Below are 54912 nucleotides of genomic sequence, written 5' to 3'. Positions count from 1 at the left end.
GCAGATAGTGGTCCAGGGCGATGGGGGAGGGGCTAACATCGTGGCGAGAAGCCATCCAGATGTTCGCCATAGCCTTCGGAATGGCAGGCGTGCTGGTCCTGGCCTTCTGCCTCCCCTTCGCGGCGATGCTGCCTTTCATCATCAAGGCCCCAACGTCGCTCGACGTGTCTGGCGACCTCGCCATCGTCTCTGTCGAGATCGCCGCTCCCTTCGTGGCGGTACTCACTATCGGCCTGGCCGCCCGATGCTTCATGAAGCCGGTGTTGTCGTGGGCCATTTTCATGGTTGCGCCCGCGACGATCTGGATTGTCGGCATGTCATGGGCGATGGGACGAAACTGATGTTGACGCACCGGAAAATCGCTCCCCAGAATGAGGCCATGTTTTCCGCCTCGTCATGGTCGCCCGCATGAAAGGACCGGCTCTTATCCGTGCCGCCACGACGGCCGATGCGCCCGCCATACAGGCCATCTACGCGCCCGTGGTCGAGCATACCGCCATTTCTTTCGAGGAAACCCCGCCCAGCGTGACCGAGATGGCGGCGCGGATAGAGGCCACCATGCAGGATTATCCGTATCTGGTGGCAGAGCTGGATGGCCAAGTGGCCGGCTATACCTATGCAAGCCAGCACCGCACTCGCGCTGCCTATCGCACTTCCGTCGATGTGACGGTCTACATTGCCGAGGGGGCAAGGCGGAGCGGTGTGGGCCGCGCGCTATATGGCAAGCTGCTGCCTACCCTTGCCAAGCGCGGCTTTCACGCTGCGTTCGCCGGTATTGCCCTGCCTAACGAAGGCAGCATCGCTCTGCATGAAAGCATGGGTTTCACGCCACTCGGTATCTATCATGAAGTGGGCCGCAAGTTCGGGAACTGGCACGACGTAGGCTGGTGGCAACGGCTGCTGTGAAATAGCCCGTATCTTCTGGATTCCAGAGTTGCCCCGGCGCCGCGCGGCCTTGGTCGCGCGGCGCCGCGCGGTTCCGGCAGGAACAGCGCAGCGCCCGTCATGCCGTAGCATGGCGGGCGCGCCGGGGCGACGGGCCGCACCGCACTGGATCTCGGTATGGAGAGAAGGGGGCCGGTTTGCACCAGCCCCCAATTCGATCAGGCGTCTTCGTTCTCGGCCATATCCTCTTGGTCGATCATGTCGCTGTCCTGATCCATGCCGTCAGCGCGCTGATCGAAGGCACCGATCTTCATGGGCGCGGGAAGCCAGCCTGCGGGCAAACGCTCCGATACATTGACGGCAAGGTCGGCCTTCTTCTTGATGGTTGCGCAGTTCTCCGCGCTCGGCGCGCCCGCTTCTTCGCGCAGCACATCGAGCAACGCGGCACGGCGCATCTTGTCGAACAGGGCAATGGGAGCCTTCCACCGCGCTGCGATGTCCACCCCGCTCGCGCGGGCAATCTGCTCGAACTGGTGATGGCGCTGCCCGGGGGAGCCACCCGAAAACACGGTGCCGTCCACGGTCATGGCAACAAGGCCCGCCAGTAGCGCCATCTTGTCGTCGCCCGTCATGGCCCGGATTGCCTCGAACCGGCCTTCTTCGGGGATGGAAGCGAAGCGGGTTGCCATCACTTCTTCGACGGCCTGCACATCGCTGGTCGCCATCAGTTCGTCGGCAACCTGCGTCCCGATGGTCTTGGCCTGCACTTCGATTGCCATCTGGTAGCTGTGCGCGCCGTGGAGCAACTGGCCTGCAAGGCTATCCAGCATGATGTCGAGCGCCAGCGCCGGGTCGGATGCGACCGCCTCCTGCACGATCCGCGTCTTGATGCGCGATAGGTCGGCGAACAGGCTGTTGCTGTAGAGCGGGGTCGGCCCGTCATGGCTCGCCTTGGGCTTGGGTTCGGCCTTGGCGCGATAGACGCTCTTGCCCAGTGTCCCGTCTCGCGAAATCCACAGCGCCACGCCGCCCACCGATACCTGTTCGGCCGTAAAGGCGCGCTGCCCCTCCATGATCGCTTCCTGCTCGTCCACCAGCGGTTCGATCCGCTCGCTGTCTTCGCCTTCATCGTCGGCAATCGCCTCGATCTCGGCGGCAAGAACGGCCATGCGCTCCGCTTCGGCCTCGGTCGGCTCGCGCGTGGCGGGATACATGCTGCCCTTCATATAGAGGTCATAGGGCCGCTCGATTTCGGCACGCACCTCATGCCACCCGATGCTGCGATAGTCGGCCGCGATGGCGTCCAGCATTTCCTCTGCCATTTCCTGCACCAGTTCGGGGCTGTCGGCAAAGCCTTCATCCCCTTGGCTGAACAGGTCCACGGTGATCGTGCCGCCCTTTGCCTCATAGGCTTCGCGTCCGACGAACAGGAACATGCCGCTGGTCGTGTCGACCTTTTCGGTGGTGAGCATCCGGCGGATGGCATGGGCCTGACCATTCGCTGCCTTGCACACCTTCACTTGGAAGTCGTGATCGTCGGTGAGAGTGAGGGCGCGGGCCGCTTCAAGGGTCAACTGGTCCTTGGCGATCAGGTCGATCAGCACCGGGGCCAACGCGGAAAGGCGCAGCATCTTATAGACGAAGCTGACGGCCTGACCGAACCGGGCCGCGATTTCCTCGGCGTCCATGCCGGTATCGCGCAGGGCTGCGAAGGCGCGGATGCTGTCGGCAGGGTGCATGTCCTCGCGCTGGAAATTCTCTGCCAGCGACAGTTCGATAGCCTCTTCCTTGCTGCGCACCTCGACGGGGAAAAGATCGCTGTTCCTGACCTTCTTGCGCTTCACCAGTTCCTTGAGGCCGCGATAGCGCCGCCCGCCTGCGAACACCCACAACAGCCCGTCTTCTTCATAGGCGACAAGGTTCTGCAACAGGCCGTGCGCCTGAATGTCGTCGGCCATGGACTCGATTGCCGATGGCTTGACGCGGCGCTGGTTGAGGGGGGAGAGACGAAGCTGCGACAGCTTGGCGGTGATGATAGCCATGATGGTTGCTCCTGATCTATGATGTCGATGATGGGGGAAGGTCAGCCTTCGAGGGCTGCGAGTTCGTCAAATTCGGCGGAGGCGCGCGCTGCGGCATCGCCTGCGTAGGTCGCCCCGGTGCGCGGATAGAAGAACACGCGCTCGCCCTTGCGGTAGGGGCTACCGTCCGCGCTGGTCCCGTCTACCTTGGCCCGCTTCCAGTAGGGATCGCCCTTGTATCGTGTGTAAGCCATTGTCCTTTTCTCCTTCCTTCGGGGCTGAAAGCCGCTTGCTCTGCGGCATGCGGCTCTGCCTCTCCGGCGAGGAGCGGGATGGGGAGGGAGGAGGAAAATCGATGGCCTGGCGCGGGCAGGCCGCCCTAGCGCGGCCGACGCCCATCGGGGCGTCGGGTGCCGCGCTTGGCGGACCACACGGGGCTGTCGATTATCCTTCGGGAACGAAAGGGCAGCAGCCCTTGGTGTTCCCCTAAGCGTGCGGGCCTCCGGGGGAGGGCCGAGAGCGTTCTACGCAGGCAACGTCGCGCCATGGCGCGGCAATAAGGGGTGTGCCATGTGGCACACCCCTCACGCGAGGATCGTCACCCGAATGGGCTGAGACGCCGGCACGGTGGCTCGGTCGGCGTGTGCGCCGATAGAGCCGTGCCCGGCAGGGTCGCGCCCGAAACTCTGGCCTTCGGCAAATACCGCAATCAGGGCATCGGACTATGCGCCTCCCGGAGAACCGGACGACAGGGCATCGATAACCTTGCATTCTGCGATCGTGGTCGCTTCACAGCCACCACCCCATCGCACAACCTCGCGGCGCAAGGCGGTGAGGTCGGCAAGTTTGCGGTCGATCTCGTCGATATGAAGGGCAACGATGTCGTCCACGCCCTCGCACGAACCGCGAGGATCGTCGGCCAAACGGAGCAAGTCGCGCACCTGATCCAGTGTAAACCCCAGATCGCGCGATCGTTTGATGAAAGACAATCGATCGAGCTGGGAGCGATCATAGACCCGGTAATTGCCATCGCTGCGTCCTGGCGGCGCAATCAGCCCTTCGGCCTCGTAGAAGCGAATGGTTTCGATCTTCAGCCCGGTTTGCCTGGCAATGACACCGATCTTCATCTGCGGTCCTTGACCCTCTAGTAGGATGAGGGTTCATATAGGGTACTCGACGCGCGAATCGAGGTATCAAATGGCGGACGACTGCTGTTCCAAAAAGGGCGAGACGATCGCGGAACTGGGCCGCAAGGCCAGTCAGCGCCGTGTTCTTGTCACTGTGATGGCAATCAACTTCGTGATGTTCATTGCTGAGTTCAGCGGCGGCGTGTTTGCACGATCGTCGGCGCTGATGGCAGACTCGGTTGATATGCTCGGGGACGCGGTGGTCTATGCCCTGAGCCTCTACGCCTTGAGCCGGGGGCCACGCTGGGAAGCAGGCGCGGCGCTCGCCAAGGGCGGCATCATTCTTGTCTTCGGTATCGCGGTCATCATCGAGATTGCCGACAAGGTGGTGAACGGCGTACCGCCGTCCTCGACGCTGATGCTCGCATTTGGGAGCGTTGCGCTGATCGCCAACGCCGTATGTCTGGCGCTGCTATGGCAGTTCCGATCGCAGAACGTGAATATGTCGAGCACGTTCGAATGCTCGCGCAACGATGTCTTCGCCAATGTCGGCGTGCTGATCGCGGCGGGACTGGTCGGCGCTACCGGATCGGCTTGGCCGGATATTCTGGTCGGCGGCGTGATCGCGCTCATATTTCTGCGCTCGGCCTCGCGCGTGCTTCGCGAGGCGACCCACGCTTGGCGCGCGGCCAAGCCGTTGTCCGCGAACTAATACAATGACACCCGGCAGCATCTCGACTAGATCCCCTCGCATGCTGCGCAAGCTCTGCTCATTGCTGCTGCTCATGATCGCGTCATCGCTGATGATGACCGCGACTGTTCATGCGCGCGAGGTTTCGGGGCAGCTCATGGTGGATTGCGCCGGCGTCGTGCATGAAGATGGCGATGCCGACCAGACGCAGGGCGATAGTGACAAGGCCGTGCCGCACCATCATGGCACCTGCCAAGGGCCGACGTTGCACATTGCGGACACGAGCGATCTTCATTCGGTCGCTCGTGCCGGCGGCCTACATCCCTTTCCCATGCCGCAAAGCGCGCTGGCGTCCTATCGGGCCGGTCCGCCCTTGAGGCCGCCTGCCGCCTGACAAGGCCGCCGGTCGGCGTTTGCCGATCAGACGAATTTTGTCAGGATCTCCAGAAAATGAAAAAGATGTTCGTGGCCATGATGGCCGCGGCGTCCTGCGCATCGATGGCGCAGGCGCAGCAAACGCCCACATTGGGAGCGGCGCAGCCGCTACCCGTCTATACCCTCGATCAGGCGGTTTTGGCCGCCGGTGGCGCGGCACCTGCCGCTGATGCCGCGACGGCCGCGATCGAAGCTGCAAAGGCCGGACGCACGGTGGCCGGGCTGCGGCCTAATCCGGTCGTACAGGGGCAGGTCGAAAATGTCGCCGGCTCTGGCCCTTACAAGGGGCTGCAAAGCGCTGAGACGACGTTCGGTGTCGCAATCCCGATCGAGCTTGGCGGCAAGCGCGGCGCCCGCGTGGCGGTTGCCAATGCCCAGCTCTCGCGTGCCGAATTGCAGGCGGCCATCGCTGCGAGCGACATTCGCCTGCAAGTGACACAGCTCTATGTCGAGGCCATCGCCGCCGAACGCAGGCTGGTGACGGCGCGCGATCAGGCTCGGATCGCTGCCGAGGTGCTACGCGGCGCCGGTGTGCGGGTCCAGGCAGGCCGTGCCTCACCGCTCGAACAGCAGCGCGCTGATGTCACCCGGATCAACGCCGAGGCCAATGTCGAGCGGCTGACCCGGCTTGCCGATGCGACGCGTGCCAACCTGGCGCGCCGCATCGGGCAACCGATCAATGGAAGACTGGACGCAGGCTTGCTCGATCAGGTGCCCGCATCAACCTTCGGACCCATGCCGGCGCCATCGACCGAAGGGACGCTCGCACTGGCGGCGGCTGACGCCAATCTTGCAATTGCGGACGCCGGCATACGGCTCGCGCGTGCGAACCGGGTGCCTGACCTCAATGTCGGGCCTGCCCTGCGGCGACTGGAGGCGACCAACGATACCGCCGCCGTCTTCGCCATCTCCATTCCGATCCCCCTGTTCAACAATGGCAGGGCCGCCATTGCACAGGCCAGCGCCGAGCGGACACAGGCCGAAGCGATGCGGCGCGTCACTGCGCTCGATGTCGAACAGGCCATCACCGACGCGCAGGCGGAAGCGGAGAATGCGGCAACCACCGCGCGCGCAGCAGCCGGACCCGCGCTCGAAGCGGCCCAGGAGGCCGCAAGGATCGCGAGGATCGGCTACCGTGAAGGCAAGTTTGGCCAACTCGATTTGCTCGATGCCGAGCGCACCCTTGCTGAAACGCGCGTCGCCGCGATCGACGCGCTCGCCAACTACCAAAATGCCCGTGCGCGACTGGAGCGGCTGAGTGCCCCGGCGCTGGCAACCACGATTTCGGGGGACACTGACCGATGAAGACCATTCTCATGGGCGGCGTCCTGCCGCTTGGCCTCGCGCTGCTCCTGTCCGCCTGTGGCGGTAGTCCAGAAGGCGGCGATGCTGCCACGACCAGCGAAGCGGGCGCTGAAGCGCAAGGGGCTAGCAAGGAAGAAGCGCACGCGGACGAAGGCGCGATCACGCTTTCGGCGGAACAGATCACGGCTGCCGGCGTGCAGCTCGCTCGCCCGATGACGGGCGGAGCTGGCACGATCGAGTTGCCCGCGACGATCGAGGGCGATCCGCAAGGAACGCAGGTCGTCTCGGCCGCCATCGGCGGCCGTGTGGTCGCATTGACCCGCAACCTGGGTCAGTCGGTCGGCAGGGGAGAAACCGTCGCGGTGATCGAAAGCCGCGAGGCGGCCCAGCTCAAGGGCGAAGTCGAGGCGTCGCGCGCCCGTCTCGCGCTTGCCAATTCCAATCTCGCGCGGGAGCAACGACTGTTCGCGCAGCGCGTCTCGCCCGAACAGGATCTCATTGCCGCACGAACGGCGGCGACCGAAGCGCGGATTGCCTATGCCCAGGCGCAAAGCCAGGTGTCGGCTGCTGGCGGCGGTGGGGGAGGGGGCGGACTGAACCGCCTTGGCATCACGGCCCCGATCGCCGGTCAGATCATCGCGCGTCCGGTCGTGCTCGGCCAGACTGTGACGGCTGATGCCGAACTCTACCGCATCGCCAATCTGGGTAGGGTGTCGCTGGCACTTAATCTCAAGCCGGAAGATGCGGGCAGGGTGAAGCCTGGGAATGTCGTGACGGTATCGGCACCGGGGCGGCAGGCAAGCGCGCGCATCAGCTTCGTATCGCCAGTGCTCGATCCGCAGACGCGGCAGGTGCCGGTGATCGCTACGCTCGACAATGGCGCAGGACAATGGCGGGTCGGCGAGCCGGTCACGGCAGCCGTGCAGCTTAGCGGCAGCGGCGGCGGCACAGCGATCCGCGTGCCCACGACGGCCGTGCAGACGGTCGAAGGCAAGTCGGTCGTGTTCGTCCGTACCGCCAAAGGCTTCCAGGCAACGCCGGTGACGCTGGGTGATGCTGCCGGCGATACCGTCATCGTCCGTTCTGGCCTGACGGGCCGCGAACAGATCGCCACCACTGGCAGCTTCACGCTCAAGGCCGAACTCGGCAAGGGCGAAGCGGCGCACGAGGATTGATGCCATGATCGCGCGCATAGTCACCTGGGCGGTCGAGAGACGCTGGCTCGTCCTGCTGCTCACCGCCATAGCCACCATCATCGGCGCTTTTTCGCTCTATCGACTTCCGATCGACGCGGTGCCGGACATCACCAACAACCAGGTCCAGATCAATGTCCGTGTGCCTGCGCTCTCGCCCGAACTGGTGGAGAAGCAGGTATCCTTCCCGATCGAAACCGCACTTGCCGGTATTCCCGGCCTTGAAAATACGCGCTCGCTCAGTCGCAATGGCTTTGCGCAGATAACGGCGGTCTTCGACGAATCCACCGACATCTACTTTGCACGTCAGCAAGTGGGCGAGCGCCTGCAAGGTGTTGGCGAAAACCTGCCTGCCGGCGTGAACCCCGAAATGGGGCCGATCGCAACGGGGCTTGGCGAGGTCTATATGTGGACCGTTCGGCTCGATCACCGCGCCGACGACAAGCACAGGCCCGGCGAACCCGGGCAACAGCCGGACGGGAGCTACATCACCCCGGAAGGCGAACGGCTCACCAGCGAGCAGGACAAGGCGACCTATCTGCGCACGGCGCAGGACTGGATCGTCACGCCGCTCCTGAAAAATACGCCGGGGCTTGCCGGGATCGATTCCATCGGCGGCTATGCCAAACAGTTTCTGGTCATCCCTGATGTCCAGAAGCTGGCATCGCTCAAGATCACGTTGACCGATCTCGCCACCGCACTGGAAAAGAACAACACCAGCGTCGGCGGTGGCTTTGTCGATCGCAACGGCGAGGGCCTGGCCGTGCGCTCGGACGCACTGGTGCGCAATGCGACCGAACTGGCCCGTACTGTCGTTGCCACGCGTGAAGGCGTGCCGATAACGCTCGATCAGGTGGCGAGCGTGCGCAATGGTCAGGCGATCCGTATGGGATCGGCGTCCGAGAACGGGACGGAGGTGGTCGTAGGCACTGCGGTCATGCGGATCGGCGAGAACAGCCGTAATGTCGCGACCGCGGTTGCGGATCGCCTGAAGGCGATCAACGCTTCGCTGCCGCCCGACGTGGTGGTGCAGCCGGTGCTGGATCGCACCGCGCTGGTCAATTCGACGATCAAGACGGTGGCGAAGAATCTGGGCGAGGGCGCTTTGCTCGTCATCGTCGTTCTGTTCCTGCTGCTCGGCAACTTCCGCGCCGCACTGATCGCCGCTGCCGTGATCCCGGTGACGATGATGCTCACCGGTTTTGGCATGCTGCGTCTTGGCGTTTCGGCAAATCTGATGAGCCTGGGGGCGCTCGACTTTGGCCTGATCGTCGATGGCGCCGTCATCATCGTCGAGAACGCATTGCGGCGTCTTGCCGAACAACAGCATCATGAAGGCCGGCTGCTAAGCGTGAAGGAGCGCCTGGAGGCGGTTGCAACCGCCGCACGCGAGATGATCCGTCCCTCGGTCTATGGGCAGGCGATCATCATCCTCGTCTATGTGCCGTTGCTCACCCTGACAGGCGTGGAGGGCAAGACGTTCGTTCCGATGGCGCTGACCGTCATCATCGCGCTGCTTTTCGCGTTCGCCCTGTCGCTGACGTTCGTTCCTGCCGCGATTGCCATCTGGCTGTCCAGGCGGGTCGAGGAGAAGGATGGCCGCATCATTTCATGGCTGAAGGCCCGCTACGAACCGGGCCTGGAGAAGGCCATGAAGCGTCCGTCGATCACGATCGGCGCCAGCGTCGTCAGTCTGGTGGTCGCAGCGTTGGCCTTCACCACGCTGGGCCAGGTTTTCCTTCCGCAGCTCGATGAAGGCGATCTGCTCATCCAGGCCCTGCGCATTCCGGCGACCTCGGTTCAGCAGAGCCAAGCCATGCAGGTGCCACTTGAGAAGATCGTCGCGAAACAGCCCGAAGTGCGTTTCGTGTTTTCCAAGACGGGTACGGCCGAACTGGCATCGGACCCGATGCCGCCCAACGCGACCGATATGTTCGTCATCCTCAAACCCCGCGATCAGTGGCCCGATCCCAAGCTCGCCAAGGCGGAACTGGTCGAGCGTCTGGAAAGCCAGCTCGGCAAGATTCCAGGCAATGCCTATGAGATCACACAGCCGATCCAGATGCGGTTCAATGAGCTGATCGCCGGTGTGCGCGGGGACATCGCAGTCAAGGTGTTTGGCGACGACTTCACGACCATGAACCGGACTGCCGAGCAGATCGCCGCCGTGCTGCGCAAGACGCAAGGCGCGGCCGACGTGAAGGTCGAGCAGACAACCGGGCTTCCCATGCTCGACATCAAGGTCAATCGCGATGCGATGGCCCGGGTCGGCGTGACCGCGCAGGACGTGCAGGACACGATCACCGCCACGATCGGCGGCCGCGAGGCCGGGATGATCTTCGAGGGTGATCGGCGCTTCCCGGTGGTGATACGCTTGTCGGACGAGCAGCGCGCTGACCTGCGCCAACTCGAACAGGTACAGGTGCCGGTCGCCGGAGGCGGCTATGTGCCGCTATCCAGCGTCGCCAGCATCGGCGTTGTCGACGGGCCGAACCAGATCAGCCGCGAGAATGGCAAACGCCGGGTCGTCGTCCAGGCCAATGTGCGTGGTCGCGATGTCGGCAGCGTCGTTGCCGACGCGCAGGCGGCTGTAGCCAGCGGCGTGCGACTGCCTGCCGGCAGCTATCTGGAATGGGGCGGCCAGTTCGAAAACCTGGAGTCCGCCAGCCAGCGGCTTAAGCTTGTCATCCCGGCATGCTTCGTGCTGATCCTGCTGCTGCTCTACGGGGCGCTGGGTTCAGCCCGCGATGCGGCGATCGTGTTCACCGGCGTTCCCTTCGCACTGGTTGGCGGTGTGCTGCTGCTGTTCGTGCGGGGCATGGATTTCTCGATCTCGGCCGCCGTGGGCTTCATCGCGCTGTCGGGGATCGCTGTCCTCAACGGCCTGGTCATGGTCAGTTCGGTGCAGGAGCTGATCCGCTCAGGCATGGACAGAGCGCAAGCGGCGCGCACAGGGGCAATCCAGAGACTTCGGCCCGTTGTCATGACGGCATTGGTGGCGAGCCTTGGCTTTGTCCCGATGGCGTTCGCGACGGGGGCAGGGGCAGAGGTGCAAAAACCGCTGGCGACGGTCGTTATTGGCGGTCTGATCTCGGCAACGCTCCTGACGCTGTTTGTGCTGCCGACGCTGTATGCGCGGTTCGGACAGCGCCTAGCAGCTCCCGACGAGAACACCGCAACGGAACCCACCGTTGGCAACGAGCGCTAGGAGAGAAGACATGCAGGGACTTCAGATACCAGTGCTGTTGCCGCTTGGCGGCACAGCGCTTGCCTTACAGGGAGGCGACCAATGAGCGCGGGCCATGCACACGGGGCCGAAGGCCATAGTCATGACCACACCGCAGGCGCCAATGCCAAGATGCTTGGTTGGGCGCTGGCGCTGACCTCGACCTACCTTGTCGCGGAAGTGATTGGCGGGTTCGTCTTCAATAGCCTGGCGCTGCTATCGGACGCGGCGCACATGATGACCGATGTTGCCGCGCTGGTGATTGCGCTCATGGCAATCAAGGTCGGGAGCAAGTCTGCCGACGACAAGCGGACGTTCGGCTATCGCCGTTTCGAGATCCTGGCGGCGGCATTTAATGCGGTGCTGCTGTTCGCGATTGCCGTCTATGTACTGGTCGAGGCGATCAAGCGGTTCAATTCGCCGCAGGAGGTTCAATCCTGGGGCATGATGATCGTCGCCGCGATCGGCCTGGCGGTGAACCTCGTTTCGATGCGCCTGCTGACAGCCGGCAAGGACGCCAGCTTCAATGTGAAGGGCGCCTATCTGGAGGTGTGGGCTGACATGATCGGCTCGGTCGGCGTCATCTTGGGCGCTGTGGTGATCCGGTTTACGGGATGGACCTGGGTTGATCCGATCGTGGCGGTCGCGATCGGCCTATGGGTTCTGCCCCGAACATGGGTGCTGCTCAAGGACACAACCAATGTCCTGCTCGAAGGCGTTCCGGGTGGTCTGAAGCTGGCCGAACTGCGAACGGCGATCGCCAGGGTTCCCGGCGTGGCAGACCTCCATGACCTTCACGTCTGGTCGATGAGCAATGATGACGTGAGCTGCACGGTGCATGTCGTTTTGGAAGAGGGCGCGGATGTCGATAGGACGCGCAGTGCGGTTCAAGCGGTCCTGCGTACCGAATATGAGATCGAGCACAGCACGATCCAGACCGAAGGGCCACAGCAGCAATGCGAGGCCGACGATCACCTTCACCCCTGAATCCGTCATGACCTTTGGGGGTGTGCCATATGGCACACCCCTTTTATTTGAGGCTCATCATCCTGTCGCGCCACTCGCCCGCTTGCGGGAGAGCGGCGCTCGATTTTCGGAAACAGTCCGCCCCGGCCTAGCAGGGCCGGGACGCTCTGAGGGTCAGGCCGCATCCTCAAAAGGGGCGCTGGTTTCCGCGCCCATGCGTGACAGCAGCCAGTCAGCCGCATCCTGCGCTTGGCGCGCGGCGGTGAAGATGCACCGCTTGTCATTGCGGAGGGCAGACAGCCAGCTTGCCAGATAGGCCGCATGATCCTCGCGGTCGTGGAGTTTGATGCCGATCGCGCCGCTGACGAACGCGGCCCCCAGCTCGGCCACCAGTTCTTCGCGCGCATAGTCTTCGCGCTTTGTGGAAATGAGGGTGGGACGGGCAAGCCGATCCACATGGCCGCTGGCGTGACAGAGTTCGTGCGCAAGGGTCGAATAATAATCGTCGCCGGTATGGAAGTCAGCGAATGCTGGCATAACGACATGATCGCCGCTCGGCTGATAATAGGGCTGCGAGCCGTGATGACGAACGGTGACGGGCACCCGGCCAAAGAGCGTATCAAGCTCGGCGTCCCGGTCGTGGGGATTGGTGGCGGTGATGATTGGTTCGGGCATGGGATATTGCGTTTCGATGCCGTCGATCTGCTCCGAATTGAAAACCGTGTAGCGTTTCAGGAACGCGACCTGCCGCCTGCCGTCCTCGCCATGTTCGCTGCTCGCTTCGCCACCTTTGCCGTCGCCCACCACGATCTTGTTGGCATAGACCACGGTTGATCCCTTCTCGCCCTTGCGGACACAGCCGCCCAGCGCGAGCGCCTGCTTGAAGGTCAGCCAATGGGGGGAGGCATAGCCCTTGGTCATGGAGGCCACCCACAAGGTCAGGACGTTGATGCCGCGATACGGAACCCCGGTCGAGCGCAGCGGGATGTTGGGGGCGGTACTGCCGTTCCATGATTTGGACCAAGGCCGGGTGCCAGCCTCGATCATGGCAATCATCTGGTCGGTGATCTCCTGATAGACGTCGGCCCGGCTCTCGGTGATGCGTCCCATGATTTCGTCCTTTCCTCTTGAGGCTGAAAGCCGCTTGCTCTGCGGCATGCGGCTCTGCCTTTCCGGCGAGGAACGGGATGGGGAGGGAGGGCGAGAATCTTGCTCCTGGCGCGGGCGAGCCGCCCTAGCGCGGCCGATGCCTTCAGGGCATCGGGTGCCGCGCTCGGCGGATTACACGGGGGGCATGATTGTCGTTCGGGGACGAAAGGGCAGTAGCCCTTGGTGTTCCCCTAAGCGTGTGGGCCTCCGGGGGAGGGCCGCAAGCGCCCTGTGAAAGCGAGACCGCGCGACGGCGCGGCAACAGGGGTGCGCCACGTGGCACACCCCTCGCGCGAGGATCGTCACCCGAATGGGCTGAGACGCCGGCACGGTGGCTCGGTCGCCGCTCGCGGCGATAGAGCCGTGCCCGGCAGGGTCGCGCCCTGTAGGATGCTCCTACGCTCCAAGCGATCATGGTGAGCAAAGAGAAGGTGCCCCGCACCCTGAAACACGAAGGCCGCCCCTTGATGCCGGAGGCAACAGCGGGACGGCCATGTCGTTTTCACGTCAAACCATTTGAATCTGCCGTGGTACGCGGCGCTGGTTCAGCATAACGAGCCTAGTCCTCGTCATCGTCCTCATTGAGCGCGCCCATCAGATCCGCGACGGTAGCGAACCGCTCCACCTTACCTTCGGACGCATCACGCATCGCCGCCTGGGTGGTGGCATTGGGAACCCGGATGTCAAAGGGCAGATTCTTGTCGGAGGCTACGCGCACCAGCATCAGCCGAATGGCGTCGGACACAGACAGGCCCATCCCCGCAAGAATTGCGCTGGCTTCCTTCTTCAGGTCGGAATCAATCCGAGCACGTACTACGTCGGCCGCTGCCACTTCACTCACCCCATCAAATTCACCTGAGCTACATTGTAGCTACAAAACCTAAATGCTCTCCTAACGCCGGGGTGTCAATAGCACTACCCCTCTCTGCACTCTCCCGGCAGCACGTGGAGCACATGCAGCACGTGGGAGTACCATTAAGCACCCATGAGCACAGTGGGGGTGGGGTATAACGCCTTGATCTAACAGCGAAATATCCCCTTGCTCAGAATCATATGTTGCACAGCATCAATCTAGTTGCAGCATATCGTGTATTTTCGCATGATCTAAATGCAACGAGCGCGCATCCGATATTGCGTCAGTAAATACCTAAGTCATTGAGATATTTAGATAAATGCCGCATAACCTGTCTGTCGCCGCAAAAGGGCGGCGGCAGAAGGAGTAAAATACATGACGACGACAAGGGAGGCGAGTGCGATTACGAAAAAGCAGCTCGCCCTGCGCGAACTGCACTGGCCCGGCAAGGAAGACTGGCTATGGCATCGCCTCGCCAACAAGGGCTTCGCCACGATCCCCAAAACGATGCCGATGATCCTCAAGATCATGGACGACATGACCAAAGGCGCTCCGGTATCGTCCACCTATCTGACGCTGTGGTGCCACACCTGGGACAACTCGTTCGTCATCCTGAACAAGCATGGCGATATGGCCACTGCTTCGGGGTTTGGCGGCCAGCGCGGTGAACACACCTGGGCAAACCGGATGAAGAAGCTTCAGGAACTGAAGTTCATCGACATCAAGCCAGGTAAGTCCGGGGCAATGGGCAATGCAATCATCTGGAACCCCCACCGTGTTATGAGGTGGCACCACTCGATCAAGACGCCGGGCCTCACAACGACAAGCTATGCAGCGCTGGTTGAAACCGCCCTTGAGATTGGCGCGAAGGACATGCTGGACGAATGGACGCCATCGGCTCCTGACGCCTTGACACCCACAGCTCCTCCGCCGCCACCTCCGCCTCCCGCGGCCCCGGCAGCGCAATCGACGCCCGACGCGCCGACCACGGGAGAGGCGCAATGAGACCCGTTGAAATTACGGGTCGGTTCAAACGCGATTACAAGCGTGAGAAGCGATCCGACGCCGGCCTTGATGCCATTTTCCAGCCCGTCCTCGACATGCTGGTGATGGATGAGGTGTTGCCACCCAACCTGTCCGACCATTCGCTGACCGGCGATTGGAAGGGATACCGGGATTGCCACATCAAACCCGACCTGGTGCTGATCTACCGCAAGACGGAAGATGCACTCGTTCTGGCCCGTATCGGTTCGCACAGTGAACTGTTCGGGTGAAGGCTGGCGGCCCCCAATAGGCCGCCAGCGTGGGCTTAGAAGCCGCCGCCGCTGATGAGATGCTGCAACGATGCCACAGTCTGCGCAGCCTCGCGGGCGGCCCGCATGGTCGGGCTGTCCTCCATTTCGCGCATCGCGCGTGCCGTCGGGCTATCATGAAATTCCCGCATGGCCCGCGCTGACGGGCTGTCATGGAACGCGCGCATAGCCTGCGCCGCAGGGCTATCATAGAAACGACGCGCTACCTCCTGAGCCGCAAGGATGCCCGGCGTGTTCATCAGCTCCTGCGCGGCGCGGATGGAAGGCATCATCTCCTGCACCCGTCGACTGGCTTCCATGATCTGGCGCACGGTGCGCGGCGAATGGGAAGCGCTGATCCGCCGCGGGAGCACGGGGGCAAAAGCATGGCGTGCCTGTGCCGCAGCGAGAAATTCAGCCGCCCCTTCCTTCCACTTCACCTGAAGGCGGCGGATCTGCGACGGCCCGGGCTGCCCCAGAATCCGGCGCATCGCTGTGGTCGCCTTAAGCGTGGGCTGTGCCACCATAAGATCAGCCATCTTCTCGAGGGTGGGCGCATCGTCATAGCCTGTCCCAACCGGTCGGCCGCGCCCGCGCTTGTTGCTATTCATGGTCATTCCTTTCATTTGCTGCGCACAAGATGACCGTGAAATCGGCAAGTTCAAGCGATAAGAAATCGCGTATAAAAGCGAGGAAAAATCGCCGACTTATCCTCGTTGGTACTCCGCTAGGCCGAACGGCTAAAACGGCACTTCGTCCTGATCCCAAATGACCGACGCGTTTGGCAGTGCCCCCTTCGGCAAAGGCAGGTTCGTGACAACGAACAGGTTTAGGATATCATCCCGGTCCATAAACATCACCTGCGAGCGCTTACTAGCGTCCAGTTTGTTGCCTATCCAGTTGCGCGCCTGCTTAGTAATCTCACCACCCGCAACGATGAACGCATGATCGACCAGAACCCGACGGTTGGTTTCCGGATCGAATATCTCATGCCCCAGCATCATCGTTACTTGGTTATGGATTTCAGCGACGTTGCGAGTGCTAACGCCAGAGGCATCCAGCTTTCCCTTTTTAGCTTGGATTCCGAAATAAAGGACGTGGAGGGTGGGAAGGGTGAATTTCATCCAGACATCCTTCCCGTACTCCAGCGCCTTATCTTTATGACCGGCAGCTGTGATGCGGTGGAAGCCAAGCTGGCGAAATAAGGGGAGGAGGACGTCTTCGATCAGCTCATCTTCGGAACAGCGATCAAGATAGGTGACAAGCTGCTCGCGGCGCTCCAATTCTGAGGGGGTAAAGGGGCGATGCGGGTTTGCCATCTGCGTAACCGTGTTGGTCGCGATGTGTTTGATCTGGCCAATGCCATGCTCATCATAGAACGCTGCCCAACCTTCGCGCGCGAGCACCACGTTGAGGGCTGCAAGCGCGAGACTGCGTTCGGCATCATCATCATCCAACCCCTCACCAAGATCGAGCAACCGCCTAATCAACCGTATGAACGCGTCGGGCATAGTCGCGGCCGACGCGCTTGGCATGGCTAGTATTTCCTCGATCTTTTCCGCAGCCCATACAGGGCGTGTCTCGCCTCGATGAACAAATTCAAGATCGCAGTCTTCGAAAAACTCGGTGATGTACTTGCTCGATCGATACTGAAAATGATCGGCATCGCCTACAACCATACGGCCCAGTTCACGAAGGTTTCGCGGTTTCCATTGCATTAGCCGATCATAGCGAAGCCTTGCGCTGCAATGCACTGGTCATTTTTGCTTTTTGCCGTAAGCGACGGGGAAGGCGTCCAACTCGGCCTACTTCCTGATCGTGCCCACGTCGCACCCTTGCGGCACTTGCGCACGCTGCTCGGCAAGCTGCCGCATTCCTTCGTAATCGACACCCCACAAACCTGCGCGCTGCGCTGCTGCCTTGCGCATCAGGTCGACATAGGCGCCGCCTGAATAGACGCGGTAATCGACGGCATAGCCTTGAGCGACCATGGTGGCACCCACGCTCGCCTTGTTGCTGGGGAAGCGGCAGGACAGATTCAACCGCCCATAGCTCTTGGCTGTGGTGCGGCACTGTTCTTCGCGCCGCAGGGCGTAGTCGAACAGTGACGCCGAGCACGTCAGCCCGCCATCGCGGGCCGCCAGTTCACGCAGCGCCTCGCTCGCCAGCGCCTTGAGCTGCGGCCGATCGTCGTCAGGTGCATCGATCCCGACAATCCGCACGCGACCGTTTGAGAAATCGACGGTATCGCCATCGATAATCCGGGGAGAAGGAGAGGATAGCTGGGTCTGCGATGCTTCGACCAGCGATGCCTTGTTCTGCGCGATGGAATAGACCGCCACGACAACAAAGGTCGCCCCCATCATCCAGCGCTGATAGGGCGGGACGCCGGGAAACAGCTTCATGCTGCCCGAATCTCGCGCAGGAGATCGTTCCAGTCACCGCTATGCGGCGGCAGTTTGGTGAGTAGCCTGCGGCCATTATCGGTTAAGTGGGGCGTGGCCCGTTCTACGGCGCGCGCCGCTTCGACGCCATGCTGGCTGTAGAGGATGACGGTGTGGATGCTCTCCGGGATCGCAATGCCCTGATAGCGCTCAATGCCCAGCACCGGCCAGACGAAGTGACCGGGTTCGAGCAGATTCATCACGCTTGCGGCATCCTCGACGCCTTCTGCGAGACGCAGCACGCCATCGGTTGGAATACCGCCCCAACGCACCGCGCCGGTGCCGGGATTGCCCAGCATACGCTTGGGTTCGGGCATGTCGGCCTTCCAGCGGCCATCGGGCGTCAGGAAGGTGCGGTGGATCGCAACGACGCCGGCGTCTTCCTCGATCGGCACGATCAGCGCGGGGGCAAACGCCTTGGCGGCGCCTGCGCCGCACTGGCAACGCGGATCGAAACGGGCGTTGATCCCCTCGGGCACGATCGCACGGGTGCGCAGATAGCGATCGGCGAGCGTGCCGACATAGGGGTCTGCGTGACGCCAGACTGCAAGGGCGACCTTGTTGAGATCAGTCTTGCTCTCCTGACGCTGCCCCGGATCATGATCGGGCGGCGCGAGGATCTTGCCGGACCGAAGCGCCGCCATGATGGCTTCGGCAGTGCAGCCAGCGAAACAGTGGAACAGCACGGCGCGGTCGCCTACGCGAACGGAAAGGCTTGCCTTGCTGTCGGAATGGGCGGGGCATCTGCACATGGCAAAATCGCCCGTCCATCGGCCACCAAGCTGGCGAACAATTCGGTCGGCCTGTTCCTCAATCGTGGCGATATGCCGTCGGGCCATTTAAGACACCTCCGTTGAAGCGCCTTGTCATGCTATCGCAGCGCGATACAGGACACCAGCGAAAACCAGATAAATCGCTTGTAGGGTTGGAATGGAATTAGAGCTACTACTGGAACGCGAACTTACGACGCATCGCCCTCCAGGCGGGACGATTACAGATGTTCACGTGTGCCAGCACGACTCCGGCAAGTGGCACATCAATATCCGCGTGAGCTGGCGGGGAACTGCCCTTTTCCATGTTGGACTATACGACAAGAAGCGCATCCGCTTGTATAAGCGCGCTTCTTCGGCGATCCGACATATCATTCTAGGTTATGGCTACGAGGGCGTAATAAGTTTGCACCCATATCCGGGCATGAGGGACGAGGCGACGTTTTAGCGGGGTAAGCTGTTCGCAGTAGCAGCAACCCATGTCGCTTTCGGGGTGGCCATAGCGGATTTCTTAACATAGCCTGTCTTCACAACTGGAGTGAAAACATGGCAAATCGCTTATGTTCATTCCCGGTGTGCGTCGCGCAAAATGCCGCGTTGATCGCATCGGTTTCGGCCCGGACCGCCGATTTTAACATTGCCGCGGATCGTGGAATGACGATCGCGCTCTTGCCCTATGTCCCCGACATAGAAAGCTGCAAGCGGTGACGCTTCCCGCCGCAGTCGTCATGGGACTCGCCGCGCAATGCGCGCCAGATGTGGCTCCAGAGACAATCGCGGCAATCGTGAAAACGGAAAGCCAGGGCTACGAGCTGGCGATCAACGTCAACGGATTGGGCCGCAAGGTTGCCCAGCCAACTACACTGGCGCAGGCGATCAGCATCGCGCGCGCCTATGTCGCCAAAGGCTATTCCGTCGATCTTGGCTTGGGACAGATCAACTCCCGGAACATGAAGGCCCTCGGCCTGACATGGGAGACGGTGTTCGAACCCTGCACGAACATCGCCGCTGCCGGGGCAGTTCTCGCCGGAAATTATCGTCAGGTCAGAAACGGCCTGCATCCGCAACGCGCGCTGCGCATCGCGCTCTCCATGTACAATACCGGATCGCAGTCGCGTGGCTTTGCCAATGGCTATGTGGGCCGAGTGGTCGGCAATGCCGGCTTCGCCACCGCCGCCCAGCCTGCGGCGGTCCCATCGACCGCAATTGCTGGCACGTCTGACACCGTGAACGCGGCGACGATGCTGGCCGCTCTGGTCGAAGAAAATACGTCCGACACGGGGACGCCTCGCGCGGCCCCATCCCCCCCGCCGCCATCGTGGGACGTGTTCGCAAAGGCGGAATTTGAGCGAGCCACGCTCGCCGGAGAAGGAGACAACCGATGAACCTTGTGTCGCTCGGCGTGCCGACGCTCACCTTTCGATCCCGCGCCTCCGCCCGCATCGACGCACTATCGCCGCGCCGTCGGAAGCTGGCGCGCATCCTGTCGATGTTCGGCCTGGTGGCGCTGGCCTCGCTGTTCTCTGCCGAACCGGCGATGGCACAGACCAATCTCGAAAGCTTCGGTCAATCTGTGCTGAACCTTCTCAGCAACGGCCTGCTGCGTACCGTCGCCATTCTCGCGATCATCGCCGCAGGATTTGGCTGGCTGACGGGCCGCGTCAACACCGGCGCTCTTGTCACCGTCATCATCGGTATCGCCCTGATCTTTTCCGCGCCGTGGATCGTCGACCAACTCAACGCCGGCTGATCTTTGCAAGGCGGGGCGAAGGCCGCCCCGCCATCACCGCATAATGCCGAAGGTTCGCACATGGACGAGGATCGGGAAATCATGGCGCGCAATCCGCTATTCCTGGCGGTGACGCGCCCTGCGCTGTTCGCCGGTATTCCGATCGAAGCGGCAGTGGTCATCCTGCTATCCTCGGTGATTGTGCTGATCGGGTTTAACAATCCCGTATATGCGGCGGTCATCGCGGCGGTGATGTTCGGAATTTCGCGGCTGATCGTCCGCCATGACGTGAACGCCTTCCGCCTCATCTTCCTGTGGGGACGCACCAAGGCGGCCAACCGCAACCGGGCATTCTGGGGCGGCTCCAGCTACACCCCGCTGCCTCTCAAGGGCATCAAGCGCAAGGGGTTCGGTCGCAATGGCTAAGCCGAACCGCCTGTCCGACCAGGTGCCGATGAAGGTGGCTCTCAAGGAGGTGCTGCCGACCAAGTTCCTGCCTTACGCACGCCATGTCACCGACGAAGTGGTGGCGCTGGATTCCGGCGCCATCATGCTGTCCTTCGAGTTGCAGGGCCGTGCATTCGAGACGGCCGACGTGCGTGATCTCAATGACTGGCACGCGAAGCTCAACGGTATGCTGCGCAACCTGCACGACGATCGCCTGTCGATCTGGACGCATCTCGTGCGTGCGCGCGTCGAGCAATATCCTGGCGGCAATTTCCGGTCGCGGTTCGCACGCGACCTCGATGCCGCCTACTTCGCGCGGATGAACAAGGAGCGGATGTTCATAAACCGCTTCTTCGTGACGCTGGTGCTGCGTCCCGCGATCCATGGCGCCGACAAGCTGGTCCAGCTCTTCAAGAGCAAGGCCCGAGCTGGCGCGGAGGCCGACGCCATCGATGCCGATCTCCTCGAAGCCCTGGAGGACAAGGCTCGCGATTTTGAAAAGCTGATGGACCGCTGCGCGCCGCGCCGATTGGCGATCTACGGGTACAATGGTCTGAAATTTTCCGAGACGATGGAAGTCGCGGAAATGGTGATGACCGGGAGGCATCGGCGCGTCCCTATCATTCGCGGCCACCTCGGCAGCGCGCTGTATCGCCAACGGGTGATCTTCGGCGGTGAGACGGTCGAGGTCCGCGACGCCGATCGCAGTGCGTTCGGGGGCATTTTCGGCATTCGGGAATATCCGGCGTTCACGACGCCGCGCCAGTTCGAGTCCCTGCTCGCGGTCGATTTCGGCTTCGTGCTCACCCAGTCCTTCACCTTCCTCGGACGTGCTGCGGCTTCAGAGCGGTTCCGCCTGCGGCAAAAGCAGATGGAGAATGCGGACGATCGCGCCGTCAGCCAGATGCTCGATCTCGAAGATGCGGCCGACGATCTGATGTCCAATCGCTTCGTCCTGGGCGACCACCATTTCACGCTGGCAGTCTATTCCGACAGCCTGAAGGGGCTGCGCGATAATATGTCGATCGCGCGCGCGGCGCTGGCCGACACCGGCATGGTTGCCGCCCGCGAGGGGGCCGCGCTCGAAGCGGCCTATTGGAGCCAGCTCGTCGGCAATTTCCAATGGCGGGCGAGGCCAGCGCCTATCACATCCCTCAATTTCGCGGCGTTCTCGCCGTTCCACACATACCCTGCCGGCCTTGCCACCGGCAATCATTGGGGCGACGCCATCGCGCTGATGAATACGAGTGCCCGAAGCCCGTATTTCTTCAGCTTCCACAAGCGCGACCTGGGCCATACGCTGGTTATCGGGCCTTCCGGGGGCGGCAAGACCGTCATCGTCAACTTCCTGATGGCGCAAGCCGAGAAGACGGGCGCGCGCCAGATATTCATCGACAAGGACCGCGGCGCACAGATTTTCGTGCTGGCTTCAGGCGGCACCTATCTCGCTTTGGGGAATGGCACGCCCACGGGCTTTGCCCCTCTCAAGGCGCTGGAGAATACTGCGGAGGATCGGGCCTGGCTGTCGCTCTTCGTGCGCCAGCTCGTCCGCACCGAGAGCCGTCCGATCTCGGTTCAGGAAGAACGGATGATCGACGAGGGCATTGCCGCAGTAATGCGGCTGCCACGTGATGACCGTTCGCTCGACGCCCTGCGCTCGATGCTGGGCATGTCGGATGCGGGCGGCATCGGCGCCCGTCTGGAGAAATGGACATCACGCGGCTCGATGGGTTGGGTGTTCGACAATCCGGCTGACGAAATGACGCTCGATACCCGCTTCATCGGTTTCGACATGACGGATTTCCTCGATAATGACGAGATCCGCGCTCCGGTGATGCTGTACCTGTTCCACCGGATCGACAAGCTACTGACCGGCGAACGCACCATCATCGCGGTCGACGAGTTCTGGAAGGCGCTGGGCGACGAGGCTTTTCGCAGCTTCGCGCAGGACGGTTTGAAGACTTACCGCAAGCGCAACGCGCTGATGGTGTTCGCCACGCAGTCCCCGGCGGATGCTCTCAAAAGCGACATCGCCCATTCTATCCTTGAGCAGGTCGCAACCCAGGTGATGCTCCCAAACCCCAAAGGCGCGCGCCGTGATTATGTTGACGGCTTCTCACTGACAGATGCCGAATTTCAATTGATCCGCGAGGAGCTTTCGCCGGAATCCCGTAAGTTTCTGGTGAAGCAGGGCCATGACAGTGTGGTTGTCGAACTGGATCTGACCGGCCTCGATGATGAACTGGCCGTCCTGTCGGGACGGGCGGAAACCACGTCCATCGCCGTCGAAGCGGCTGCCGAATTTGGGCCGGACCCGGCGACCTGGCTCCCGATCTTCCACCAACGTCGTCGTCCGAGCTGAAGGAGTAATGGCATGCGTCGCTTGAAAGCTGTTTCCATCGCGCTGGCAGGGTCAGCGCTCTTGTGCGCCGGGACGGCGCAGGCCCAACTCGGCACGGGCATCGTGTTCGATCCCCGTGCATTCGCGCAGCAGATCAAGCAACTGGAGCAGGCGAGGCAGGCCATTCTCCAGGGCAAGCAGCAGATTGAGCAGGCGCAGTCGCTGTATCGCGACCTCAACAAAGCGACGGACATCAGCAATGTCGCCAACCAACTCAAGAGCGACATGCTGCGCACCAGTGACGTGTCCTCGTCCAGCCTGGACGGCTACACAAGCGGCAATGTCGATGTGGTCGGCGGTCTGCGCGGCAAGGCGAATGACGTTTATCAGGATCTCATAGGTCGGTCCTCGCAAGCGGCCACGGAAAGCGAGCGCGCCGCTTACGAACAGGGCGCGCGTGAAGCGGCCGTTTCTACCGGCCTTGCCAGCAACGTCGGCGATGCAGTGACAAGCCGCCGCGAAGGGCTGGATGAGCTTCGGGGGCGCCTCGGCAATGCCACCTCGGCCGCCGAGCGAGCCGATATGTCCGCCCGCCTACAGCTCGAACAGGCGCAGATGATGAATGACCAGATGGCGTTGCAGGCGGTTGAGCTTCAGCGCCGTGCGAAAGCTGAGGCGGACTATCAGCGATACGTCGCCCTTCAGCAGTCCGATCGGGCGAGTTTTAAGGCTGGCATGGGATTAGATTGATGACCCCCACGGTCCAAAAATACCTCGGCATCGCCGTGGCCCTTACGTTCATCAGTGGTTGCTCTCCATCTGAAAAAGATCAGACCGGCGATCACCTGAGATCGGACATGCCACTTCGCGATGTGGCGTTCTACACGGAAAATCAACCGCAGCGCCAAGAGATGGAAGCAGTCTGTGCGGACTGGAAATCATCACAGCGTCCGCCTGCTAGTTGGCCTTCAATCGTCGTCTCTACGTGCAACAATGTCGATACCGCCAACGAACTGCTGAGATCCCGGAAGGACCGCGACGAATTTAAGAAAGGCATGGGTGTGTGATGCCATTGCCCTGCTCACGATCAAGCAAGGGGTAGGACAGTGGGAAACCTCTTCCAGACCATGTTTGCCTATCTCAGTGACGCTTTGGCCGGTGTAATCTCAGCCTACGCTGGCGTCGTGGGCTGGATTTCAGGCCTTCTTCGCGTGGGCGTCACCATCTATATAATCCTTCTCGGTATCGCGATTCTTCGCGGAGCCGTTGAATATCCATTCCGCGAATTTGTGTTTCGTGGAATGAAATTGGCCGCGCTCGTGTTCGCGGTGACGACGCTCTACGGAGCGTCTGTCAGCCTATTTACGATGGACGGCCTTCCTCGCGATGTAGCGACGGCGGTAGGCGGGCCAAGCGTCACCGGACTAGGCGATTTCTTCGATCAAATTGTGAGAGGCGCATCGAATACGGTGGTGAAAATCACCGAAATTCAAGATGTTCGGACCGCTGCCGCTGGTAAAAACCTAGTGGGTCTGCCGAATAATATCGTCGAGATATTTTTCACGGGTATCTACTGCCTAATCCTGATGGTCTTAGCCATTCTATCAGCGGCTTTGGGCTTCACCATCTGCGCCTTTGCGCTTTTTTCATTAGCTCTCCTTGCCGTTGTTGGCCCTATTTTCGTCGCGGCATTGCTCTTTGAGTCTACGCGGTCGTTCTTCTTTTCGTGGCTTGGCTCAGTCATCAATTATGTGATGCTGGTCGCATTCGCGCTGCTGCTGACAATCTTCATCCGCAACACCGGCGAAGATTTCATGGGTCAAGCCTTCACCGGAGACACCAACATTCCGGTCATCGCGATCCGGGCCATCGCCTTTTACGTGCTGGGGTTCTTCTTTTTCCTACAAATTCCGGGTCTCGCCGCTGGCCTAGGCGGAGGCGGCGCGTCCCTCGCGACACAATTCGCGAACGCTGCAACCGGCAACGTCGCGCCCATGCTGGGCCGCGCCATGTCGAATGCCCCCTCTGCTGCTGCGGCGCGCGCATGGCGCGCAGCTCGCCGTGGCGGGGGCGGAAGCCGCGCCACTGGCGGCACTCTCAGTCGTACCAACTAGCCCGGAGAGATGGAATGACGATCAGATCAGCCATTGCCGTCCTTGCTCTCGTGTCGCTCGTGCCATCAACGCCTGCGACCGCCGCAAAGGACGAGAAGCTGGCGCGCTGTAACGGCAAGCATAAGCGCCCAGCAAACCCATATGGCACTGTACTGCCGACCGTGCCTGAGCGATCCGCAGCGGCAACAACAAGCCGAACTGTGCCACGTGGCACACCCGATGGGCAGGCGACGCCGGACGCTTCAGCGCCTCCTGCGACCAATCTATTCCCGTCTGACGCGCAATCTACTGCGCCTCAAGCGACCGACACATCCCATGCCGAGAAGGTGCCAGCAATCAGCGCGGTGACGACTTCTTCAAGCGCCAGCGCGGCGCTTCTCCCTCGATTTGCGAGCTGCTGACATGGCGATCGGCGTGAGAAACCAAGACGAAGATCTCAAGGCATATTTCGCAGAAGCGGAAAGCTGGGATCGAGACAGGTTTGTTGTAGCCGCGCGTTCACGCCGACTGGCGTGGATCGTTGCAGGCGTCGCGACAACATTGGCGGTAGTAAGCGTCGGCTCGGTGATGGCCTTGTCTCCGTTGAAGACCGTGGTGCCCTATGTCGTCACCGTTGATCGATCGACGGGGGCAACGGACGTCACGCAGGAACTGCGCGGCGATAAGGCGATCACCTATGATGAGGCGGTTCGCAAATATTTCCTCGCCGACTATGTGCGCAACCGTGAAGGATGGATTCCGCAGGCACGGGAAGAGTTCTTCCGCAAGGTGCTCGCCCTTTCCAATCGGGAGGAGCAGACGCGCTGGACGACCTTCTACCGGAAGGACAACCCGGACTCCCCGCAGAACCAGTTCACTGCCAATGACGCCGTGTTTGTGGCAATCCGCTCCGTTGCTTTCATCTCTCCGACTGTCGCCCAGGTCCGGTTCGTCAAGCGGCTTGAGCGCGACCAGCAAGCAATTGAGACACCTGCCATCGCAACGATCACATTCGATGTGCTGTCGAAACCGGAAACGGAATCTGGTCGATACGCTAACCCGCTCGGGTTTCAGGTGCGGTCCTACCGAGCAGACGCGGAGGTTCCGACGCGATGAAACCCACACTTCTCATGGCCACCGCCATCCTCGCTCTCGCGCCTGTACCGGCACTAGCGGAGCAGACCCCCCGCCAACTTGGCCCAGACGTTCGGATCAGGGAGGTCAACTACACTGACGGTAATGTCATCTCGGTCCGCAGCGCTTTCCGCACGGCGACGCAGATTGAGTTTGCTCCTGGCGAGGTCATCAAGTTCGTTGCCATGGGCGACACCGTTTCGTGGGAAGTGGCGCCCGCGGAAAATTCATTGTTCGTCAAACCTCGCGAGCGTGCGGGTGCGACCAACCTGATCGTCGTCACGGACTTTCAAGGCACGAAGCGAAATTACACCTTCGAACTGGCAGCCGTTGCAAGTGCGCGATCGGGGGGTACGTTTTTCAAGGTTCGTCTTCGCTATCCCGAATATGAGGCACAGCAAGCCCAACTGGCCGCCCAGCGCGCGAAACTAAATGAAGCTCTCGCGCTACAGAATGGGGCGGTCAAAACGGCCCTCGATATTGGGGTGCTCGAAGGAAAACGGAACCTTGCATATCAGGTTCAAGGTGCATCGGATCTCCAGCCCTCCGAGATCAGCGACAATGGGCAATTCACGGTCCTCCGTTTTCCAAATCAGCGTGAGATACCGGCCCTTTTCACCGTTAATCCTGACGGCAGCGAGGCAACGGCCCCCTTTGACGTGCGGGACGAGTTTGTCGTGATCCACGGCGTCTACAAGGAAATGCGCCTTCGCAGGGGCAAGGTTGTCCTGTGCATCTACAACGAAAACCCCAGCTTCTATGGCCGCGACCCCAAAACGGACACGGCATCGGAAGTGGTCGAGCGCACGACGGAGAACTGATGTGTCCGATAAGCGATTTGACGTCGATGCCACGCCTGACGTGAATGAGATCGACCGCACACCGGCAGCGGACCGGGCCAACAAGATCCCTTCGCTCAACGCCGTCCAGTGGGATAATAAGAAGATGATTGCCGGCGCCGCGCTTGGCGGCGCAGCAATCTTCACAATCCTTACCCTCGTCACAGGTTCGGGAGGCAGCAAACAGATTACAGATGCGAAGCGAAAGGCTCCGCCTCCAGCGGTGGAAGCTCCATACGATCCCAATACAGTCATTGCGCCGACACTTGCTACCGCACCACGCGATCCGAATGCGCCGGTCGCCCTCGCGGGTGAACAGGTGCCTGCGATCGGCCCCGACGGTCAACCGATCACACCATATGGCGCAGGCGGCCAACAACAAAGCAGGCAGGCTGGTGAAGCCGAACGCCGAGCCAACGAGGCTAGGCAGCTGAGCGATAGCGCCCGCCGGTCGACTCTTATCGCTTACAACGGCAATCAAAGCATGGGTCATGCTGCGGACGACGGGGCGAATAGCGCCCCATCGGCACCAGACAAGACCGGCAGTGGTCGAGCACCTTCGACCAAACTCGACGGCTTGAAGCAAACCTCCGCAATCGGCACTGTATCGGCGCGCATGATCGGGGATCGAAACTATCTTGTGACTGCCGGCGCAATCCTTCCCTGCACGCTTCAAACGGCGATGGACAGCACCGTGCCAGGATACACGACCTGCATCATTCCTCGCGACATCTATTCGGATAACGGGAGAGTGGTGCTGCTCGAAAAGGGCACTCGCGTCTTCGGTGAATATCAGGGGGGGTTGCAGCGAGGGCAAAATAGGCTGTTTGCGATGTGGACGCGCGCCGTCACACCGCGCGGTGTTGCTATCGACATCGGCTCCCCGGCCTCAGACACACTCGGACGCGCTGGCGTCACGGGCAAGATCGACCGTTTCTTCTGGCAGCGCTTCGGTGCCGCCATGCTCTTCAGTGTGCTCGATGCTGGCGGCCAGATCGCGGGTCAGGCGGTCAGTTCGGCAGGCTCGACCGTGTTTCGCACCCCAGGAGATACTACATCGCAGGTGTTGCAGGACACGCAGCAGATCCGCCCTATTGTCAGGGTGAACCAAGGAACCGAACTGGCCATTACCGTCGCCAAGGATTTCGACTTTTCGCAAGTCTATGGACTGGCCCTGAAATGAGCACCGTGGGGTTTCGCAACACGGCGGTCCTCGATCATGCGGTACGCCCGTTGCGCCGCTACCTCGATGATGCCGACGTCACGGAAGTCGTCATCAACGAACCTGAGATCATCGGTATCGAGCGGCGCGGAGGATGGACTTGGGAACACGAGGAAGCCCTTACGCTAGACTCGCTCAACCAGCTCGCAACCGCCGCTGCGGCCTACACATCGCAGGACGTTTCCCGCGAGACACCGATTTGTTCGACGATGTTCCCGACCGGCGAGCGCGTCCAGCTTGTCCTTCCGCCGGTAGTGCCTGACGGGACCGTTTCCATCACGGTGCGCAAACCATCGACGAAAACGCTTTCGATGAAGGATTTCGAGGCCAGCGGATTGTTCGCGGAAACGAAGGTGGCAAGCAAGCGGGTCAGCAGCATGGAAGAGCGCCTTCAGGGCCTTCTTCATGCGGGGCGCCATATCGAGTTTTTCGAGCTGGCGGTTCAGAGCCGGCTCAATATCCTGATTTCAGGCGCAACGGGTTCCGGCAAAACAACCTTCTCCAAGGGTCTGATCCAGCTAATCCCGGAGAACGAGCGGCTTTTGACGATCGAGGATACGCGCGAGCTGGTCGTTCCGCATAAGAACGTCGTCCATATGATTTACAGCAAGGATGGCACCGGCACAGCCAAGGTCACGGCCAAAGAGCTGCTGGAAAGCGCGCTGCGCATGAGGCCCGACCGCATCTTGCTTCAGGAGTTGAGGGACGGAACCGCCTTCTTCTATCTCCGCAACGTCAACAGTGGTCATCCAGGATCGATTACTACAATCCATGCGGACTCGGCCGAGTTGGCATTCGAGCAATTGACGCTGCTCGTGAAGGAAAGCGAAGGCGGCGCAGATCTCGCCCGAGATGACATCCGTTCGCTTTTGAAAATCCTTGTCGATGTCGTCGTTCAGATGAAAAAAATCGACGGTGAGTTCCGCATGACCGAGATCTACTATGATCCGGCAGCACGCCATGCCGCCTAAGAGGGGCACCATCCTCGTTGCCGGTATTCCGATCGCGCTCGTATTAGCCTTTGCGATCGCATCGGTCGTGGCCTGGCTCTACCTTGATCTGCCGAGCGTAAAATTTGATCCGTTCAAGATGCCGGCATTCTTCTGGTATTATCGGCATGATCCGGTGGTGCTGAAGGCGCTAGGTGCTGGTCTGGTCGTCGGACTCCTCTTGGCCGGGATCATGCTGTGGTGGCTCGCCAAGCGCAAACCGCCGTTGCACGGTGCCGCACGCTTCGCGAAGGAAAGCGAAATCCGCCGCGCTGGATTTCGCGCGGGTAACGGGATCGTCCTTGGAAAGCGGGCAGGCAAGTTTCTCACGTTCGGCGGCAGCGAACACGCCATCGTTGAAGCCCCTACCCGCTCCGGCAAGGGTGTGGGCATCGTCATTCCCAATCTGCTCTCATGGCAGGATTCCGTAGTCGTTCTCGACGTAAAACGGGAAAATTGGGATGCGACGGCGGGCTTCAGGCAGAAACACGGCCAATCTGTCTTCCTGTTCAACCCGACAGACCCGGAGGGAAGGACGGCGCGCTACAATCCGCTCGGTTACATCGACCGCGATGATCCCGATCAGGTCGTGATCGAACTTCAGAAGATCGCTACCATGCTGTTCGTGCCGCCAGAGCGGGGGGAACCTTTCTGGACGGATTCTGCGCGGACCGCCTTTGTTGGCGTTGGCGCATACCTCGCGGTCGCGGATCAGCCCTTTACGATCGGCAGCATCTATCGGCTGATGACCACAGGCGACACGCGCGGCTTCTTCCGCCGTGTGTTGGATGATCGATCGCTGAAACTTTCCCAGGGTTGCCGCAATGCGCTGGCCGACTTCACCTCCGGCGCGGACAATACCTTTGCCGGTATCGTGCAGACCGTGACATCCAAATTGAGCCTATGGCTCAATCCGCGTGTCGATGCCGCGACCGAAGATAGCGATTTCGACCTGCGTGCTCTGCGCACCAAGCCTATGTCGATCTATCTTGGTGTGTCACCGGACGAACTGGATCGCGTTGCCCCTCTCTACAATCTTTTGTTCCAGCAGCTCATTGATCTCAATGTTCGCGCGTTGCCCGATGCAACCACTCCGCATCAGGTTCTGGTCATTCTCGACGAATTTGCGCGGATCGGCCGCGCCCAGGTCATCGCCAGTGCCTTCTCCTATGTGGCAGGCTACGGCATCCGCCTGCTTCCGGTCATTCAGTCCCGGTCCCAGCTCCGCGCTGTCTATGGCGAGCATGTCGCAAACGAAATCGTGGCCAATTGCGGTGTGGAGGTCGCATTCACGCCGAAGGAATTGCGCGTCGCCAACGAATTGTCAGAGCGGATTGGCTATGTCGGACAGGAAGCCATCACCAAGTCACTTACGATACACGGCATATTGGCGAACCGCTCCAAGTCGATGTCGGACCAGCGGCGCGCGCTGCTTCTCCCCCAAGAGCTGATGCAGTTCCCACAGGAAGAATTGCTGCTCTTGCGCGGTGGCATCCCTCCCATCCACGGGGACAAGATCCGCTACTACGCCGACGGGCTGTTCCGCTCTCGCGTCCTGGCAGCTCCAGAAGTCGCGAACATCCCGCGCATTGTCCATGATGACGAAGATCTACCAAGCTGCGTCGAACCCACATTTGACCAGCTTACTGACCCTGACCCGATGGAGTTCGCGATGGACTGCATCGTCATTCAGGATCTGCCCGACATGCTCATCGACGTGGCGGCCGAGCAACGCGGAAACGAACGTGTAGGTGTGATCGAACAGGAGCGATAACATGGTGGACCGGACCGACAATATCGAGGCCGAAGGCGATCGGCGCAGACGGCACATGGAAATCCCGGCTGATCTGGAAAGCCGCTTCCTCCGCGTGGGCGATAAGCTCTATCGCAGCGCACATGACAAAGAGCCGGTGGCGACCATTACCGCCGATCGCATCAAGGCCAAGGATCAGGCAGCCCTTCCCGACCTCATCAGGCTCGCCAAGGAGAACGGTTGGACATCGCTCAAGATCAGCGGTGACGAAGAGTTCAAACGAGCGGCATTCCTCGCCGCATCCGCTCAGGGGCTAAAAATTGACGGCTATCTGCCTGATTCCAAAACGCAGGCTGCCGCTGACCGTGAACTGGCTCGCCAAGCAGGCAAGCCAGCCATGACCGACCAGGCCATTCGCACAGCCAATCAGGCACGTGATGCCAAGGAGCAGCCCGAACCGCGCCAAGACCTCGCGGAGCGTTTCCGCAGGCAAACCGATGTGCAGAACGCCAAAGACCCAGAATTGCGAAAAGCCCAAAGCCATGTTGCTCTTGCCATGGCCATTGCGACCGACCGCTTTCCGAACGAGCCGGGGAGACAGCGCGAATTTATCGCAGAGCGCAAGGAAGATGTCGCTGCTAGGATCGGACGTGGCGAGACGATCTCTGGTGTCGAGGTAAAGGCCCGTCAGGATCAGCGAGTGCGAGAGATGGCCCAGGACCAGATATTGCAGAAGTCCCGTTCGATCGGGGGACGATAGGGTGTGCCACATGGCACACCCTAAATATATCGACTCGGCCGCTTAGCGCCCATTCCCGCCGCTCAATGCTCCTAGGGTAGCGCCTGAAAGCAGACGTTACGCAGCTTGGCGCCTCAACCCGTTCCTCCGGAGGCATCCGGCGCGGTGCCGGGGGCGGTATCCTGAGCCTTTCCGGTCGGCGCCCCATCCTGCGCTGCACTCATCGCCGTCAGATAGTCGACGATAGCCGGAATGTCCTTGTCCGCCACGGGAGCCTTGTAGACATCCTTCATCTTGGTGACCGTTGCCTTCCACTGGTCCGCTGAAAGCACTGGCTGGGTCATCGCCATGCTGGCGGAATGGCAAGACGTGCAATTCGCATTGATGACATCGGCATGAGGGCCATCGGGATATTGCTGCTCATCGATAGGAAGATCGACCGTATCCGAGGTCATGGTAAAGCCGTTCACGGAAATGCTGCTGGGTGTAGGCCCTGTGGATTGGGGTTCGGGCAGCGGGGTGTAGCTGCCGGGAGGGCCCACCATCATGAGGGTGAAGACGGTCACGCCGAGCAGTCCGACGGCCAGCATGCCTGGGGTTGGCGCTTTCATGCCAAAGCTCCTTATGCCGTCACGATGGTAGTGGTTTCGATATTGCCGCGCATGAAACCGCCAGGGTTCCAGATCGGCGCCATCGGCTGTGCGACGCCTGCCGTATTCCAGCAGCGCGACATAAGCGACGTCTTTCCGGGGCCGGGCAAGGGAACCTGGGCGTCCCACCGCCGGAAACTGTACTTCCCGTGGTCCGGTCCGAGCTTGGTTGCAAACCAGTGGCGACCGCCGTCGGTGGACACATCGACCCGTGCCACGCCGCAGTCGCCGCCCATGGCAATACCGCCGAGCGGGATCGAGGCCTCGTGTGCGATCCGCTGACCTTCGCCCAGACTGGTAACCCACGAACGCGGGATCATGCGGTTGATCGGAACGGTTGGGAAGTCCTTGGCGCCGGGCTTTACATTGGCGCCCGGCGTCGCCGGGATCTTGTAGGCCTTGGCCATCCAGTATTCGTCATCAGGCCCGGGCAAGACCTCGATGTCGTTCAGCATCTTGACCCAGTAAGTCGAGTACCAGCCCGGCACGATCAGCCGGATCGGGAAGCCGTTGAGGAGCGGCAGCTGCGTGCCGTTCATGCCGAAGGCGATCATCACTTCGCCGTCGCGGGCATGATCGATGTCGAGCGCCTTCTCGAAGTCCGGGGCACCGGCGACCACAGGTTGATCGAGCGCCCCGAACCGGACCTGGACCGCCCCCGCCTTCACCCCGGCCAGATCGAGCACATCGCGCAGGCGCACGCCGAGCCACTTCGCATTGCCCATCGCCCCGTTGCCCCACTGCGCGCCGGGGACGCGGGGCTGGAACAGCCCGCGCGAATTGCCCGAGCACTGGTTCACCGCGGCCATCTCCACCCGCGGCAGGCGCATCAGCTGTTCGAGGCTGATTGCGATCGGCTTGTTGACGTGCCCGCGGATAGTGAGCCGGAAGGCATCGACGTCGATCGAGGTCGGGATGTCCGCCCAATGCCAGCGCACGAAGAACTGGTCATTGGGGGTGAACACATCTCGGTCGAAGACATCCATCGGTGTTTCCAGCAACGGCGGATGGACGCGCTGGAGGATCATGCTTCCTTTGCCGGGAAATGCGCTCGTCATTGGGCGCTGCGCATTGCCGCCGGGGAGATGCAGGTCGGTCAGACCCTGCGTGATGCCTTGCGCCAGAGCGGGTGCGGCAGCGATGGCTGCACCGCCGAGCGCGGCATTCTGCAGGAAACGGCGGCGGCTTGTTTCGGCCGCGAGCTCAGCATCCAGTCTGTCCATGGTCGTATCCTCTCGGGCAAAATGGTGGCGGGTGCTGCTGTGACAAGCAAGCGATCAGAACGCCGTTACTGATCGCAATGCCCGATCAGTTTGTAGCGGCGATACAGGGTGATACGAACAGATTGCCGCGCCATCCGCCGATCAGGGTCTTGGCGGCCACCACGATCCACATCAGCGCGAGCGCCAGGGTCAGGGCGGTGCCGACGATACCGAAGAAGGCAAGGTTCAGGGTCGTGCCAAGGCGAAAGGTTGCCACGGTGAAGACGCCTAGCGGGAAGGTGTAACCCCACCAGCCAAGGTTGAACGGGATACCTGCCCGCCAGTAGCGCCAGGTGATGAGCGAGGCGAGCGCCAGCCACCAGAGGCCAAACCCCCAGAGCAGCAGGCCGGCGATTGTGCCGATACCCTGGGCGACAGCGCCGACATCGGCCAGCCCATGCCCGGCCATGATCGCAGGCGCATCGCCGCCCAGAACCAGCATGCCCAGCGCGCCGGTGCCGATGGGGCCGAGTGCCAGCCAGCTCGATGCGGCCATGCCCTCATGCGGCAGCTTGTGCAGCGCCATGCGCAGGATCAGCAGCGCCAGGATGCTGAAGGCGACCGGGACCGAATAGGCCCACAGGATGTAGGACGTGACGAGCATCCCAAACTGTGCGCTGCCCTGCGCCAGATGCGGCGCCAACAGTCCTCCGCTGGCAGCCGTCACTTCGGCCGCCACGACCGGCAGCAGCCACACCGCCGTCATCCCATCGAGTGAATGCTGGTGGCGCGTGAACATGAAGTACGGGATCAGCACACCGCAGCTCACCGCCATGGCGGCGTCGATCCACCACAAGACCGTGGCGACCGGCACGATGCCCTCGCCGAAGCGCGCGATACCGAATGCGAGACAGCCGTTGATGATCGTGGCGAGGCCCATCGGGATCGTGCCGATGAACATCGATACGGTATTGTGCCCGAAGATGCGCCGCGCTTCGTGGCCGAACAGGATCCAGCGCGCGGTATAGAGCGCGGTAAAAAGGGTGAAGAGCCCGATGTTAAAGAACCACATCACTTCTCCCACCGGCTTGAGCGAAGCGCCGATGCCCGGCATCTGCGGGAGGGCCAGCGCAAGGATGCCCGTGCCCATGGTTGCGGCAAACCAGTTGGGCGTGAACTGGCGGATCATCTCGCGCGGGTGATCGAGCCGGCTGAGCGGGCGCATCCCTTCGAGGATGGGCTTGATATCCGTGGTCATCATCCAAACTCCTTGACCAGTTCGGTCAGCGCGTCGGCTGCCCGAGTGCGATACCGTTCCTTGTGGCGTAACGCCTCAAATGGACGGGCTGGCATCGCGAGCGGCAATTCATGAAGGTGCCCCGCAGCAAGCGCGCGGCGCACCACCAGTTCGGACAGGACCGCGACGCCAGCGCCGGCCTCGACAGCAGACCGTACGGCTTCGTTGGACGGCAGCGTCATGGCGATGTCCAGGTCTGCCGGATCGATACCGCGATCACGCAGCACATCCTCGAAACTCGACCGCGTGCCGGACCCGTGCTCTCGCACGATCCAGTTGGCGCCGCGCACCCAGTCCTCATTGATGGTATCGACAGCCTGCCCCGAGATAAGCAGCATCCGGTCCTCGCCGACTTTCCAGTGGGCGAGTGCGGGCTGGTCGATCGAACCTTCGACAAAGCCCAGTTCCGCGCGGCCATCCAGTACCCGCGCTGCCGCACCTTCGCTGTTGTCGATTGCGAGTTCGACGCGGATCGCCGGGTGACGGCTGTGGAACTGGGCGAGGCGCGAAGGGAGCCAGTAGCTGGCGATGGTCTGGCTGGCGACAAGGCGCAGGGTTCCGCGCTTCAGGCCGCCATACTCGGCCAGGGTAAGCTCCGCCGTCGCGGCGCGGCCAAGGACGGCGCGTGCCTCATCGAGGAACATGCGACCCGCCTCGGTCAGTTCGATGCCGCGACCCACGCGGTTGAAGAGCGGAACGTCATGTCTGGCTTCCAGTGTGGCAATCGCGGCGCTGGCGGCGGACTGGGTCACGCCCAGTGCCTCTGCGGCCCGCGTCATATGTTCGCGTTCGGCGACACCTACAAAGATGCGCAATTGTTCAAGGGTCATGGTGATCTCCTGTCACCATCGATACCTCAGCCCTATCAATCACTCCAACGCATTGATTATATCATTCCAATCGTATTTTAAGATCATTCGATTAGTACGGTCCTGGCGGCCACCAGCGCGCTCGCGATCCGTTGGCCGACATCAGGACTGTTGCAGACATTGGCCGGACTAGGATGGGGCATGGTGATGATTGATACATCGGGCCGCGCCTCTTTGATAAGCGCCTCCGCACCTGCAGCCACCCGTCCCGCCAATATGCAGACCCGCACGCACGGCAGTTTCGCAAGCAGGCCGGGAAGCGTTGCGAGACCCTCGGCAATCTCTGCGCGGCGCAGTGCGCGATTGCGGGCGCCGGGGGCGTGGACGATCCAGGGCACGCAGTTCCACTGAACGATGTCGTTTCGGCCAATGCCTGCAGCCTCAAGATAGCGGCGAAGGTTCCGAGCTGTGCCTGACGGATTGTCCCGCGACACGAAGCGAGTGCGATCAGGCCCGGGCCCCGGCGTCTCAAGAAGCAGGAGAAGGCGCGCATTTATGCCGCCATCGAACGGGTCGAAATGCGGCACCGGGTGTCCTGCGCCAACGAGCCCCTCACGCCATATCTCCAGCGGCGCGATGTGCGGCGCACCAAGAGCCGCTTTGCGTTCGGCGATCAACGCGGGATCATCCAGCCAGACCATTGATCGTCAAATCCTGTCGAAACTACAAAAATCATCGGTTGGATCGATCGCGACGGTTGCGCCATCCGTTCGATAGGCAACGCCTGCGTTGGCGCACATGCTCCTCAGCAGCTCGCATTTTTTCCGTTGCGCACTGCGACGATGACACTTGCGTCCGCTGTGGGCGTTATCGCCGGAGCGCCATGACGAAAGGGCTTCACTTGAAACTGCTATGGGGATTGGCCGGCCTTTGCGCGGCGACAGCATCGGCGGCCGCACTGGCGACATCGCCCGATGGCTTCGCAAGCCAGATGGCAGCCTCCATGGAGCGGATGCACCATGCGATGATGAATGCGCCATCGGGCGACCCGGACCGCGACTTCGCGGCAATAATGATCCCCCATCACCAGGGCGCAATCGAGATGGCGGAAGCGGAACTCAGGTATGGAAAAGACGAACGCCTGCGCCGTCTGGCTCAGGGCATCATCGTCGAGCAGCGGCAGGAGATCGCCGTCATGCAGGACATCCTCGCCGAAAAGACCGGCCCCGCTGCCGGCGCGCATCATCACATGGGAGACGACAAATGAACAAGACGCTGAGCATCGTGTCATGCACCTTGCCGATAGCGGCTGCCCTGGTCGCACTCCCGGCATCTGCGCAGCAGGTCCCCAATGCCCAGCCCGACAGGGCAGTCAGTGCGCAGGACCGCTTCTACACTTCGGACCAGTTTTCCAACACGGTATCGGTCATCGATCCGTCGACGAACACGCTGCTGGGGGTCATCAAGCTCGGCGATCCCACGCCTGCAAATCTCAGCCCGCTTTATCGCGGTCAGCTTCTGGTCCATGGCATGGGCTTCTCGCCTGATCGCCGTACCCTGGCGGTCGTGTCGATCGGGTCCAACTCGGTCAGCTTCATCGATACCGCGACCAATGCCGTGAAGCACACCGCCTATGTCGGGCGCTCCCCGCATGAAGCCTTCTTCCGGCCCGATGGCCGAGAAGCCTGGGTGAGCGTGCGCGGCGAGGATTATATAGCGGTGCTCGACGGGACCACCTTCAAGGAGACGGGCCGTATTGCTGTCCCCAACGGGCCGGGCATGACGATCTTCTCGCCCGATGGGAAATATGGCTACGTCTGTTCCAGCTTCTCGCCAGAAACCGTCGTCATCGACACCAGGTCAAAGCGCATCGTTGGCCGCGTGAAGCAGGACAGCCCCTTCTGCCCCGACATCGCCGCCACGCCTGACGGCAAGCAGGTATGGCTGACGCTCAAGGACGTCGGCAAGGTGATGGTCTTCGACGCCAAGCCGCCCTTCGCCGTGATGAAGACGATCGACACCGGGCCGATCACCAACCACGTCAACATCGCCAGGACAGCTAAAGGCCAGTTCGCCTATGTAACGGTCGGCACGCAGAATATCGTCAAGGTCTTCCGGACCGACACTTTCGAACAAGTCGCCTCGGTGCCGGTCGGCGCGCTGCCGCATGGGCTCTGGCCCTCAGGCGATGGCAGCCGGATCTATGTCGGGCTGGAAAATGACGATGCAGTCGCCGTCATAGATACGGCCACGAACAAGGTCATTGCCACGATCCCGATCGGACAGGGCCCGCAGGGCGTCGCCTATGTGCCCGGCGCCGTGCCTTCGGGGCAAGGCCTCGACAACCTCGTGCCGCTCGCCAAGGCGCAGGGCAAAGTGCAGGTCGTGCTGGAAGGTCAGGGACAGAGCCAGGTGTCGCTGTTCGATCAGGGGCAGGTGCAGATCCTGCAGGCCGCGGTCGCCGGACTGGCGCCCAAGCAGACCTTTACGCTGGGTCTGGCGGCGCGTCAGGATGGTACTGATACAGTCGAGCCGCTGGCCAAGTTCATGACCAATCCGGCAGGCGCGGCGATCGTCAATGCGGTTGGCCCGATCCGGCAGATCGTCAAGGACGCCGCGCCTGCAGAGCGCCGCTTCCTCGTAATCCGTTCCGGCGCGCCGGATGAGGCAGGCGCGGTGGTCCAGCGGCAGAAGCCGTGACGCTTGAAGCGGTCCTTAGCCAGTACGGCCTTGCCGCTCTGTTCCTCGGCGCCGGGATCGAGGGCGAGACGGTGGTCGTGCTGGGCGGCGTGATGGTCCACCGTGGCCTGATCGCGTACCCGGCGGCCATCGCGGCGGCAGCACTCGGGTCCTGTATCGCGGACCAGATCTTCTTTGCCCTCGGCCGCCGGTTCCGCGATCATCGCTATGTTCGGCGCGTCCAGCAGAAGGCCGCGTTCCGCCGCGCCATCGATGTGTTCGAGCAGCGGCCAGTGCTGTTCGTGTTCGGCTTCCGCTTTCTGTATGGCCTGCGCACTGTCAGCCCCATCGCGATCGGCACGACCGCGCTTCCTGCCTCCCGCTTCATGGCTATCAACGCATTGGCGGCCGTGGTCTGGGCGACAGTCTTCGTGACCCTGGGTTACCTGTTCGGTCAGGGCATCGAGGCTGCTTTTGGCCGCGTCCGCGATGTGGGCCATGTTCTGCTGCCCGTACTCGCGGTGCTGCTCCTCGTCGGCCTCGCCGCACACTTCCGGCACCGCAGGCGCGAGGTCACAGCAAAGGACTGACGAGGCGAGCTAGATTTTCGCAGAAGCGGGAAACACGCGGGCGATCACGCCATTCCTCCAGCAAAAGTCAGTCGCTTCGGCGGATGTATCCCCGTTGGACATCCGCGAGAGGTCCGGTGGACGCTTCATCATGCAAGATCAGGCTGATCTCGGCATTCAGCATGAAGGAGCGAACATCGGCATTGCTGGATCCGATGACGGCGATGCGGCCATCGATCGATACGTTCTTCGCGTGCAGCAACCTGTCGCGGTAGAGGTGGAGGCGTACGCCCGCCTCGAGCAGTTCGCTATAATAGGATCGCTGGGCAAGGTTCACGAGCCGCTGGTCCACGACACGCGAAACGACGAGGTCGATCGCGACGCCGCGTGCGACCGCGTTCTTGAGCGCGGTCAGCAGGGCTTCGTCTGGGATCAGATAGGGCGAGACAATGGTGATATTCTCTTGCGCCTCGTGAACGAGTTCGACGAGCAATCGCTCATAGCCGGGCACGCGGTAGTCTGGCCCACTGGGCATCGCCTGCAATTCTGAGGCGCCTGAGGCATCGGGCACGGGCAAGGCCGCGATGGTCTGTTCGGTCTCAAGGAACAAGTCGCTGGCAAAGACCGCATCGAGCGCGCAGACAACCGGGCCTTCAACCCGCGCTACGAGTTCGTCATTTACGATCCCGGGCTTGAAATCGCGGTTCACAATATTCTGCGACCCTACGAAAGCGACCCTGCCATCGATCAGGCACAGCTTGCGGTGATTGCGCAGATCGCTTCGCGCACGGCGAAGCGCCGCGAAGCGAACCGGCAGGACCAGGCGGGCAGTGACGCCTCGGTCCGCCAGCATCGGTAGGCTGCGTTTTGCCCAAGGGCGCGAGCCCAGCGCATCGATCAGGACGCGGACATCGACGCCGCGTGCATGTGCGCGGCCAAGGGCATCTGCGACTTTCTGTCCCGTCCGGTCGTCTGCGAAGATGTAGGTCAGCAGATGCACCCGAACATGGGCTGCATCTATCGCCGTCACCATAGCGTCGATCGTGCCGTCATAGTCCTCAAGCAGATGGAGGGCGTTGCCCCCACAGTTTGGAAAACCGCCCAGCCATTGTGCAAGCACAGCTGTCCGGGAAGGCGCGCTTTTGCTGCTCATCAGCGCCTGCCCGGCACTCTCCCGCTCCGGCGCCGCCCGCCTGAAGCGGTCCCGCCGCCAGGATGGGAACGCGGCCCGGCCGATCAGGCGGTACAGGATGAAGGCGGGCACCGGCAAGAACAGCACGAGAAGCAGCCAACTGCGCGCCGCTTCGGGCGGACGCCGCACCGGAATGACCACCACCATGATGAGCCGGATCGCCCATTCGAGCAGCAGATAAGCGAGCGTCAGGTTCGGGATGGAGATCATCGCGCGATGCTACCTGTCTCTGCTGCGTCGTGTCGATGCGCCCGTCAGATCACGCCCCCTTCAACCTTAGCGAACCATCAGGAGCGGGATGTCCGCCTTGGCGAGCAGGTGCCGGGTGGTTCCGCCTGCGAACCATTCGATCAGCTGGTTATGCCGATAGGCTCCCGTCACAAGCATATCCGCTCCCGCCAGATGGGCCTCAGTCAGGAGTTGCTGACCAAGGTTTTCGTGCGAGCGCGGCACGACGTGGAGCTGGTGCGCAATCCCTGCATCGTCGAGCAGCGCTTCCAGCTTGAGCGCCGGATCACCTGCATCGCCGATCCGAATAGCGGTGACGTCAGTGGCGCCTTCCAACCAGGGCGTGGCCGCCTCGATGGCGCGCCTTGCCGCATCGGAGTCGCTCAAGCCGGCAGCCACACGCGAAAAGCTCTGACCGGGCTGGGGCTTCCAGGAAACCGGGACGATCAGCACCGGTTTCTGGCTATCGAACAGCGCGGCATGCAGGGCGTCCCCGCCGTCCATGTTTCGCTCGTGGGCGATCACGACCAGCAGGTCGGCATTGTTCGCCTCCTGCGTCACCACGACTTGCTCATCCCCAACGATGGTTCGCCAGGCAACGGGTGGCGCGTCCTGGGCGGCTCCTGCGGTCCATGCCACGAAAGCCGTGTGGCAGGCGGCCGATCGCTCGCTGGCCGTGCCTTCCCAATGTTCGCGCAGACGCTGCATATCGACCTCTTCGCTGGCGGCAACGAGCAGGCCGGGATCGACCACGACATTCAGCGCTTCGATTGTACAGTCCCCCACGCTCTGCGCTGCGAGAACGGCTGCATTGAGGCATGTCGCAGTGCTGTCGGCTCCGACGATGACGGAAAGGATCTTTATGCTTTGCTCTCCTGATGCGGCCTTGCCGGGGCTTCGATCGACCAATGTTCGAGCTGTTTGTAGATGACCACCTTCGTCGACAGCAGGGCGGCATGCCGCTGGCAGAACAGTTCAAGATCGGCGCGGTGGCCGATCAGTTCGACGCACATGGTCAGATAGGGATTGCTCGTTTCCGCGCCCTGATCGAGCACCGGCCCGTGGTTGCTGAAGCCGTAATGGGTATGATGGGCTACGGCGTTCATCAGACCGGCAGCCTTGGCCTGGACGACAAGCTCACGATAGAGCGGGCGTGCTGACCACAGCTTCCATGCCTTGCGCGGCTCTGCCGTATCACGCGGCGCCATGTAGATACGCAGCATGCCGATCTCGCTGGACGTGAGAATAGCCGTGTCAGTCATTTTTACGAAGATCCTGCTTTGTGATCTGAGGGCGCGCGGCGCGAACGCTCCGCAGCGTAATGCCGGGGCTGATGGAAATGCGCGGATGCTTGGGGACGGCAATCTGCTGAGACAGGTAGATGCCGCTGTGGCCTGAGCACAGATAGGCGACGAAACAGGCTACGGCGATGTAGACGGCATGGGTAGCACCGAACAGTTCGATGCCCATGATGGTGCAGGCCAAAGGCGTGTTCGCTGCCCCGGCAAAGACAGCAACGAACCCGAGACCGGCAAAAAGATCGACAGGAGCGCCGAATAGGGTGCCAAGGGCGTGGCCGAGCGCCGCGCCGATGAAGAACAGCGGCGTTACCTCGCCTCCCTTGAAGCCGGTGCCCAGCGTCACGACCGTGAACAGCAGCTTGAGCGCCCAACTCCAGTAGTCAGGCCCCGGCGCGAAAAAGCCGGCGATGGTGGGTGTCGAGGCGTCGGGCGCCCAGACGCCGAGGCCAAGATAGTCGCGCGTACCGAGCAGATAGACCAGAGCGATCACCGCCAGGCCGCCCAGGAAGGGACGCAGCGGCCCGAAGCGGACGTGGCGCTTCACGAAGTCGCCGAAGCCGTGCGACAGTTCGGAGAACAGCAGGCCGACCAGTCCAAACGCCACACCGGCAACGCCCGCCTCGAGCAGAAGCACCGGGTCGACGGCAATCGGTCCGACCGCGCGCTGGAGATAGTCGATATGGTACAATCCGTGGTGGATTCCCCACTGGTGACAGGTCCAGTCGCCGACAATCGCAGCTATCAGTACCGGCACCAGCGCCCGATATTCCACACGGCCGACTGCCAGCACTTCGAGAGCGAAAACGGCGCCTGCCAGCGGTGTGCCGAAAACGGCCCCGAAACCTGCGGCAATACCCGCCATCAGGATGATGCGGGTACTCTCGGCATCAAGCCGAAACATCGTGGCGAAGGCGCTGGCAAGGCTGCCGCCCAGCTGCACAGCCGTCCCTTCTCGCCCGGCCGAGCCGCCGAACAGGTGCGTGACAACGGTGCCGAGGAAGATTAGCGGCGCCATGCGCAAAGGTACGCCGCCGCCCGGTTCATGGACCTGCTCGACGATCAGGTTGTTGCCGCCTTCGACGCTGCGGCCAAACAGATGATAGAGCAGCCCGACCGCGAACCCGCCGACCGGCAGGAGGAACAGCAGCCATGGATGCGCAAAGCGCGTGCGCGTGGCAATATCCAGGCTCCAGAGGAAGGCTGCGCAGAGACTGCCCACCGCCGCCGCCATGGGAACAAGGAGCGCCAGCCAACGCAACACGGACAGAGCATGGTCGTGCCGGTCCCGAACAAAGGTCAGGACGTTCAGGTTCGACAGCAATATTGCGAATTTAGCGCGCACGATTCCTCCTTGTTGCGAAAACGCATCAGGTAGGAATCATCAGCCCGAAGGCGGTTCGGCCGAAGCCCGGCGGAAATCCATCGCCTTGCCGGCGCATATCGTATGGCGAATGCGTTTGGTCAAGCAGCAACGCATGCGGAGGTGGATCTGTACGGCAACTTCATGCCTCTCCTGCGCTGGAAGCTGTCAGTCGCCTTTCGGCCCAACTCAGTCATCACCGTGTTTTTGAGGGCGGCGGAACTGTGCCACGTGGCACACCCGGATCGAGGCCGGTCTGCCCTCTCCCGCGCTCTTGTTCTGCCCGGACACGGCGCTCCGCATCCCGCAAAACCTTGTCCGCCACCGTATCTATTTCCGCGCGATCGCGTAGGAACAGCCGCACCTCGCAAGCGAGTACGCGATCCTCGTCCTTGCCGCTCTGGTCAAGCCGATCCGCTGCGGCTCCATAGCGAGATTTAATGGTTTCCCATCGCGCGCGCGACTTACCAACAAACGCAGGCTGTTCCGCCTTGCCAAGCGCGATCAACATCGCTTCTCGGGCTTGTCGCATATCCGCTTCGGTTGGCTGCCGGGACACTCCTTTGCGAATGCGATCCCGGAGCTGGGTGAGTGCCATGCTGGTTCCCGCCCTTCCCTGCCCGCGAGTATAGCGGGGCGTTGCTTCCGCCTCGACACCACGACTGCGCAACGCCTCGGCAAACCCCTCCCGAAAACGAAACAGGTCTTCCCGGCGAGGATCGAACCGCTTGTGGTTAAGACCTTCTGCCTGAACCGTCAGATGGACATGGGGACGCGGCGTATCAGTATGCAATGCCATGAGATAATCATGATTGTCGCCAATGAGCCGTTCCGCAGTTTCTCGCACGGCTTGCTTGACCGTCTCCGGGTCTGTCCCTGCGGGCATCGAAAAGACCATCGATACGGCCGACACGGTTGCACCGCGACGCCAAGCCAATGCCTCCGACCATTCCTCGGCGATCTGTTTCGCTTCTCCCTTGCCCGAAATCAGTTCGCCATCGCGTGTTTCGAGCGGGATTTCCCCTTTGCGACCGATATAGTTGAGGTGAGCCGCAAGGTGCTCGGCGCCCTTCTTACGGCCTGTAACCTTCACCAGCACTTCCGGCGTGCGGCGCACGACGCGCGCAAGTGTAGCCCTTGCCGAACGGTCGATTGCGCGCAGTGCGGCGGGGATAGCGGCAACGCCGGTTCCCCTGACCTGATTCCGCACATAACGGGCATTCGGGTCACTTACGAGACGAGGACGAAAGCGGGGCTTCATCGCCTCCCAAAGTTCTTCCTCATGCTCACCGAAGGGCATCAGTCTGCCACCTTCCAGAAGCTGAGGTCGCCGCGCAGGGCATCGCCTAGCAACGCCACTTGGTCATTGATGTGCTCGCGCATGTCAGCAATCCGGCGCAGCTCGCGGTCGATTTGAAGTCCGCTATCCGCCATCATGGCAGCATTGCCCGCCTTCATGGCCTGGTTGAGATTGCGCCCAATGCGCTGAAGCTGCATTCGAACTGGGGCGACTGCATCACGCAGACCGTCATCGACCGCCCCTTTCAATCCCACATGGCGGCGAACCAGCGCCTTGATCCAACCGGCGCGATCTACCCCCCTCTCCGCCGCGCGCTGATCTACAACCGCAGCCTCAGCATCGGTAAGTGTTATCGACACGCGGTTGCCGGCGCTTTGCGCACGCGGCGAAATCTGGGGAGCATCGGCGACCTGCTTCATCGCCTGCTGCATCAGATTACGCAGGAGAGCACTGCGCCCTCCCCTGCCCTCGGCGACGGCATCGAACGCTGCCAGCAACTCACGATCAATTCGCATCGTGAGCATCGCAGTATCCTTGGTGGGGGATGAATGCTGCGGCATCGAGGACATGACACGGAGGGTAATGTAATACGTTGAACGCAGCAAGACCTATCCTGCCATTCAACATCCCCCCACCTAAATCAGCCTTCACGTGTGCCACGTGGCACACCATCAAGCTCGAAAGTCGGAATTTCGCGGAAGGAAAAAATTAGGCCTCGGTGCGGCAAGTGCCAGGACCGAAAACGCAATTGCGCTTACCGCCAGCTCACAATGCGCGGAGCTTCTTCACCGTCGAAATGTAGCAGGGCCTCCACGACGATCGCGCGCTGCCCGCCGATCTCGATAGTTGGGCGCTCCACCTTCTGCTTGGCGGGCTTTGACTTGCCGGTACGCGCCGGAGCCGGTGAAGGAGAGGGTGCATCTACGGTCAGGGAAGGGGCGCTCTCGATCGCCCGCTCGACTTCTGCGTCGCGGATTTCTTCCGTTGATAACGGGGCTTCGCTTTCAGTCGCATCGCCGGCGAGTTGAGCGGTCGCGCTTGTGCCAAGCTGCTCGACATCAGCAGCAGGCTCAACCGACGGAGCGGCAGGCGTGGCGGTCTTCTTCGCACCCATGTCACGCGCGAAACGCTCACAGGCCAGCACGGTCATATCCTCCGCCGACGTACTCGCCACGAAAGCGCGCGTCGCAGCATCATCCTTCTTCGCAGCCTGGGCCAGTGCGACAGCACTCCGCATCGAAATTTCGGAAAAGAGCGCACTGATATAGTCGGGCGCTTTGGCCAGCCCCTGATAGCGGGTCAGCAGCGTGCGGTTACGTCCAGTTAGGCGAGCAAGTTCGGACAGGTTGCGCCCCTGAGACACCTGACCCGTCACAAACGCGATCATGTCGGCGGTCGATAAATCCTCGCGTTGGTCGTTCTCAATGAACTGGTCGATACGAACCTGGGATAGATCGTCGCTCTTGCTGACGATCGCGCGCACTTTGATCCCGAGCTTCTTGCAAGCACGCCAGCGCCGCTCGCCAAAGAGGATGCGGTAGCGGCCGTCCTCATCCTTAGGGGCGAGGGTGATCGGTTGAAGCTGGCCGCGTTCGCTGATCGTCTCCGCCATCTCGTCGATGGTGATCGGATCGATCTCGCGACGCACATTCTCAGGATCGGGATAGATCAGTTCCGGCTCGATCAGCAGGACGCGATCGGCATCGGCCACAGCGGCCTTTTCGCCGAAGACATCGAAATTGTCGAAATCCATTATCCCTCGCTCCCGATCCGGGTCATGGCTTCTTCAAGGAAAGCACGCATAGGCGGCAACGAACTGCGCACATCCTTGCCGAACCGCCATACCGGCACATGCTCCTGAATAGCCTGGCTGTAATGCGCGCGCTCAGGCAGATAGTTGGTGAAGAGGTTCTTCCCGACCTTGCTCTTGAGCGCTTCAAGCATCTTCATTTGATGGCTGTCATTCGGCCGCACCCGGTTCGGAACCAGGCCAGCAACATGAATAGGCTTGGTGCGCCGCTGGTTCACTGTTGCGATCGAATCCGACACCTGCTTCGTCGCCGCAGGGCCGAAAGGTCCAAGTTCGACCGGAACAATCAGATGGTCGCAGATCAGCAGCGCGGCGAAGTTGATCCATGACCACGACGGCGGCGTGTCGATGATGCAGAAATCAAAGTGCGGATTGAGTACCGGAAAATTCTTCCGCACGTTGCCAAGTGCCGTCGGATAGGAGGCATCATATTCGCCCCCCATCCGATTGGAGTAAATCGCGAGCCGAGGCAGCTCGGCAGGAGCGGCATAGTCCGCTTCAAAGAGCGGCTTGCACGAACCCAAGCTTTCGAAATCGCTGAGCGCATCGGTGGCATTGCACTGGCGATCAAGGTCGAGCACAAGAACGCGATGTCCAGCGTCGGCCAGAAGCCAAGCCAGATGGCAGGCGATCGTGGTTTTACCGGCGCCGCCCTTCTCTACGTTAATAGCAATGGTCCGCACGCGTTAGAGGCCCCGATCCGAACGGTTGTTATTCCAATGGTCATAGCCACGATAATTGGAATCCGTGCGCGTATTGCGTCGGCCCTCCTCATCGGGGGTGTCACCGCTCCAAGTACGAGCGCCGCGATATTTGCTATCGCTGGAGAGGATAGCCCACGCAATCAGGACAAATAGCCCGATCGTCAGTAGATTGTCCCACATCACTCGTCTCCGTCACACCTTGATAAAAGGCAATCGCTCTAATATACGATACCGCTAATACGGTCAATATGCGGTATCGGTAATTAGGGCATTGGATGACGTCTAGCAAGATCCGATCTGTCGGTCGCCCTCCAATGGAGGATAAGACGATCGCGCGTTTTCCCAAGGGCACACTTGATCGTATCAAGACCATACTGCGCGAGGGTGAAAGCCAGGCCGACTTCATGCGCGAAGCGGTCGAGCTGGAATTGCGCCGTAGGGAAGGGCCGCCGGTAGGCGGCCCCGATCGGACTTAACTTCTTTCGTCAGCGCCTTTGGCCAGAACTGCGAAACCGTCGGCGATAACCTCCACGGTGTAGCGACGGCCCTCGGGCGTGTCGTAGGAGTTTTGGCGAAGCCGACCGGCGATATGCACCAAGTCGCCTTTCTGAGCCTTGGCGCCGCGCTCGATCATCTTGCCGAATAGCGAAACCTCGTTCCAGTGCGTGTCCGTCACCCATTCGCCATTGTCCTGGCGGTTGTAGTTGGAGGCGACGCTGACCTTCGTCACCTTGTCATACTCGGTGATCTTGCCGACCCGTCCGATGATCCGAAACTCTGCGATGTTCTGCATGATCTTGTCCTTACAATCGATCAGGCTCGTTCCTGATGGGAATTGAAAGGGCGCGCAGCCGCCGCGATCCAGTGAAAAAACGGAGGCTCCGCGTGGCGGAAACCGTAGCGCAGCGGTTATTCACTTGATCGTATGAGGCGGCCAGCGCCCATATGCCCATCAACTCAGGAACAGCCGAGTGAAGCAGGGACGAGAGTGCCATTTCTCGCGGGCGATGTAAGTCTATCGGGTTGGCATGACGGCATGGGTCGATAGATCGAGGGATGAAGTAACGCACTGTTCGCCAAAACAGGCGCTGTGGTTCGACTGAGCATCGATTTCGACGTTTCGCCAAGCACAGCAATAGCGTTTTGGCGCTGCCCAAGCCGCCTGCTCCCGCTGGGGAGCATTCGCGACGGCGTAGCCGGCGCGTCCTGAGCTTGCCTCGTGTGTGACATTGTTGGTGGAGAGTGACTTATCCGCATGGTCGCCGTCAGGCGTTAGAGCGTTGGCCGACTAGGCCAACTCCTTTGACCCTATTTATATATGAATCAGTTAGCGGTTCAGGATCATTGTGAGACTCACGCTCTCGACCATCTATAGCCGCACCCAGCTTGGCCAGTATCTTGCGCAATGGCCCATCAACGACTGTTTCCGCGAGATCGCGGCATGATAATGATTTGAGCATGAGTTGGGCATCTTCCTGATGGTCGATGCGGCGCTGGATTTCGTCCTCCGGGACAGGTGCGGGACGCAGCCAGCGCGGGAGATATGCGAGCACCTTCTCTGGCAACAGCGGCCGATAGGCGTTGGATGTCTGCTCATAGCGAGGCCCAGCCCCTTCATTCGCTACGCGATTGAAACGACGCTGCCTCACGACAAAGCCGATTGTCTCTAGGATCGTCAGTGCTCTTGCGACGGTCGCACGGCCAAGGCCCGTCGCGGCCGATAGATGGTCGTAGCTGGGATAGACACGTCCCTTATTGAGCCGTGCCAATGTCAGGATTTCCTCATAGACACGCACCGCGCTCGCTGTGAGGCGAGATATAAGGCGTTCTGCTGCGGTCAGCTCTCTGGCTCCGCTGCGCGCATCACGACGCAAGCGGCGTCCTGCATCCAGCGTTCTGCGGGCCACATGAAGGAGGCGATCTGTCTCCCCCTTTGCGGGAACAGCAAAGAATGTCTCTTCGAACGTGCCCGCCTCGGCGCTGTCACGCCGAACGGGCGCGCCGGTCCGATGCTGCGCGCCCGACCGTGCGGGTTTGCGCGTCGACACCATGCCGCCCAACGCTGACAACGCAGCGTCGCCTAGTGATAGAGCCATATTCCACCTCCGAATGGAGACTGGACCAGGCAAAACTCATCCGTGGCGCGAAGCACGCTCCCTTGAACCAAAGCTCAGGAACAGGTATGAGGAGGATGTCTTACGTCCCGATCGATGCCTGCAAGCATCGCTCATCACGTTCCAGGGTGCCCGGCCTTCGTGCCGGGCATTCGTTTTAGGTGGTCACAGCCGATCCCCGCTTTGCTGACGCACGATGCAATCAGCGCAGCCATATTTGTGGCCGAATGGGCGGCTTGATTAAACCGTTAGGATTCGTGCTTTCGATGACCGATCGGCACTAAAATTCGTGCTTTCGATGACCGTTTGCGCCGCCATTCGTGCTTTCGACGACCGACGTTCGTGCTTTCAACGACCGTGTTTCGTGCTTTCGGCGACCGTTCCGACGCCGAAGCTGCAACGTGATTCGCGGGAGATAGAAGGGAGTTGGATCAGGCGCTCTGAAGCAGTAGCTTCGGCGTAATCTTCACGCTGGTTGCGCCCGCATTCTTTCGGGCGCGAGTTGCACCAGCAGTTTCGACACGATCCACCAAGTCGAACAGGAAGCCCGGAATGCTGCTTTCGTCAGCTACGCGCTTCACTTCATAACGAAAATGCTTGAGCGAGCTTTGATAGCCGGTCTGCAACCGAAGTTCTTCCAGTTCCACTTCGATCGGTCCATGCCCGCAGGCTGAGCGCGCAACTTCATAAAGCCGCCGTTCGATTGGGCCGAGCTGGAAATAGGTCGGATCATAGTCGAGTACGCGCCGATCGCGCAGGATCGCACGATAGAGCCAGTCGCACAGACGGACCTTGATGGCCTTGAGCCTTTTGTCGCCCTTGGAGGTCTTGGTGTAGTGGAGCTGGGCATCCGATAGCCACGAGAAGAACCCCGCCTGACCTTCCCCGCCGGCCTCGATATTCGTCTTGATCTGAGTACCTTGCAGGCGTTCCAGAGCATCGGAAAGGCGAGTATAGGATCGCGATGAGCCGCTAACGCCAGTTACTCTGAAAAGATCATGGGCAGTGAAGAAGAAATCCTGGGATACCTGCTCACCAGCGTCCAGCTTCGCGACCATGAGGCTCGCGATATAAAGCAGCACTTCCTTATCGTAGATTGTCGCGACGCCTTTTGGCGTGCAGACGATCTCGATCGATACCGCTTCTGTTTTATATTCGAGCGGCTTCGTCCACTTCGTCTTGCTGAGCGCAAAGAAGGGGAACGCCATCAGCGACCGCTCGCCGCGCACCTCAGTCAGCAGCGGGCTATCGAAAGCGAACAGGTCGCCTTGCATGGAAGGTTCTTGGCTCACGCCATCGCTCCCTGTGCCGATTGGTCGCCAAAAACACGAAGATTCCAGCTCATCACGTCGGTTGGCCGGGGATTACAGGCCGTTGAGGGTTCAAAGATCGTGCTTTCGACGACCGTTTGCCACATCTCGCCGTGGGCATTCGTGCTTTCGGCGACCGTTATGCTCAAAGACCCGCCGGCTTGTCTCGCAAACGATCGTTTTTGAAGCGCCATCATGTGAGAACGTGTAGCAGCCGATAAGCGCGTCTCAAAACACTTTCGCAAAATAAAAGTCTCGTGCTAGGCATCGCAGATGAGTTTTGAGAACAATCAATGCTGATTGGATATGCCCGCGTCTCCACTCCGGAGCAGGATCTTGCTCCCCAGCTCGTCGCGCTCAATGAGGCGGGGTGCGAGAAGGTCTTTTCCGACAAGGCCAGTGGCGCAAAAGCCAACCGTGCCGGTTTGACGGATGCGCTGTCTCACGCGCGAGCGGGGGACGTACTGGTGGTATGGAAGCTCGATCGGCTCGGCCGAACGATGAAAGGACTGGTAGATCTCGCCGCCGAACTGGCGGAGCGCAAGATTGGCCTGCGCTCCATCACTGATGGGATCGACACGGCAGGCACTGCCGGCAAACTCGTCTTTCACATCATGGCAGCGATGGCCGAAATGGAGCGCGATCTGGTACGTGAGCGCACGACGGCCGCGCTGATCGTGGCAAAGCGCGAGGGCAGGGTAGGGGGCCGCAAGACAGTGATGACCCCCAAGCGCATCGAGGCCGCGCGAAAGCTCCTGGCCTCGGGAATGACTGCCAGAGAGATAGCGCCGACGATCGGCGTGTCGGTCGCCACATTATACAGGCACCTTCCCGCGCCGGAGCAGGACGCGATCAATGCGGAAACTGGCGTCGACCACGCTTCGGCAACCGCCTGACATATGAAAGATCGACCGGCCTTTTCACTTCCAGAGGCTGCCGTCTTGGTTTTTGACGATCTCGAACCTGTTGAAGCCCAGGCGCGCCTTGCAGACATCGATGCCCTGCGCGTGTGTGCCCAGCGCCTGCGCTATATCAGCGCGTGACACGTCCGACCTGGCGCCGACAATCACCTCACGCAATACGACGTCCTGATCGAATTTCTGGAAGAACAATCCATCATCTTCGTTCTTGAGCATGGAAAACACTCGTACTTCCTGCTCATAGCGCCAATCGACATATTTCGTTGCCATCATCACATGAATTAGATTTTCATGCGTTTCTTTGTCCGATGATTCCTGAATTTCTGCCAGCGTGCATTCAACACGCTCGGTCACATAATCGACTTCCTGCAATAGATCGTCGTGGACATCGAAACCCAGACAAATACCTCTATGGTTGTCAGCGTAGTGGCTCCACTGGACAGGATTTTTCCAGTTCTTGCTGAAGCAAAGCATGCCCATCGCGGCATGGATCTCGTCCTTGATGCGGCGCATTTCCTTGCGCAGATCCTTGTCCGCGAAGATCGCCCCGGCAAGTTCGATGGGTCGTTCAGATCGTTCCACCGGGCAATCTTCAACCGGCGGTTGGCAAGGTTGGCCAATCCATATTTCCGATTGACGAAATGATAGAGCCGCACCGCATTCCCCACATGATATTCAGAGCTTAGCAAGCGCCATATGGGGCCGACCAACACTCGTCCACACTGAATACAAATCTATATGTTCACTTTTCGTTCTCATGCGCGCTATAAGGGGCTTGAAGGGAATCATACATGCTGCCGATGATGCAGCCGGTCCCGCTTGCCGACGCACCGAAGGGGACCGTTCTTCGCATCGTAGGCGCAGCAGGAGCCGGCTTTCCAAGCCCCGCCCAAGATTGGGAAGATGATGCAATCAGCCTGATCGAGCTGTTGCGGCTCGACCGTGCTGCGAGTTTCGTGTTTCGAATCAGCGGTAGCAGCATGATCGATGCTGGAATCCACGATAACGACGTCGTGGTCGTCGATCGGGACACCCGCGCAGTCGAAGGGCATATCGTGATCGCCATCGTCGATGGCGGTTTCGTATGTCGCCAGCTTGTCCAGCGGCGCGGTAAAATCCTCCTTGAAGCCCGTAACAGCCAGCAATGCTATGAGCCGACGCCGGCTGAAGGTATCGAGATATGGGGCGTCGTGCGGACCGGCGTTCGCGACTATCGGCGATAGCCGCATGTCGTGGGCAATCGTGGACATCGCGAATTTCTATGTGAGCGCAGAGCGGTTGTTCGACCCGACCCTGCGCGGCGTGCCGGTCATCGTGCTGTCCAACAATGACGGCTGCGCCATCGCTCGAAGCGAGGAAGCCAAGGCGTTGCACGTCAAAATGGGCGATCCGGTGTTCAAGATGCGCGATCGGATCAAGCGCCACGGGATAGCGCTGCGGTCCAGCAATTATGAACTGTACGCAGATTTGAACCGGCGCTTCAACGCGGTGATCGCCGAGCATGCCGATATGGTGGAGGTGTACTCGATCGACGAAAGTTTCTTCAGGCTCCCGGTTTTGCCGAACGGCATGGGTGATGTGATGGCGGCGCATAACGTCCGTGATGACGTTGCCCGTTCAGTCGGCTTGCCGACCCGCATTGGGCTTGGTCCGACCCGCACTTTGTCGAAGGTCGCCAACGCGCTCGCGAAGGCCACGGAAAAGGTGTGGGGCGGAGTGGTCGACCTGCATGACATCGAGTTGCGGCAACGCCTGTTTCAGCAATGGCCTGTGAGCGAGGTATGGGGCATCGGCGGCGCGCTGGAGGCGCGACTTCGTCCGTTGGGCGTCAGGACAACCGCGGATCTAGCTGCATTGCCGCCCGCCGTTGCGCGTGAAGTCGGCACTGTCGTTCTGGAGCGCCTTGTGCGCGAGCTGGGCGGCGTGGAATGCGACGATTTCAAGGTCGCCCCGGAGCCGTTGAAGGCGACGGCGGTGACGCGCCAGTTCGGCGAACCTGTTACTGATCCGGCGGAATTGCGCGAGGCGATGGCGCGGCGCGCAGCGCGCGCGGCCGAGAAGATCCGCACACAGGGTTTGGCAGCAGGGCGGCTGATCGCGTTCGCCCATGGTTCACGCTATCGGCCCAACCCGCCCTCCGCCTCGCGCACGACGCGCCTGTCCCCGCCCACCAATGATCCGCGTGTGATTGTCGGTATCGCGGGAAAGATGATGGACGCGATGTTTCAGCCTGGAGGGGTCTATACCAAGTGTGGCGTGCTGCTTGAGGATCTGACGCCAGAGGGAGAAGGGCAAGCAGACCTGTTCGCGCAGCCCGATCCCAAGGCTCCCGGCCTTTTGGCGGCGATGGATGGGATCAACTCCCGTTTTGGCCGCAATACCATCGTGCTCGCCGCACAAGGATGCGGCGCACGGTCGTTCGACACGAAGCGATCCGAGAAAAGCCCTGCATGGACGACGCAGATCAGCGAAATCCCTGTGGCGCGATAGAGTGCCCGCCTGCCGGCGCGATTGAGCCAGTCGCTTGACTGGCTCGCTCGTTTTAGTGTCCTATCGCTAGCAGCAGATAGCAAATCGCAATAATCACATACAATATAGCTGTCATATCATCCTCCCTAATCTTGAAGTTACATTCTATTTAGCTTCGCAATTCAGGGATTAAGTGCGGTGTTAATGGCGCAACGGGGCCACATGCCGGCTTCGGTCGATGCAATCCGCATTGCCAGTCCACCGACAATCAGGCACCTTTGACCCATGAGCCAGCCATCGGATGATCTCGAACACGCGGCACGGATCGTCGAAGCCTTTTCGGAAGGCGAGGAAGACCCTCGGGTGATTGACCTTCTCGCGCAGATTGCTGCTGCGATCCGCGAGAAGGCGTTCGACGACTGAGACTGCTGCGATGTGCAATCGCGCCCGAATGAGGGGAGAGCCGGAAACCCTGTTTGGGTCGGCGCAGAAGCTTTTCAGCGAACGGCCACGCGATAATCGGTTCGATCCGGGTGAGCTACGGCCCAAGGGCCGTAGCTATGTCATCCGCGAACAGAGCGGCGAACGCGCATGGGACGTAATGACCTGGGACGTTCTTGGCGGGAAGGCGGCGTGGCCCATGACCAACGTGCGCCAGCTCGACCTTCCGCAATGGCGCAAGCTGGCAGAAAAGCCAGAAAACCGCTGTATCGTGCCGCTCACCGAGTTTTGCGAGTTCACCCCTGACAAACATGACCTGGGAGACGGGAAGCCTCCTCTCAAGGGCGAGATGTGGTTCGGTGTGACCGATCAGCCTGTCTTTGCGGTCGCCGGATTCTGGCAAAGCACGCAAATTGGGAACGGCTTCACGATGGTCACGTGCGCTCCGAACGCATTGGTCGCCCCGATCCATCCCAAGGCCATGGTGACGATCCTTGAAACCGACGACATAGATACCTGGCTACGCGGCTCCTATGCAGACATTGCTGCCCTGCAGAAGCCCTACGAGGCGGAAAGGATGACGGTGCGCGGGCCGATCTTCCCGACGCGAAGAAACGAACGGTAGGCGTTCGATCCTGTTTCGCCGCGAATTGCAGGGCTTACATCACGCCTTCCCGGCGCTGGCACGATCCCTAGCCCTACCGGCTCCAATCCTTGCTGGATGGCGGCACCGGCGACGGTGCGTCTCCAAGCTGCGTATCCAGTGCGCTGCCCGTTCTGATCCGGTCGGCAACGAGTTGGCGGGTGGATTCCCCGATGGAAACGACCATACGTGCGCTTTCTCCGCGCTCACGGGCAGTCTGCATGGCAGCATCGACGATGCCCTGTGCCGCTGCCAACCGGCTGTCGGCCAT

At 61.3% G+C, this 54912-nt stretch carries 60 protein-coding genes, 1 pseudogene and 1 riboswitch (1 of these 62 only partly in view); of the genes and pseudogenes, 33 read left to right on the top strand and 28 right to left on the bottom strand.

Annotation, left to right across the window (positions count from 1 at the left end):
• The 3 genes from arsH to AC07UX_RS20475 all read left to right on the top strand — a co-directional run.
• Positions 1 to 8 carry the 3' portion of an arsenical resistance protein ArsH gene (arsH, locus tag AC07UX_RS20485; protein WP_495193811.1) on the top strand. It extends 736 nt beyond the left edge of the window, so 8 of the gene's 744 nt are visible here — the last part of the coding sequence; its start codon lies beyond the left edge, outside the window; the stop codon is at positions 6 to 8.
• A gap of 72 nt (positions 9 to 80) precedes the next feature.
• Positions 81 to 341, top strand: coding sequence for a hypothetical protein (locus tag AC07UX_RS20480; RefSeq protein ID WP_495193810.1), 261 nt, complete (start codon positions 81 to 83; stop codon positions 339 to 341).
• A gap of 67 nt (positions 342 to 408) precedes the next feature.
• Entirely contained in the window at positions 409 to 906 is a 498-nt protein-coding gene (locus tag AC07UX_RS20475; RefSeq protein ID WP_495193809.1) for an arsinothricin resistance N-acetyltransferase ArsN1 family B, read from the top strand.
• A gap of 197 nt (positions 907 to 1103) precedes the next feature.
• On the opposite strand, the gene AC07UX_RS20470 is transcribed toward AC07UX_RS20475, so the two are convergent.
• The 3 genes from AC07UX_RS20470 to AC07UX_RS20460 all read right to left on the bottom strand — a co-directional run bounded on the left by AC07UX_RS20470 (position 1104) and on the right by AC07UX_RS20460 (position 4033).
• Complete coding sequence (locus AC07UX_RS20470; protein WP_495193808.1) at positions 1104 to 2927, bottom strand: ParB/RepB/Spo0J family partition protein; 1824 nt, start codon at positions 2925 to 2927, stop codon at positions 1104 to 1106.
• A gap of 41 nt (positions 2928 to 2968) precedes the next feature.
• Positions 2969 to 3160 (bottom strand): hypothetical protein, encoded by a 192-nt coding sequence (locus AC07UX_RS20465; RefSeq protein WP_008830625.1) that lies wholly within the window; start codon positions 3158 to 3160, stop codon positions 2969 to 2971.
• Between the two features lie 468 nt (positions 3161 to 3628).
• Complete coding sequence (locus AC07UX_RS20460; RefSeq protein ID WP_495193807.1) at positions 3629 to 4033, bottom strand: MerR family transcriptional regulator; 405 nt, start codon at positions 4031 to 4033, stop codon at positions 3629 to 3631.
• A 70-nt stretch (positions 4034 to 4103) separates the two neighbouring features.
• On the opposite strand from AC07UX_RS20460, the gene AC07UX_RS20455 reads away from it, so the two are divergent.
• The 6 genes from AC07UX_RS20455 to AC07UX_RS20430 all read left to right on the top strand — a co-directional run bounded on the left by AC07UX_RS20455 (position 4104) and on the right by AC07UX_RS20430 (position 11870).
• The gene (locus AC07UX_RS20455; RefSeq protein WP_495193806.1) at positions 4104 to 4745 is read left to right on the top strand and encodes a cation efflux transmembrane domain-containing protein; all 642 of its coding nucleotides are present in this window, start codon (positions 4104 to 4106) and stop codon (positions 4743 to 4745) included.
• Positions 4746 to 4785: 40 nt separating this feature from the next.
• Positions 4786 to 5118, top strand: a complete 333-nt coding sequence (locus AC07UX_RS20450; protein WP_495193805.1) for a hypothetical protein — start codon at positions 4786 to 4788, stop codon at positions 5116 to 5118.
• A gap of 56 nt (positions 5119 to 5174) precedes the next feature.
• Entirely contained in the window at positions 5175 to 6464 is a 1290-nt protein-coding gene (locus AC07UX_RS20445) for a TolC family protein (RefSeq protein ID WP_495193804.1), read from the top strand.
• Positions 6461 to 7639: an efflux RND transporter periplasmic adaptor subunit gene (locus AC07UX_RS20440; protein WP_495193803.1), complete on the top strand. Its 1179-nt coding sequence runs from the start codon at positions 6461 to 6463 to the stop codon at positions 7637 to 7639. Before AC07UX_RS20445 ends, AC07UX_RS20440 begins: the two co-directional genes overlap by 4 nt.
• Before the next feature lie 4 nt (positions 7640 to 7643).
• Entirely contained in the window at positions 7644 to 10865 is a 3222-nt protein-coding gene (locus AC07UX_RS20435; protein WP_495193802.1) for an efflux RND transporter permease subunit, read from the top strand.
• 81 nt (positions 10866 to 10946) lie between these two features.
• On the top strand, positions 10947 to 11870 hold the full coding sequence (locus AC07UX_RS20430) for a cation diffusion facilitator family transporter (RefSeq protein WP_495193801.1): 924 nt from the start codon (positions 10947 to 10949) through the stop codon (positions 11868 to 11870).
• A 153-nt stretch (positions 11871 to 12023) separates the two neighbouring features.
• On the opposite strand, the gene AC07UX_RS20425 is transcribed toward AC07UX_RS20430, so the two are convergent.
• Together AC07UX_RS20425 and AC07UX_RS20420 are read right to left on the bottom strand one after the other, a co-directional pair.
• Positions 12024 to 12959, bottom strand: a complete 936-nt coding sequence (locus AC07UX_RS20425; protein ID WP_495193800.1) for an ArdC family protein — start codon at positions 12957 to 12959, stop codon at positions 12024 to 12026.
• Between the two features lie 598 nt (positions 12960 to 13557).
• On the bottom strand, positions 13558 to 13830 hold the full coding sequence (locus AC07UX_RS20420; protein ID WP_211152297.1) for a type II toxin-antitoxin system RelB/DinJ family antitoxin: 273 nt from the start codon (positions 13828 to 13830) through the stop codon (positions 13558 to 13560).
• 396 nt (positions 13831 to 14226) lie between these two features.
• Between AC07UX_RS20420 and AC07UX_RS20415 the strand changes: the two genes are divergently transcribed.
• Positions 14227 to 14856 (top strand): hypothetical protein, encoded by a 630-nt coding sequence (locus tag AC07UX_RS20415; RefSeq protein WP_495193799.1) that lies wholly within the window; start codon positions 14227 to 14229, stop codon positions 14854 to 14856.
• A complete protein-coding gene (locus tag AC07UX_RS20410; protein ID WP_495193798.1) occupies positions 14853 to 15125 on the top strand; it encodes a type II toxin-antitoxin system YafQ family toxin in 273 nt (90 codons plus the stop codon). Before AC07UX_RS20415 ends, AC07UX_RS20410 begins: the two co-directional genes overlap by 4 nt.
• A 35-nt stretch (positions 15126 to 15160) precedes the next feature.
• Here the strand turns inward: AC07UX_RS20410 and AC07UX_RS20405 are convergent, their stop codons facing one another.
• The 4 genes from AC07UX_RS20405 to AC07UX_RS20390 form a co-directional block, all read right to left on the bottom strand.
• The gene (locus AC07UX_RS20405) at positions 15161 to 15754 is read right to left on the bottom strand and encodes a hypothetical protein (RefSeq protein ID WP_495193797.1); all 594 of its coding nucleotides are present in this window, start codon (positions 15752 to 15754) and stop codon (positions 15161 to 15163) included.
• 129 nt (positions 15755 to 15883) lie between these two features.
• Positions 15884 to 16861: a hypothetical protein gene (locus AC07UX_RS20400; protein WP_495193796.1), complete on the bottom strand. Its 978-nt coding sequence runs from the start codon at positions 16859 to 16861 to the stop codon at positions 15884 to 15886.
• 87 nt (positions 16862 to 16948) lie between these two features.
• Positions 16949 to 17548 (bottom strand): thermonuclease family protein, encoded by a 600-nt coding sequence (locus AC07UX_RS20395; protein WP_495193795.1) that lies wholly within the window; start codon positions 17546 to 17548, stop codon positions 16949 to 16951.
• Positions 17545 to 18426: a DUF7146 domain-containing protein gene (locus AC07UX_RS20390; protein WP_495193794.1), complete on the bottom strand. Its 882-nt coding sequence runs from the start codon at positions 18424 to 18426 to the stop codon at positions 17545 to 17547. The genes AC07UX_RS20395 and AC07UX_RS20390 overlap by 4 nt, the downstream gene beginning before the upstream one ends.
• Positions 18427 to 19085: 659 nt before the next feature.
• Between AC07UX_RS20390 and AC07UX_RS20385 the strand changes: the two genes are divergently transcribed.
• The 13 genes from AC07UX_RS20385 (at position 19086) to AC07UX_RS20325 (ending at position 31664) form a co-directional block, all read left to right on the top strand.
• Entirely contained in the window at positions 19086 to 19742 is a 657-nt protein-coding gene (locus AC07UX_RS20385) for a lytic transglycosylase domain-containing protein (RefSeq protein WP_495193819.1), read from the top strand.
• Positions 19739 to 20107, top strand: a complete 369-nt coding sequence (locus AC07UX_RS20380) for a TrbC/VirB2 family protein (protein ID WP_495193793.1) — start codon at positions 19739 to 19741, stop codon at positions 20105 to 20107. The genes AC07UX_RS20385 and AC07UX_RS20380 overlap by 4 nt, the downstream gene beginning before the upstream one ends.
• A gap of 60 nt (positions 20108 to 20167) precedes the next feature.
• Positions 20168 to 20512 carry a VirB3 family type IV secretion system protein gene (locus AC07UX_RS20375; RefSeq protein WP_069064536.1) on the top strand — a complete coding sequence of 115 codons (345 nt, stop codon included), beginning with the start codon at positions 20168 to 20170 and terminating at the stop codon, positions 20510 to 20512.
• The gene (locus AC07UX_RS20370) at positions 20505 to 22895 is read left to right on the top strand and encodes a VirB4 family type IV secretion/conjugal transfer ATPase (protein ID WP_495193792.1); all 2391 of its coding nucleotides are present in this window, start codon (positions 20505 to 20507) and stop codon (positions 22893 to 22895) included. Before AC07UX_RS20375 ends, AC07UX_RS20370 begins: the two co-directional genes overlap by 8 nt.
• Positions 22896 to 22907: 12 nt before the next feature.
• Positions 22908 to 23624 carry a type IV secretion system protein gene (locus AC07UX_RS20365; protein WP_069064586.1) on the top strand — a complete coding sequence of 239 codons (717 nt, stop codon included), beginning with the start codon at positions 22908 to 22910 and terminating at the stop codon, positions 23622 to 23624.
• The gene (locus AC07UX_RS20360) at positions 23624 to 23941 is read left to right on the top strand and encodes a hypothetical protein (RefSeq protein WP_495193791.1); all 318 of its coding nucleotides are present in this window, start codon (positions 23624 to 23626) and stop codon (positions 23939 to 23941) included. Before AC07UX_RS20365 ends, AC07UX_RS20360 begins: the two co-directional genes overlap by 1 nt.
• 39 nt (positions 23942 to 23980) lie before the next feature.
• Complete coding sequence (locus tag AC07UX_RS20355) at positions 23981 to 24988, top strand: type IV secretion system protein (RefSeq protein WP_495193790.1); 1008 nt, start codon at positions 23981 to 23983, stop codon at positions 24986 to 24988.
• 402 nt (positions 24989 to 25390) lie between these two features.
• Complete coding sequence (locus AC07UX_RS20350; protein WP_495193789.1) at positions 25391 to 26083, top strand: VirB8 family type IV secretion system protein; 693 nt, start codon at positions 25391 to 25393, stop codon at positions 26081 to 26083.
• A complete protein-coding gene (locus AC07UX_RS20345; RefSeq protein ID WP_211152280.1) occupies positions 26080 to 26922 on the top strand; it encodes a TrbG/VirB9 family P-type conjugative transfer protein in 843 nt (280 codons plus the stop codon). The genes AC07UX_RS20350 and AC07UX_RS20345 overlap by 4 nt, the downstream gene beginning before the upstream one ends.
• A gap of 1 nt (position 26923) precedes the next feature.
• Positions 26924 to 28123, top strand: coding sequence for a type IV secretion system protein VirB10 (gene virB10, locus AC07UX_RS20340; RefSeq protein ID WP_495193788.1), 1200 nt, complete (start codon positions 26924 to 26926; stop codon positions 28121 to 28123).
• Positions 28120 to 29133 (top strand): P-type DNA transfer ATPase VirB11, encoded by a 1014-nt coding sequence (gene virB11 / locus AC07UX_RS20335; protein WP_495193787.1) that lies wholly within the window; start codon positions 28120 to 28122, stop codon positions 29131 to 29133. Before virB10 ends, virB11 begins: the two co-directional genes overlap by 4 nt.
• Positions 29123 to 30925 (top strand): type IV secretory system conjugative DNA transfer family protein, encoded by a 1803-nt coding sequence (locus AC07UX_RS20330; RefSeq protein WP_495193818.1) that lies wholly within the window; start codon positions 29123 to 29125, stop codon positions 30923 to 30925. Before virB11 ends, AC07UX_RS20330 begins: the two co-directional genes overlap by 11 nt.
• Position 30926: 1 nt before the next feature.
• Positions 30927 to 31664, top strand: a complete 738-nt coding sequence (locus AC07UX_RS20325; protein ID WP_495193786.1) for an LPD7 domain-containing protein — start codon at positions 30927 to 30929, stop codon at positions 31662 to 31664.
• Positions 31665 to 31777: 113 nt separating this feature from the next.
• On the opposite strand, the gene AC07UX_RS20320 is transcribed toward AC07UX_RS20325, so the two are convergent.
• The 5 genes from AC07UX_RS20320 to AC07UX_RS20300 form a co-directional block, all read right to left on the bottom strand.
• On the bottom strand, positions 31778 to 32254 hold the full coding sequence (locus AC07UX_RS20320) for a hypothetical protein (RefSeq protein WP_008830650.1): 477 nt from the start codon (positions 32252 to 32254) through the stop codon (positions 31778 to 31780).
• Positions 32255 to 32265: 11 nt separating this feature from the next.
• Entirely contained in the window at positions 32266 to 33516 is a 1251-nt protein-coding gene (locus tag AC07UX_RS20315; RefSeq protein ID WP_008830651.1) for a molybdopterin-dependent oxidoreductase, read from the bottom strand.
• Positions 33517 to 33601: 85 nt separating this feature from the next.
• Entirely contained in the window at positions 33602 to 34756 is a 1155-nt protein-coding gene (locus tag AC07UX_RS20310; protein WP_230588550.1) for a TDT family transporter, read from the bottom strand.
• Positions 34753 to 35622: a LysR family transcriptional regulator gene (locus AC07UX_RS20305; RefSeq protein ID WP_008830653.1), complete on the bottom strand. Its 870-nt coding sequence runs from the start codon at positions 35620 to 35622 to the stop codon at positions 34753 to 34755. Before AC07UX_RS20305 ends, AC07UX_RS20310 begins: the two co-directional genes overlap by 4 nt.
• An 83-nt stretch (positions 35623 to 35705) precedes the next feature.
• Positions 35706 to 36302 carry a uracil-DNA glycosylase gene (locus tag AC07UX_RS20300; protein WP_008830654.1) on the bottom strand — a complete coding sequence of 199 codons (597 nt, stop codon included), beginning with the start codon at positions 36300 to 36302 and terminating at the stop codon, positions 35706 to 35708.
• Positions 36303 to 36592: 290 nt separating this feature from the next.
• Between AC07UX_RS20300 and copM the strand changes: the two genes are divergently transcribed.
• From copM to AC07UX_RS20285, 3 genes are read left to right on the top strand one after another with little or no spacing between them, the layout of a single operon-like run.
• Positions 36593 to 36868, top strand: coding sequence for a CopM family metallochaperone (gene copM, locus AC07UX_RS20295; RefSeq protein ID WP_428976926.1), 276 nt, complete (start codon positions 36593 to 36595; stop codon positions 36866 to 36868).
• Positions 36865 to 38301 (top strand): YVTN family beta-propeller repeat protein, encoded by a 1437-nt coding sequence (locus AC07UX_RS20290; protein ID WP_008830656.1) that lies wholly within the window; start codon positions 36865 to 36867, stop codon positions 38299 to 38301. The genes copM and AC07UX_RS20290 overlap by 4 nt, the downstream gene beginning before the upstream one ends.
• Complete coding sequence (locus tag AC07UX_RS20285) at positions 38298 to 38870, top strand: DedA family protein (protein ID WP_008830657.1); 573 nt, start codon at positions 38298 to 38300, stop codon at positions 38868 to 38870. Before AC07UX_RS20290 ends, AC07UX_RS20285 begins: the two co-directional genes overlap by 4 nt.
• Positions 38871 to 38937: 67 nt before the next feature.
• On the opposite strand, the gene AC07UX_RS20280 is transcribed toward AC07UX_RS20285, so the two are convergent.
• The 8 genes from AC07UX_RS20280 to AC07UX_RS20245 all read right to left on the bottom strand — a co-directional run bounded on the left by AC07UX_RS20280 (position 38938) and on the right by AC07UX_RS20245 (position 46723).
• Positions 38938 to 40251, bottom strand: coding sequence for a phospholipase D-like domain-containing protein (locus AC07UX_RS20280; RefSeq protein ID WP_495193785.1), 1314 nt, complete (start codon positions 40249 to 40251; stop codon positions 38938 to 38940).
• Positions 40252 to 40317: 66 nt separating this feature from the next.
• The gene (locus tag AC07UX_RS20275; protein ID WP_008830659.1) at positions 40318 to 41055 is read right to left on the bottom strand and encodes a universal stress protein; all 738 of its coding nucleotides are present in this window, start codon (positions 41053 to 41055) and stop codon (positions 40318 to 40320) included.
• Positions 41056 to 41129: 74 nt separating this feature from the next.
• Positions 41130 to 41531, bottom strand: a complete 402-nt coding sequence (locus AC07UX_RS20270) for a DUF190 domain-containing protein (RefSeq protein WP_008830660.1) — start codon at positions 41529 to 41531, stop codon at positions 41130 to 41132.
• A complete protein-coding gene (locus AC07UX_RS20265; RefSeq protein ID WP_010339505.1) occupies positions 41524 to 42912 on the bottom strand; it encodes a voltage-gated chloride channel family protein in 1389 nt (462 codons plus the stop codon). Before AC07UX_RS20265 ends, AC07UX_RS20270 begins: the two co-directional genes overlap by 8 nt.
• A 23-nt stretch (positions 42913 to 42935) precedes the next feature.
• A riboswitch (Fluoride riboswitch) is annotated at positions 42936 to 43006 on the bottom strand.
• Positions 43007 to 43126: 120 nt separating this feature from the next.
• Positions 43127 to 44230 (bottom strand): relaxase/mobilization nuclease domain-containing protein, encoded by a 1104-nt coding sequence (locus AC07UX_RS20260; RefSeq protein WP_495193784.1) that lies wholly within the window; start codon positions 44228 to 44230, stop codon positions 43127 to 43129.
• Positions 44230 to 44835, bottom strand: coding sequence for a hypothetical protein (locus AC07UX_RS20255; protein ID WP_495193783.1), 606 nt, complete (start codon positions 44833 to 44835; stop codon positions 44230 to 44232). The genes AC07UX_RS20260 and AC07UX_RS20255 overlap by 1 nt, the downstream gene beginning before the upstream one ends.
• A 149-nt stretch (positions 44836 to 44984) precedes the next feature.
• On the bottom strand, positions 44985 to 45941 hold the full coding sequence (locus tag AC07UX_RS20250) for a ParB/RepB/Spo0J family partition protein (RefSeq protein ID WP_495193782.1): 957 nt from the start codon (positions 45939 to 45941) through the stop codon (positions 44985 to 44987).
• Between the two features lie 41 nt (positions 45942 to 45982).
• Positions 45983 to 46723, bottom strand: a complete 741-nt coding sequence (locus AC07UX_RS20245; RefSeq protein WP_069064575.1) for a ParA family protein — start codon at positions 46721 to 46723, stop codon at positions 45983 to 45985.
• Between the two features lie 335 nt (positions 46724 to 47058).
• Between AC07UX_RS20245 and AC07UX_RS20240 the strand changes: the two genes are divergently transcribed.
• Positions 47059 to 47220, top strand: coding sequence for a YlcI/YnfO family protein (locus tag AC07UX_RS20240; RefSeq protein WP_495193781.1), 162 nt, complete (start codon positions 47059 to 47061; stop codon positions 47218 to 47220).
• On the opposite strand, the gene AC07UX_RS20235 is transcribed toward AC07UX_RS20240, so the two are convergent.
• From AC07UX_RS20235 to AC07UX_RS20220, 4 genes are all read right to left on the bottom strand, one after another.
• Positions 47217 to 47537, bottom strand: a complete 321-nt coding sequence (locus AC07UX_RS20235; RefSeq protein WP_495193780.1) for a single-stranded DNA-binding protein — start codon at positions 47535 to 47537, stop codon at positions 47217 to 47219. The two genes, AC07UX_RS20240 and AC07UX_RS20235, sit on opposite strands and share 4 nt — an antisense overlap.
• A gap of 472 nt (positions 47538 to 48009) precedes the next feature.
• Complete coding sequence (locus AC07UX_RS20230) at positions 48010 to 48840, bottom strand: helix-turn-helix domain-containing protein (RefSeq protein ID WP_495193779.1); 831 nt, start codon at positions 48838 to 48840, stop codon at positions 48010 to 48012.
• Between the two features lie 449 nt (positions 48841 to 49289).
• Positions 49290 to 50150, bottom strand: coding sequence for a replication initiator protein A (locus AC07UX_RS20225; protein WP_495193778.1), 861 nt, complete (start codon positions 50148 to 50150; stop codon positions 49290 to 49292).
• Complete coding sequence (locus tag AC07UX_RS20220; protein ID WP_495193777.1) at positions 50147 to 50365, bottom strand: hypothetical protein; 219 nt, start codon at positions 50363 to 50365, stop codon at positions 50147 to 50149. The genes AC07UX_RS20225 and AC07UX_RS20220 overlap by 4 nt, the downstream gene beginning before the upstream one ends.
• 96 nt (positions 50366 to 50461) lie before the next feature.
• On the opposite strand from AC07UX_RS20220, the gene AC07UX_RS20215 reads away from it, so the two are divergent.
• Positions 50462 to 51064: a recombinase family protein gene (locus tag AC07UX_RS20215; RefSeq protein ID WP_495193776.1), complete on the top strand. Its 603-nt coding sequence runs from the start codon at positions 50462 to 50464 to the stop codon at positions 51062 to 51064.
• 24 nt (positions 51065 to 51088) lie between these two features.
• Here AC07UX_RS20215 and AC07UX_RS20210 read toward each other — a convergent pair whose 3' ends face one another.
• On the bottom strand, positions 51089 to 51670 hold the full coding sequence (locus tag AC07UX_RS20210; RefSeq protein ID WP_495193775.1) for a DUF2971 domain-containing protein: 582 nt from the start codon (positions 51668 to 51670) through the stop codon (positions 51089 to 51091).
• 209 nt (positions 51671 to 51879) lie between these two features.
• On the opposite strand from AC07UX_RS20210, the gene AC07UX_RS20205 reads away from it, so the two are divergent.
• From AC07UX_RS20205 to AC07UX_RS20190, 4 genes are all read left to right on the top strand, one after another.
• Positions 51880 to 52311: a LexA family protein gene (locus AC07UX_RS20205; RefSeq protein ID WP_495193774.1), complete on the top strand. Its 432-nt coding sequence runs from the start codon at positions 51880 to 51882 to the stop codon at positions 52309 to 52311.
• Positions 52312 to 52315: 4 nt separating this feature from the next.
• Entirely contained in the window at positions 52316 to 53578 is a 1263-nt protein-coding gene (locus AC07UX_RS20200; RefSeq protein WP_495193773.1) for a Y-family DNA polymerase, read from the top strand.
• Between the two features lie 264 nt (positions 53579 to 53842).
• Complete coding sequence (locus AC07UX_RS20195; protein ID WP_495193772.1) at positions 53843 to 53980, top strand: hypothetical protein; 138 nt, start codon at positions 53843 to 53845, stop codon at positions 53978 to 53980.
• 10 nt (positions 53981 to 53990) lie between these two features.
• Positions 53991 to 54623 carry an SOS response-associated peptidase family protein gene (locus tag AC07UX_RS20190; protein WP_495193771.1) on the top strand — a complete coding sequence of 211 codons (633 nt, stop codon included), beginning with the start codon at positions 53991 to 53993 and terminating at the stop codon, positions 54621 to 54623.
• Between the two features lie 73 nt (positions 54624 to 54696).
• Here the strand turns inward: AC07UX_RS20190 and AC07UX_RS20185 are convergent.
• Positions 54697 to 54912, bottom strand: a pseudogene (locus tag AC07UX_RS20185) (Fic/DOC family protein); the annotation flags it as partial.

The organism is Sphingobium sp. GW821-FHT02B05 (assembly GCF_059421905.1).
Note: the sequence above shows the minus strand (reverse complement) of the source record. Positions and strands in the feature narration are given on the sequence as shown.

Coding starts and splice junctions, on each gene's coding strand:
- AC07UX_RS20195 (WP_495193772.1), top strand. CDS start 53,843: ATGAGCCAGCCATCGGATGATCTCGAACACGCGGCACGGATCGTCGAA.
- AC07UX_RS20325 (WP_495193786.1), top strand. CDS start 30,927: ATGGTGGACCGGACCGACAATATCGAGGCCGAAGGCGATCGGCGCAGA.
- AC07UX_RS20385 (WP_495193819.1), top strand. CDS start 19,086: ATGGGACTCGCCGCGCAATGCGCGCCAGATGTGGCTCCAGAGACAATC.
- AC07UX_RS20300 (WP_008830654.1), bottom strand. CDS start 36,302: ATGGTCTGGCTGGATGATCCCGCGTTGATCGCCGAACGCAAAGCGGCT.
- AC07UX_RS20320 (WP_008830650.1), bottom strand. CDS start 32,254: ATGAAAGCGCCAACCCCAGGCATGCTGGCCGTCGGACTGCTCGGCGTG.
- AC07UX_RS20435 (WP_495193802.1), top strand. CDS start 7,644: ATGATCGCGCGCATAGTCACCTGGGCGGTCGAGAGACGCTGGCTCGTC.
- AC07UX_RS20450 (WP_495193805.1), top strand. CDS start 4,786: ATGCTGCGCAAGCTCTGCTCATTGCTGCTGCTCATGATCGCGTCATCG.
- virB11 (WP_495193787.1), top strand. CDS start 28,120: ATGAGCACCGTGGGGTTTCGCAACACGGCGGTCCTCGATCATGCGGTA.
- AC07UX_RS20220 (WP_495193777.1), bottom strand. CDS start 50,365: ATGATGGCGCTTCAAAAACGATCGTTTGCGAGACAAGCCGGCGGGTCT.
- AC07UX_RS20290 (WP_008830656.1), top strand. CDS start 36,865: ATGAACAAGACGCTGAGCATCGTGTCATGCACCTTGCCGATAGCGGCT.
- AC07UX_RS20400 (WP_495193796.1), bottom strand. CDS start 16,861: ATGCAATGGAAACCGCGAAACCTTCGTGAACTGGGCCGTATGGTTGTA.
- AC07UX_RS20305 (WP_008830653.1), bottom strand. CDS start 35,622: ATGACCCTTGAACAATTGCGCATCTTTGTAGGTGTCGCCGAACGCGAA.
- AC07UX_RS20360 (WP_495193791.1), top strand. CDS start 23,624: ATGACCCCCACGGTCCAAAAATACCTCGGCATCGCCGTGGCCCTTACG.
- AC07UX_RS20465 (WP_008830625.1), bottom strand. CDS start 3,160: ATGGCTTACACACGATACAAGGGCGATCCCTACTGGAAGCGGGCCAAG.
- AC07UX_RS20240 (WP_495193781.1), top strand. CDS start 47,059: ATGGAGGATAAGACGATCGCGCGTTTTCCCAAGGGCACACTTGATCGT.
- AC07UX_RS20205 (WP_495193774.1), top strand. CDS start 51,880: ATGCTGCCGATGATGCAGCCGGTCCCGCTTGCCGACGCACCGAAGGGG.
- AC07UX_RS20390 (WP_495193794.1), bottom strand. CDS start 18,426: ATGGCCCGACGGCATATCGCCACGATTGAGGAACAGGCCGACCGAATT.
- AC07UX_RS20445 (WP_495193804.1), top strand. CDS start 5,175: ATGAAAAAGATGTTCGTGGCCATGATGGCCGCGGCGTCCTGCGCATCG.
- copM (WP_428976926.1), top strand. CDS start 36,593: ATGGCAGCCTCCATGGAGCGGATGCACCATGCGATGATGAATGCGCCA.
- AC07UX_RS20350 (WP_495193789.1), top strand. CDS start 25,391: ATGGCGATCGGCGTGAGAAACCAAGACGAAGATCTCAAGGCATATTTC.
- AC07UX_RS20315 (WP_008830651.1), bottom strand. CDS start 33,516: ATGGACAGACTGGATGCTGAGCTCGCGGCCGAAACAAGCCGCCGCCGT.
- AC07UX_RS20415 (WP_495193799.1), top strand. CDS start 14,227: ATGACGACGACAAGGGAGGCGAGTGCGATTACGAAAAAGCAGCTCGCC.
- AC07UX_RS20455 (WP_495193806.1), top strand. CDS start 4,104: ATGGCGGACGACTGCTGTTCCAAAAAGGGCGAGACGATCGCGGAACTG.
- AC07UX_RS20200 (WP_495193773.1), top strand. CDS start 52,316: ATGTCGTGGGCAATCGTGGACATCGCGAATTTCTATGTGAGCGCAGAG.
- AC07UX_RS20425 (WP_495193800.1), bottom strand. CDS start 12,959: ATGGGACGCATCACCGAGAGCCGGGCCGACGTCTATCAGGAGATCACC.
- AC07UX_RS20345 (WP_211152280.1), top strand. CDS start 26,080: ATGAAACCCACACTTCTCATGGCCACCGCCATCCTCGCTCTCGCGCCT.
- AC07UX_RS20475 (WP_495193809.1), top strand. CDS start 409: ATGAAAGGACCGGCTCTTATCCGTGCCGCCACGACGGCCGATGCGCCC.
- AC07UX_RS20380 (WP_495193793.1), top strand. CDS start 19,739: ATGAACCTTGTGTCGCTCGGCGTGCCGACGCTCACCTTTCGATCCCGC.
- AC07UX_RS20480 (WP_495193810.1), top strand. CDS start 81: ATGGCAGGCGTGCTGGTCCTGGCCTTCTGCCTCCCCTTCGCGGCGATG.
- AC07UX_RS20460 (WP_495193807.1), bottom strand. CDS start 4,033: ATGAAGATCGGTGTCATTGCCAGGCAAACCGGGCTGAAGATCGAAACC.
- AC07UX_RS20375 (WP_069064536.1), top strand. CDS start 20,168: ATGGACGAGGATCGGGAAATCATGGCGCGCAATCCGCTATTCCTGGCG.
- AC07UX_RS20215 (WP_495193776.1), top strand. CDS start 50,462: ATGCTGATTGGATATGCCCGCGTCTCCACTCCGGAGCAGGATCTTGCT.
- AC07UX_RS20405 (WP_495193797.1), bottom strand. CDS start 15,754: ATGAATAGCAACAAGCGCGGGCGCGGCCGACCGGTTGGGACAGGCTAT.
- AC07UX_RS20440 (WP_495193803.1), top strand. CDS start 6,461: ATGAAGACCATTCTCATGGGCGGCGTCCTGCCGCTTGGCCTCGCGCTG.
- AC07UX_RS20235 (WP_495193780.1), bottom strand. CDS start 47,537: ATGCAGAACATCGCAGAGTTTCGGATCATCGGACGGGTCGGCAAGATC.
- AC07UX_RS20430 (WP_495193801.1), top strand. CDS start 10,947: ATGAGCGCGGGCCATGCACACGGGGCCGAAGGCCATAGTCATGACCAC.
- AC07UX_RS20310 (WP_230588550.1), bottom strand. CDS start 34,756: ATGATGACCACGGATATCAAGCCCATCCTCGAAGGGATGCGCCCGCTC.
- AC07UX_RS20280 (WP_495193785.1), bottom strand. CDS start 40,251: ATGATCTCCATCCCGAACCTGACGCTCGCTTATCTGCTGCTCGAATGG.
- AC07UX_RS20330 (WP_495193818.1), top strand. CDS start 29,123: ATGCCGCCTAAGAGGGGCACCATCCTCGTTGCCGGTATTCCGATCGCG.
- AC07UX_RS20410 (WP_495193798.1), top strand. CDS start 14,853: ATGAGACCCGTTGAAATTACGGGTCGGTTCAAACGCGATTACAAGCGT.
- AC07UX_RS20260 (WP_495193784.1), bottom strand. CDS start 44,230: ATGCCCTTCGGTGAGCATGAGGAAGAACTTTGGGAGGCGATGAAGCCC.
- AC07UX_RS20270 (WP_008830660.1), bottom strand. CDS start 41,531: ATGACTGACACGGCTATTCTCACGTCCAGCGAGATCGGCATGCTGCGT.
- AC07UX_RS20230 (WP_495193779.1), bottom strand. CDS start 48,840: ATGGCTCTATCACTAGGCGACGCTGCGTTGTCAGCGTTGGGCGGCATG.
- AC07UX_RS20470 (WP_495193808.1), bottom strand. CDS start 2,927: ATGGCTATCATCACCGCCAAGCTGTCGCAGCTTCGTCTCTCCCCCCTC.
- AC07UX_RS20370 (WP_495193792.1), top strand. CDS start 20,505: ATGGCTAAGCCGAACCGCCTGTCCGACCAGGTGCCGATGAAGGTGGCT.
- AC07UX_RS20190 (WP_495193771.1), top strand. CDS start 53,991: ATGTGCAATCGCGCCCGAATGAGGGGAGAGCCGGAAACCCTGTTTGGG.
- AC07UX_RS20365 (WP_069064586.1), top strand. CDS start 22,908: ATGCGTCGCTTGAAAGCTGTTTCCATCGCGCTGGCAGGGTCAGCGCTC.
- AC07UX_RS20395 (WP_495193795.1), bottom strand. CDS start 17,548: ATGAAGCTGTTTCCCGGCGTCCCGCCCTATCAGCGCTGGATGATGGGG.